The organism is Haliscomenobacter sp. (assembly GCF_033763495.1).
Lineage (GTDB): Bacteria > Bacteroidota > Bacteroidia > Chitinophagales > Saprospiraceae > Haliscomenobacter.
Genome location: NZ_JANRKL010000202.1, coordinates 1 through 57,671 on the forward strand (window position 1 = coordinate 1; position 57,671 = coordinate 57,671).

The 57,671-nt window shown below is 47.4% G+C and carries 46 protein-coding genes (1 of these 46 running past the window's edge); 28 read left to right on the forward strand and 18 right to left on the reverse strand.

Annotation, left to right across the window (positions count from 1 at the left end; genetic code table 11):
• Nucleotides 1-284 precede the first annotated feature (284 nt).
• The 5 genes from SFV55_RS23190 to pheS all read right to left on the reverse strand — a co-directional run bounded on the left by SFV55_RS23190 (nt 285) and on the right by pheS (nt 9,056).
• The gene (locus tag SFV55_RS23190; RefSeq protein WP_320031946.1) at nt 285-2,711 is read right to left on the reverse strand and encodes a M12 family metallo-peptidase; all 2,427 of its coding nucleotides are present in this window, start codon (nt 2,709-2,711) and stop codon (nt 285-287) included.
• Between the two features lie 433 nt (nt 2,712-3,144).
• Entirely contained in the window at nt 3,145-5,625 is a 2,481-nt protein-coding gene (locus tag SFV55_RS23195) for a zinc-dependent metalloprotease (RefSeq protein ID WP_320031947.1), read from the reverse strand.
• 342 nt (nt 5,626-5,967) lie between these two features.
• Nucleotides 5,968-6,579, reverse strand: coding sequence for a NifU family protein (locus tag SFV55_RS23200; protein ID WP_320031948.1), 612 nt, complete (start codon nt 6,577-6,579; stop codon nt 5,968-5,970).
• A gap of 89 nt (nt 6,580-6,668) precedes the next feature.
• Nucleotides 6,669-8,015, reverse strand: a complete 1,347-nt coding sequence (gene hisS / locus SFV55_RS23205) for a histidine--tRNA ligase (RefSeq protein WP_320031949.1) — start codon at nt 8,013-8,015, stop codon at nt 6,669-6,671.
• Nucleotides 8,016-8,018: 3 nt separating this feature from the next.
• Nucleotides 8,019-9,056 (reverse strand): phenylalanine--tRNA ligase subunit alpha, encoded by a 1,038-nt coding sequence (pheS, locus tag SFV55_RS23210; protein ID WP_320031950.1) that lies wholly within the window; start codon nt 9,054-9,056, stop codon nt 8,019-8,021.
• A 214-nt stretch (nt 9,057-9,270) separates the two neighbouring features.
• Here pheS and SFV55_RS23215 point away from each other — a divergent pair, with 214 nt between their 5' ends.
• On the forward strand, nt 9,271-10,506 hold the full coding sequence (locus SFV55_RS23215) for an O-antigen ligase family protein (RefSeq protein WP_320031951.1): 1,236 nt from the start codon (nt 9,271-9,273) through the stop codon (nt 10,504-10,506).
• A gap of 194 nt (nt 10,507-10,700) precedes the next feature.
• On the opposite strand, the gene SFV55_RS23220 is transcribed toward SFV55_RS23215, so the two are convergent.
• Nucleotides 10,701-11,882 (reverse strand): amidohydrolase family protein, encoded by a 1,182-nt coding sequence (locus SFV55_RS23220; protein ID WP_320031952.1) that lies wholly within the window; start codon nt 11,880-11,882, stop codon nt 10,701-10,703.
• 22 nt (nt 11,883-11,904) lie between these two features.
• Nucleotides 11,905-13,011 (reverse strand): DUF1015 family protein, encoded by a 1,107-nt coding sequence (locus tag SFV55_RS23225; RefSeq protein WP_320031953.1) that lies wholly within the window; start codon nt 13,009-13,011, stop codon nt 11,905-11,907.
• A 470-nt stretch (nt 13,012-13,481) separates the two neighbouring features.
• Between SFV55_RS23225 and metG the strand changes: the two genes are divergently transcribed.
• The gene (gene metG / locus SFV55_RS23230) at nt 13,482-15,650 is read left to right on the forward strand and encodes a methionine--tRNA ligase (protein ID WP_320031954.1); all 2,169 of its coding nucleotides are present in this window, start codon (nt 13,482-13,484) and stop codon (nt 15,648-15,650) included.
• Nucleotides 15,651-15,999: 349 nt separating this feature from the next.
• Here metG and SFV55_RS23235 read toward each other — a convergent pair whose 3' ends face one another.
• On the reverse strand, nt 16,000-16,488 hold the full coding sequence (locus SFV55_RS23235) for an NUDIX domain-containing protein (RefSeq protein WP_320031955.1): 489 nt from the start codon (nt 16,486-16,488) through the stop codon (nt 16,000-16,002).
• Nucleotides 16,489-16,701: 213 nt separating this feature from the next.
• Between SFV55_RS23235 and SFV55_RS23240 the strand changes: the two genes are divergently transcribed.
• The 5 genes from SFV55_RS23240 (at nt 16,702) to SFV55_RS23260 (ending at nt 20,866) form a co-directional block, all read left to right on the forward strand.
• Entirely contained in the window at nt 16,702-17,823 is a 1,122-nt protein-coding gene (locus SFV55_RS23240; RefSeq protein WP_320031956.1) for a hypothetical protein, read from the forward strand.
• A 44-nt stretch (nt 17,824-17,867) separates the two neighbouring features.
• Nucleotides 17,868-18,437 carry a hypothetical protein gene (locus tag SFV55_RS23245; protein WP_320031957.1) on the forward strand — a complete coding sequence of 190 codons (570 nt, stop codon included), beginning with the start codon at nt 17,868-17,870 and terminating at the stop codon, nt 18,435-18,437.
• 188 nt (nt 18,438-18,625) lie between these two features.
• Complete coding sequence (locus tag SFV55_RS23250) at nt 18,626-18,886, forward strand: type B 50S ribosomal protein L31 (protein ID WP_320031958.1); 261 nt, start codon at nt 18,626-18,628, stop codon at nt 18,884-18,886.
• 92 nt (nt 18,887-18,978) lie between these two features.
• Nucleotides 18,979-20,184, forward strand: coding sequence for a GlmU family protein (locus SFV55_RS23255; protein WP_320031959.1), 1,206 nt, complete (start codon nt 18,979-18,981; stop codon nt 20,182-20,184).
• 4 nt (nt 20,185-20,188) lie between these two features.
• Nucleotides 20,189-20,866 carry a hypothetical protein gene (locus SFV55_RS23260; protein ID WP_320031960.1) on the forward strand — a complete coding sequence of 226 codons (678 nt, stop codon included), beginning with the start codon at nt 20,189-20,191 and terminating at the stop codon, nt 20,864-20,866.
• A gap of 73 nt (nt 20,867-20,939) precedes the next feature.
• Here SFV55_RS23260 and SFV55_RS23265 read toward each other — a convergent pair whose 3' ends face one another.
• Together SFV55_RS23265 and SFV55_RS23270 are read right to left on the reverse strand one after the other, a co-directional pair.
• Nucleotides 20,940-21,950 (reverse strand): alpha/beta hydrolase, encoded by a 1,011-nt coding sequence (locus tag SFV55_RS23265; protein ID WP_320031961.1) that lies wholly within the window; start codon nt 21,948-21,950, stop codon nt 20,940-20,942.
• 42 nt (nt 21,951-21,992) lie between these two features.
• The gene (locus tag SFV55_RS23270) at nt 21,993-22,553 is read right to left on the reverse strand and encodes a hypothetical protein (protein ID WP_320031962.1); all 561 of its coding nucleotides are present in this window, start codon (nt 22,551-22,553) and stop codon (nt 21,993-21,995) included.
• Nucleotides 22,554-22,570: 17 nt separating this feature from the next.
• Here SFV55_RS23270 and SFV55_RS23275 point away from each other — a divergent pair, with 17 nt between their 5' ends.
• On the forward strand, nt 22,571-22,708 hold the full coding sequence (locus SFV55_RS23275) for a hypothetical protein (protein WP_320031963.1): 138 nt from the start codon (nt 22,571-22,573) through the stop codon (nt 22,706-22,708).
• 53 nt (nt 22,709-22,761) lie between these two features.
• Nucleotides 22,762-23,616 (forward strand): LytTR family DNA-binding domain-containing protein, encoded by an 855-nt coding sequence (locus SFV55_RS23280; RefSeq protein WP_320031964.1) that lies wholly within the window; start codon nt 22,762-22,764, stop codon nt 23,614-23,616.
• Here SFV55_RS23280 and SFV55_RS23285 read toward each other — a convergent pair.
• Nucleotides 23,606-24,487 (reverse strand): phosphodiester glycosidase family protein, encoded by an 882-nt coding sequence (locus SFV55_RS23285; RefSeq protein ID WP_320031965.1) that lies wholly within the window; start codon nt 24,485-24,487, stop codon nt 23,606-23,608. The genes SFV55_RS23280 and SFV55_RS23285 overlap by 11 nt on opposite strands.
• A gap of 70 nt (nt 24,488-24,557) precedes the next feature.
• Here SFV55_RS23285 and SFV55_RS23290 point away from each other — a divergent pair, with 70 nt between their 5' ends.
• From SFV55_RS23290 to SFV55_RS23365, 16 genes are all read left to right on the forward strand, one after another.
• The gene (locus SFV55_RS23290; RefSeq protein WP_320031966.1) at nt 24,558-26,471 is read left to right on the forward strand and encodes a S8 family serine peptidase; all 1,914 of its coding nucleotides are present in this window, start codon (nt 24,558-24,560) and stop codon (nt 26,469-26,471) included.
• Nucleotide 26,472: 1 nt separating this feature from the next.
• Nucleotides 26,473-27,246 carry a type III pantothenate kinase gene (locus SFV55_RS23295; RefSeq protein ID WP_320031967.1) on the forward strand — a complete coding sequence of 258 codons (774 nt, stop codon included), beginning with the start codon at nt 26,473-26,475 and terminating at the stop codon, nt 27,244-27,246.
• A 3-nt stretch (nt 27,247-27,249) separates the two neighbouring features.
• A complete protein-coding gene (locus SFV55_RS23300; RefSeq protein WP_320031968.1) occupies nt 27,250-27,921 on the forward strand; it encodes a glycosyltransferase family 2 protein in 672 nt (223 codons plus the stop codon).
• 10 nt (nt 27,922-27,931) lie between these two features.
• Nucleotides 27,932-30,202: a carbamoyltransferase HypF gene (gene hypF / locus SFV55_RS23305; protein WP_320031969.1), complete on the forward strand. Its 2,271-nt coding sequence runs from the start codon at nt 27,932-27,934 to the stop codon at nt 30,200-30,202.
• Nucleotides 30,203-30,337: 135 nt separating this feature from the next.
• Nucleotides 30,338-30,790 carry a nuclear transport factor 2 family protein gene (locus SFV55_RS23310; RefSeq protein WP_320031970.1) on the forward strand — a complete coding sequence of 151 codons (453 nt, stop codon included), beginning with the start codon at nt 30,338-30,340 and terminating at the stop codon, nt 30,788-30,790.
• A gap of 170 nt (nt 30,791-30,960) precedes the next feature.
• On the forward strand, nt 30,961-31,695 hold the full coding sequence (gene hypB / locus SFV55_RS23315) for a hydrogenase nickel incorporation protein HypB (RefSeq protein WP_320031971.1): 735 nt from the start codon (nt 30,961-30,963) through the stop codon (nt 31,693-31,695).
• A 16-nt stretch (nt 31,696-31,711) separates the two neighbouring features.
• Complete coding sequence (locus SFV55_RS23320; protein ID WP_320031972.1) at nt 31,712-31,972, forward strand: HypC/HybG/HupF family hydrogenase formation chaperone; 261 nt, start codon at nt 31,712-31,714, stop codon at nt 31,970-31,972.
• Nucleotides 31,973-31,980: 8 nt separating this feature from the next.
• Nucleotides 31,981-33,084, forward strand: coding sequence for a hydrogenase formation protein HypD (gene hypD / locus SFV55_RS23325; RefSeq protein WP_320031973.1), 1,104 nt, complete (start codon nt 31,981-31,983; stop codon nt 33,082-33,084).
• Between the two features lie 22 nt (nt 33,085-33,106).
• Nucleotides 33,107-34,144 (forward strand): hydrogenase expression/formation protein HypE, encoded by a 1,038-nt coding sequence (gene hypE, locus SFV55_RS23330; protein ID WP_413776731.1) that lies wholly within the window; start codon nt 33,107-33,109, stop codon nt 34,142-34,144.
• Nucleotide 34,145: 1 nt separating this feature from the next.
• Nucleotides 34,146-35,312, forward strand: coding sequence for a hypothetical protein (locus SFV55_RS23335; protein WP_320031975.1), 1,167 nt, complete (start codon nt 34,146-34,148; stop codon nt 35,310-35,312).
• Between the two features lie 11 nt (nt 35,313-35,323).
• Complete coding sequence (locus SFV55_RS23340) at nt 35,324-35,956, forward strand: urease accessory protein (protein WP_320031976.1); 633 nt, start codon at nt 35,324-35,326, stop codon at nt 35,954-35,956.
• Between the two features lie 4 nt (nt 35,957-35,960).
• Nucleotides 35,961-36,176 carry a hypothetical protein gene (locus SFV55_RS23345; RefSeq protein ID WP_320031977.1) on the forward strand — a complete coding sequence of 72 codons (216 nt, stop codon included), beginning with the start codon at nt 35,961-35,963 and terminating at the stop codon, nt 36,174-36,176.
• Between the two features lie 10 nt (nt 36,177-36,186).
• Entirely contained in the window at nt 36,187-36,744 is a 558-nt protein-coding gene (locus tag SFV55_RS23350; RefSeq protein WP_320031978.1) for a bifunctional nuclease family protein, read from the forward strand.
• A gap of 439 nt (nt 36,745-37,183) precedes the next feature.
• Nucleotides 37,184-39,619 (forward strand): glycoside hydrolase family 95 protein, encoded by a 2,436-nt coding sequence (locus tag SFV55_RS23355; RefSeq protein ID WP_320031979.1) that lies wholly within the window; start codon nt 37,184-37,186, stop codon nt 39,617-39,619.
• Between the two features lie 139 nt (nt 39,620-39,758).
• Nucleotides 39,759-40,985: a TlpA disulfide reductase family protein gene (locus tag SFV55_RS23360; protein WP_320031980.1), complete on the forward strand. Its 1,227-nt coding sequence runs from the start codon at nt 39,759-39,761 to the stop codon at nt 40,983-40,985.
• Between the two features lie 5 nt (nt 40,986-40,990).
• A complete protein-coding gene (locus tag SFV55_RS23365) occupies nt 40,991-42,208 on the forward strand; it encodes a TlpA disulfide reductase family protein (protein WP_320031981.1) in 1,218 nt (405 codons plus the stop codon).
• Between the two features lie 213 nt (nt 42,209-42,421).
• Here SFV55_RS23365 and SFV55_RS23370 read toward each other — a convergent pair whose 3' ends face one another.
• From SFV55_RS23370 to SFV55_RS23380, 3 genes are all read right to left on the reverse strand, one after another.
• Nucleotides 42,422-43,300, reverse strand: coding sequence for a dienelactone hydrolase family protein (locus SFV55_RS23370; protein WP_320031982.1), 879 nt, complete (start codon nt 43,298-43,300; stop codon nt 42,422-42,424).
• 133 nt (nt 43,301-43,433) lie between these two features.
• Nucleotides 43,434-44,648, reverse strand: coding sequence for a T9SS type A sorting domain-containing protein (locus SFV55_RS23375; protein ID WP_320031983.1), 1,215 nt, complete (start codon nt 44,646-44,648; stop codon nt 43,434-43,436).
• 64 nt (nt 44,649-44,712) lie between these two features.
• Nucleotides 44,713-46,173 carry a trypsin-like peptidase domain-containing protein gene (locus SFV55_RS23380; RefSeq protein ID WP_320031984.1) on the reverse strand — a complete coding sequence of 487 codons (1,461 nt, stop codon included), beginning with the start codon at nt 46,171-46,173 and terminating at the stop codon, nt 44,713-44,715.
• Between the two features lie 82 nt (nt 46,174-46,255).
• Between SFV55_RS23380 and dapF the strand changes: the two genes are divergently transcribed.
• Nucleotides 46,256-47,041: a diaminopimelate epimerase gene (dapF, locus tag SFV55_RS23385; protein WP_320031985.1), complete on the forward strand. Its 786-nt coding sequence runs from the start codon at nt 46,256-46,258 to the stop codon at nt 47,039-47,041.
• 347 nt (nt 47,042-47,388) lie between these two features.
• Nucleotides 47,389-49,419, forward strand: coding sequence for a T9SS type A sorting domain-containing protein (locus SFV55_RS23390; protein WP_320031986.1), 2,031 nt, complete (start codon nt 47,389-47,391; stop codon nt 49,417-49,419).
• A gap of 165 nt (nt 49,420-49,584) precedes the next feature.
• Here SFV55_RS23390 and SFV55_RS23395 read toward each other — a convergent pair whose 3' ends face one another.
• From SFV55_RS23395 to SFV55_RS23410, 4 genes are all read right to left on the reverse strand, one after another.
• Nucleotides 49,585-50,115 carry a hypothetical protein gene (locus SFV55_RS23395; protein ID WP_320031987.1) on the reverse strand — a complete coding sequence of 177 codons (531 nt, stop codon included), beginning with the start codon at nt 50,113-50,115 and terminating at the stop codon, nt 49,585-49,587.
• Nucleotides 50,116-50,377: 262 nt separating this feature from the next.
• Nucleotides 50,378-50,983 carry a hypothetical protein gene (locus tag SFV55_RS23400; protein ID WP_320031988.1) on the reverse strand — a complete coding sequence of 202 codons (606 nt, stop codon included), beginning with the start codon at nt 50,981-50,983 and terminating at the stop codon, nt 50,378-50,380.
• 466 nt (nt 50,984-51,449) lie between these two features.
• Nucleotides 51,450-54,626 carry a M4 family metallopeptidase gene (locus SFV55_RS23405; protein WP_320031989.1) on the reverse strand — a complete coding sequence of 1,059 codons (3,177 nt, stop codon included), beginning with the start codon at nt 54,624-54,626 and terminating at the stop codon, nt 51,450-51,452.
• Between the two features lie 155 nt (nt 54,627-54,781).
• Entirely contained in the window at nt 54,782-57,217 is a 2,436-nt protein-coding gene (locus tag SFV55_RS23410; protein ID WP_320031990.1) for an ABC transporter permease, read from the reverse strand.
• Between the two features lie 237 nt (nt 57,218-57,454).
• Between SFV55_RS23410 and SFV55_RS23415 the strand changes: the two genes are divergently transcribed.
• Nucleotides 57,455-57,671, forward strand: partial view of a serine hydrolase domain-containing protein gene (locus SFV55_RS23415; protein WP_320031991.1) — the 5' portion only. Its footprint extends 893 nt past the window's final position; 217 of the gene's 1,110 nt are visible here — the first part of the coding sequence; its start codon is at nt 57,455-57,457; the stop codon falls past the right edge of the window.

Sequence of the window (57,671 nt, forward strand, 5' to 3'; positions counted from 1 at the left end):
GCCGCTCCACGCAGCATTTGCGGTGGGCAATTCCATAAAAAAATAGTTATGACCACAGCGATCATATTTTTCGTACAGTTTTTGGGAGGGGCGATAGATAGAAGGTTTCGCCAATCATTTTTTGAGGGCAAGCAGGAGTAACATACCCATACTATAAAAACAAGGCCAAAATAATACAGATTTTTTTTTGACGCAAGTTTTACATTCATAGACTTGGTAGAAAGGTAAAAAAGGTGAAGCCAAAGCTTCACCCTTTCAAAATTAAACTTAATCTTGTATTTCGCTTATTTTGAATGTTTAACCATAAATTTGCCTGATTGCTGGATACTTTTCCCTTTTACCTGATAAATGTACATGCCAACGGGAAGATTGTTTACCGAAAAATCAAGAATGGAGCTGCCCTGGGAATGGATGACGTTGTGGTGGAAAATCACTTTTCCCAACAAATCCATTACTTGTACCTGATAGCGCCCAGGTGGAAAATAATCCAATTGCAGGCTCAGTTGCTGATGTGCAGGATTAGGTGAGGCCAGTACTTGAGGAGCAGGTTGGGCTTCGGATACTAAGCCATTCAATGAAGAGGAGCAGGGTTTGGTTTCATAAATCTTGACATTGCGGAATTGTGAATTGCCAGGAGAAAAGTTTTCATCATTGTCGTTCACAAAGAACAAATATTTAGTGTCACCAGTGTACTTCTGGCCAACCGGGATAATGTATTTTTTCCAGCCCCCAAAACCCACGTAGGTGTTGAACTCTTGATACCCCCACACTTGCGTACCTGCAAGTTGAAAGGTGTAATAGGTATTAATGGCCATATCGTTGTCAAAACCGATCCCATGAATCTCTGATTTCTGTGTAGAACGGAATTCAAATTCAAGAAACGTATTGCTAGTGATGGTGCGGTTGAGCGGGATGGCTTTCCAGGAGTTGCCACTCAAGCTAAGGCCATTGCCATTTTCAAGAATGGCTGAGCTGCCTTGATCTTGCGATTCCCCGAAAGACAGTACACTAAAAGTATTGAAGTTGATATTGATGCAACCCACATTGTTGTCAGGTGGTGGCGGTGGAACAACGGTGACTTTGCGGCCCAGCTTATCGATGCAAAATGAGGCTACTGACAAATGAGCGAAACGCCCTCCTTCGGCCAGAATACTGGCATCACTATCCAGCAGAGAGAAGGAACCATTGCCAAAACTACAACATAGCCCATCGCCCTGAGAGTCGAGCACCCGCAAGGTATAGCAGCCTGCTGGAAGGCAGAGCTTTTTTTTAATGATTTGCCCATTGCTTTTGATGAAATAAGGTCCACCCTTATCAACTACTACGTTGTTCGCATCCAAAATTTCGTAGCTCGTTTCATTGCCATAGGCATCCAATGTAAGGGTAAAAGACACTTCTCCACAGGGTGGAGGTGGGGGCGTAATCTGGCAGGCACTCATACAAGTAGCACGGGCAATACGATTGCGGATGAGGTTACCAGGTTGTAATCCAAAGCCCAGTGCAAAATTAATCCCGTATTGAGTAATGTGGCAATAGGACATGATCGTACCCCCTTGTTTGGGAATGGCCGGAGTAGCACAAGCGCCATCTGTAAAACCAGCACAACCATCAATGGCCGTACTGTTGCCATTCCATACGCAGGCATGGGTATGTTGTGATCCCAAGATATGGCCCAACTCATGGGTCAGCACCATTACTGTAAAGGAATAGGCTGGTGCGACACTGTAACTTTTACCGATACCTGCATAACCCAGGTTGAATGGATCGCATAAGCCATCTACTACGGCAAGGCCCCCTCCTCCTTTATAAGAAAGCAAGAGTCCTGCATCCCCCTTGATTTGTCCGGCTCGTATGTTATTGAATTGGCTCAGTAAACCGTAGGCATCATATTCACTGTAAGGGCTGGTGGTATTCCAAATGTAAAGCTCGGAAAGATTGAGTTTGATGTTTTCGTTGGCATACAAGGTCGCTGTTTGATTAAACACTGCTTGAATATAACGAGTGGTTGCATCCAGCCCTCCTTTGTCCAAAAACACATCGTTATCGACTTCCAAGGATAAATTGACACAGTTGTTGGTAGCCCGAAATTCAGGAGTTTTTTCTAGTTCTTGGGCAGAGTAACCTCTTTGCCCATCAGGAGTATAGCAATGGAAATTATGCCTTTCCGGGATTTGATCTTCTGGATAAAGTACATGTAAACATTTTACCTTGTTTTGCCTGGATTGGTATTTGGCTAAAGTGAAATTGCCCTCTTCCAGGGTACTGAACATTCCCAAAACCTCATCACCATAAATACTCAGCGAAGCAAGAGACCCAGGAATTCCTTTCAGAACACCACGATAATGCAAGCCTTTAGTTTTTTCATCAGCCCCCCCCCTAGGGTCTGCCAATTTTAAGGTGTAATCTTCGCTCAACAATTCAACTCGGTACATTTCGAGTGTTACTGTTTTTCCCTGAAGGGGCAAGTCGATTTCAATGGCTGAATAGGGATGCTGCAATAAACTTTGTGCGACCCCCTCCTGAAAAGTAAGCCCTTGAGCAAACGGAAGCTCCGCATCCTTCAGTAACATGTTAGTAGGGAACAGAGCCAGCCTCAAAAAGGGTGATTTTCCCTTTCGTAGCACATCAATTTGTTCTTGTGGACGTAGTCCAGTTTGAGCATATATCCCCAATAAGGCACAGGCCAGTACAATTGTTAGTAGTGACTTCATAGTGTTCTTGCACGATAACCGGTGAACAATAGACTTTAAGGCAACATGGCGGTGTTTAGCCTGCCTGTTGTGCATTTAGCATAAATCAGCGTATCATGGTGTTATTAGTTCACGATTTTCTATTGCTATGAATTTCAATAAAACAAACAAATTTCATAAGGCAGCGCCTTGTAGAAAACTGAATAGAAACAATAGGTCTCGTGAAAGTGATTAATTTTCCAAGTGGTTCACATGTAAATCATTGAGGGAATAAGGTTGAGAACAACCTAATTTGGGATAGGCATTAAATATTTGGAGGGAACAAATACTACAAAACCAAATGCAATTTATGGGCAATTTTAATGAGATACAAATATTTTTTATCATAGGCTTTTTTTTACTTTAAAATGTCAAAAACCAACAAAAGAAAAAGTGTTCCTGTGAACAGGAGCACTTAGTTATTGGATCTTGAAATTAACATTTTTCCTGACTTTTTGATCTGATCATTGTAGATGCTATAAAAATAAACACCTGATGACCAGTTTGTTGTGTTGAGTTGCAAATCCCAGGAGTTGGAATCACTCAGATTCAAAGGATAGTTGTTCAACACCTTTTGCCCCAAGGCATCAAAAATGCTCAATTTGTACTGCCCTACTGGCCAATTCAACAAACTAAAACGAGCGTTGATGTTACTGGGGTTTGGGGCAATCAATACAGCGGGAACTGGGTTTTTCAATTGGGGCAATTGGCCCGGACTTAAATCAATGCCTGGCTCTTGGAAGCTCGGGCAAGGCGCTTCCTCATAAATGCGCACGTTTCGGAATTGGGAATCACTTTCAGATGGAGCAGCATCTTTGTCCACGGCGAAAAACAGTCGGTTAAAAGTTCCTGTATAAAATTTTCCTACCGGGATGGTATATTTTTTCCATCGCCCATCGCCAGCATAATTGCGATAATCGTCGATGCCCCAGGTTTGGGAGCCCCAAAGCTGGAACGTATAGGGTGAAGAGATGTTTTCGTCGTTATCAAAACCAATTCCATGAATTTCACCCAACAGGGAAGCGCGAAATTCAAACTCTATAAAGGTCTTCGCCGTTACTGAATAATTGATGGCTACAGCCTTCCATGCATTGTTTTTGATGATCAGTGTTTTACCCGCATCTGCAATACTTGCGGTGCCTCCGTCCTGAGAACCACCAAATGAAATGGGAGGGTAACGGTTAAAATCAATGTTCACACATCTCGAATCGGCTGGAGGGTTACCTCCTCCATTATCGGGTGCGCTGACACAAAAATTAGCCTGCACTTGACCACCAAACACTGCACCTTTAGCGATTTCCACGTTATTTGCATCCAATAGCCGATAACTGCCTTCTCCATAAGTGCAACAAATTCCATCGTTGTGTTTGTCATAGATTTTGAGGGAGTAACACCCAAAGGGTAAACAGGCTTTGCGTTCAATTTTTTGGCCTAGGGTTTTGTCAACATATGGCCCCCCTTTTTCAACGGCAACCCCAGCCGGATTGAGGATTTCCCAGGTAGTTTCGCTGCCAAAAAGATCCAATGTCATCTGGAAAACGACTACTCCACAGGTGGCATTGTTACCTCCACCGCCATTATCGCTACCGCCGCCACCATCAGTTGTACATACTTGTAAGCAGGTAGCCGCAGCAATCCGATTGCGGATCAGATTGCTGGGCTGCGTGCCAAATCCCTTTGAAAAATTAATACCTACAGTGTTCAGGTGGCAGTAAGACATAACGGTGCCGCCCCCGGCAGGGGTACGCTCGGTTGCACTACAGTTGCCCTCTGTATACCCCGGGCATGCGTCGATGGCAGTATTGTTGCCATTCCAGACGCAGGCATGGGTGTGCTGAGCACCAAGAATATGCCCCAATTCGTGGGCGACAACCATTACACTAAAAGAATACGTTGGCAGATTAGAAAAAAAGCGTCCCACACCAGCTACACCCATTTTGAAGGAAGTATAAGGGCGGCAAAGGCCATCCACTACTGCAATGCCACCACCTCCTTTGTAAGTAATCAATTCTGCCGCATCGCCATTAAAGCTGGTGCGGGTACGCTGAAACTGCGTTAGTATTGTGTACGTATCGGATCCTGTATATGGGCTACTGCTGTTCCAAATAAATACTTGGGACAAGCTCAAACGAATGTTTTCATTGGCGTACAGGGCAGCAACCTGATTGAACATTCCAGTCACATATTGCAAAGTGCCATCCTGGCCTCCTTTATCGATGAAAACATCATTGTCTACTTCCAAGTACAAGCGCACGCAGGGCGCTGCACTGCGCAGCTCTGCTTGAGGTTGTAGATCTTCGGGACGATAGTTGAATTCATTATCAGGGCTTAAGCAATGGAACTCGGGGCGTTCAGCCATTTTTTCGTCCGCATGCAAAACGTGTAAGCGCGGGTCGGCGCCTTTGTAATGTCCCAATACCCGATTGCCGTCCTCTGGGGTGCTGATTACACCCGTTACTTCGTTGTTGAAAATGCTGATGGCAGCCATGGACTCTGGCCGTCCTTTGATTCGCCCTTGATAAAAGAGTCCATTCAACTTGCTTGAAGGTGTGTTGCTTTGTTGAGAAAACTGTACAACGAAATCGGTACTAAGAATGTCAACCTGTACCAATTCCAGTTCCATCATCGTTCCATCGGCATTTGGAAAGGGCAAAGAGAGGGCCAATGGCCGCTCCCTTTGCAATGGGATTATACTTGCCGTATTAAGAAACATCCATAGTCCGTTGACTACCTGGGGGTCGCTCCTCAATTCAGGAGCACGTTCAAACAGGTGAATCGTTTTAAAGGTTATATTATTTTTAATCCTTGCTTCTACCAAATCACTTGGTCGCATAGCGCTTTGAGCGTTGGCCAATGTCCATAGCACAGCCAACACTACTGTGAGTAGTGTTCTCATGATGTGTTAAAATTTTTGAAGTTCCAAACAGTGCTGCTTGGACGAACGTATAATCAGCTTGAATAGGTTGCTCGATGGGCAATTTTGCCCGAGCCGATCAGTGAATTATGAAATTGTTGGATCAGTGAATTATGAAGTAGTGATTATGGAAGGAAGTGTTGGACAAACAGGGTAATAAAATGATGTCACTTAATATTCAATCGCGATAAAATTAGTATTTATGCAAATGTAGTTTTTTGTTTTGACGAATGCAAATGTTTGTTGCAAAAAAATGACAATAAAAAATAATAACCTTTCAACAAGAAGATGAAAGGTTATTGTAGCAGTTAAGTATAGATGGAATTAACCCATCTCCTGTACCACTTCTTCAACTTGTGGGATCATCCGCTTCAACATCCCTTCGATACCTGCTTTCAGGGTAACGGTAGAGGAAGGACAACCACTGCAAGAACCCTGCATCAATACAAAAACTTTACCGTTTTCGTAATGCTTGAACTCAATGTTTCCACCATCCATTTCCACGGCTGGCTTTACGTAAGTATCAATCAGTTCTTTGATTTTTTGTACCAACTCAGCTTCATCACCAGTGTAGGTCACCCCGGCGCGCTCCGCTTCAACTTTGGCCGTATGCTCCGCAAAGCCTTCTTTCACCAATTCCCCACCTTCTTCAATGTAGTTTTTGATGAAATCTTTAAGTTTTAGCATGATGTCGGGCCACTCATAGTTCATTTCCTTGCTTACAGTGACGAAGTTATTGCTGATGTACACTCCTTTCACGTAAGGAAACTCAAAAAGCGCGACTGCCAGCGGTGACCATTCATGGGCCAATTCCACTTCCCGGAAATCGGCTGTGCCGCGGTATAACATACGGTTGGTCACAAACTTGAGTGACTCTGGGTTGGGTGTTTGCTCGGTGTACAACAACACCGGGCTTTTGGTAACAGTAGTCTCCATATCGTGAGTATCTGTTGTCGTGTGAATGATTAGACAAGGTCTATTTAGACTGAATCTACAAGGTAACGCTTTTTAGGCCTCGCTGGTTTTTAAAGCAATTGAGTTTTTGCAATAATTTCCTCAATGCTGAGTTTTTCCTGCTCCCCGCTTTGCATATTTTTGAAACCAAGCAAACCGCTGCTCATTTCTTCTTCTCCCACCAACACCACAAAAGGAACCTGCCGATCGTTGGCATATTTCATTTGTTTTTTGAGTTTTCCCGGATCAGGATAAATTTCTGCATTCACACCGGCAGCGCGTAATTTACTCAAGGCCGCAAAGGCATACAGCTGGGTAGCTTCGTCAAAGGCCATAAAGAGCACCTTGAGCGAGCTACTGCTATCAGCAGGAAACAAATTGAGTTCTTCCAGTACATCATAAATGCGCTCGGCGCCAAAGGACACACCAACTCCTGAAACATCTTTAAGTCCAAAAACACCTGTCAGGTTGTCATAACGACCACCGCCACCGATGCTGCCCATAGCCACCCCTTTGGCCTGTACTTCAAAAATACAGCCAGTGTAGTAATTGAGCCCACGGGCCAGGGTGATGTCAAAACGGATTTCTTGCTGGGTTGAACTGGTGCCGAGGTACTGCAACAGGCTTTGGATTTCTTGGATGCCCAATTGCCCGATTTCACTGCCAGACAGAGCACTTTGTAATTCGTCCAGGGATTGAATGGCCAGGATTTGGGTGATTTTTTCCACTGCTGTTTCGCCAATCCCGCGTTCCGCCATTTCTTTTTTAACGCCGTCCAGTCCAATTTTGTCCAGTTTGTCGATGGCTACAGTCATGGTCACCATCAACTCTGGAATACCAGCGACTTCCGCAATCCCTGTCAGGATTTTGCGGTTGTTGAATTTAATGACGACGGGCAAGTTGAGTTTGGAAAAAACCTCATCGTAAATCTGCACCAATTCCGCCTCATACACCAGCGAAGTAGAACCCACCACGTCCACATCACATTGGTAAAACTCGCGATAACGCCCTTTTTGGGGCCGATCCGCTCGCCAAACGGGCTGGATTTGGTAACGTTTGAAAGGGAAGCTGATCTCATTCTGGTGCATCACCACAAAACGGGCGAAGGGTACAGTAAGGTCGTAACGCAAGCCCCGTTTGGCCAGTGCCGGAGTAAGGGTTTTGTAAGCTTGCGCCTCAAAGTCCGCAGTCTTGATGCCTTTGAGGTATTCACCATTGTTCAGGATTTTGAACAATAAGCGATCCCCCTCCTCACCGTATTTGCCGGAAAGGGTGCTGAGGTTTTCCATTGCCGGGGTTTCAATGGGCAAATAGCCGTATTTGACAAACACCGAACGGATGGTATCGAAGATATAGTTGCGTTTGAGCACTTGATCAGGGGTGAAATCCCGGGTGCCTTCGGCGGTAGTTGGTTTCATTTTTTATATGACAGATGAAAACTGTTTCAAAAAGCGCACATCGTTTTCAAACAACAAGCGAATGTCAGTAATGGTGTACAACATCATGGCCTGGCGCTCGATACCCATACCAAAGGCAAAGCCCGAATACTCTTCCGGATCGATGCCACAATTGATCAACACCTGCGGATCAACCATGCCACAACCCAAAATTTCTACCCAGCCGCTGTGTTTACATACCCGACAACCCTTGGCGTTGCAGATGAAGCAGGACACGTCCATTTCAGCGCTGGGTTCGGTGAAGGGGAAAAATGAAGGCCGCAGGCGAATTTTGGTATCAGGACCGTACATTTCCTTGGCAAAGTAGTACAGGGTTTGTTTCATGTCGGCAAAAGACACCCCCTTATCGATGTACAAACCTTCTACTTGATGGAACTGGCAATGCGAACGCGCGGAGATGGTCTCATTGCGGTAAACCCTCCCAGGGGCAATGATGCGAATGGGCGGCTTTTGTGAGGTCATCACCCGTGCCTGCACCGAAGAGGTATGGGTACGCAGCAGCATTTCGGTGCTGTTGCGCAGGTAATAGGTATCCTGCATGTCGCGCGCCGGATGGTCGGCAGGCGTGTTCATGGCGGTGAAGTTGTGCCAATCGTCTTCAATTTCACGCTCTTCTGCAATCACAAAACCCAGGCGTTCAAAAATCCGCACAATGCGATTCAGCGTTACCGCCACCGGATGGCGAGAACCAAGGTCAATGGGTTCACCCGGTGCAGTAATGTCTAAACCAGCAGCCTGAGATTTCTCGGCAGCTGCTTCCGCCACGGCTTTGAGGGTTTCAAACTTGGCCTCGGCAAGCTCTTTGGCTTTGTTGATCAATTGACCAAATTCCTTTTTTTGCTCATTCGGGACGTTCCGAATTTCGCCCATCAAGGGTTTGATCACATTGTTGGAGCCCAGGTAGCGCAAACGAAACTGCTCAATGGTTTCCGCAGAGGCGGGATTGGCCGCTTCAATTTCCTGCAGCAAGTCCTGTAATTGTTGAAATGCGTTGGCAGACATATTCATTTTTTAAAAAATCGCTGGCAAAAGTAAGCATTTTACTTTCATGTAGAATCAATAACAATGGCGATATTGCGCAGAGTTCCAATTTTTAGTTGAGGAGTTGAGAAAGTTTAGGAGTTGAGTGCCCGTGGTCACTGAGCGAAGCCAAAGTGCCGGGGCGCTCAACTCCTAAACTTTCTCAACTCCTCAACTTGCTCAACAAGCATAAAACATGTTTCAAGCTTCACAGCTCCGTTTCTATTTTACCTACTTATCCTGCCTCGCCCTTCTGATCGGCCTGGTGGTTTCTCCCTATTTGCAATCCATGAGTTTGTTCGGTTTTGCCATTGCCGCAGTGTGGGAGAGTATCGCCACTAGTGAGACCCTGGCAGAGCGTTGGAAAGCATTCTGGCGGAGGCCCGATTTATGGGTTTTTGGCCTGCATTTTGCGATTGTGCTGTTGGGGTTTTGGACAGTGCAGGACATGGATTTTTGGCTGGAACGTTTGCGCATCAAATTGCCTTTTTTGATCCTGCCTCTGGCTTTCTTTTTTATGCCGCAATTTCCACAAAGACAGTACTTTAGTTTGCTTTATGTGCTGATCATTGTGTTGTCGATCACCAGTCTGGGTATCCTGATTAACTACAGTTTGGACTATGAAAACATCCAACTCCTGATCAAACAGGGGCAAGCCATGCCAATGCCGACCAACCATATCCGCTTTAGTTTATTGCTGGCAATTGGGGTGCTAGTGGCGGGGTATTTGTACTGGCAGGGCTACTATTTTAAAAGTGAACAGGAGCGCAAATGGATCGCCGGGATGGGGCTGTTTCTTTTTGGGTTTATCCATCTGCTTTCGGTACGCAGTGGCATTGCAGCGCTGTATTTGGCTTTGTTGGTAGTGGGTTTGCGCTATGCTTGGGTGACCCGTAAGTATTGGCTGGCTTTGGGAGTCATAGGAGCGATGGTGGCTTTGCCTGTGCTGGGTTATTTTGTACTGCCGAGTTTTAAAATGAAGGTTGATTACGCCCTATACGACCTGCGGATGCGCCAAAGCGGGCACACTGAAATGTTATCTGATTCTGAGCGCATTACTACCTTAAAAGTGGGCTGGAAAATCTTCAAAGCAGCGCCTTTGCTGGGGGTAGGAGCAGGTAATCTGGATCAAGCCGTACATGCCCAATACGCAGCCCATCACCCCAATGCCGCACGGGTAATGATGCCGCACAATCAGTTTTTGTACGTGGCGGCGGGTTCGGGAGTGGTAGGCTTGTTGCTGTTTTGCGTGGCGATCTTCCTGCCGATTTTTTATCAGCGCAATTATCAGGATGAGTTGTTTTTGGGGACTTTTGTTGTCCTGCTTGCTTCCTTGCTGGTGGAGGCTACTTTGGAGAATGCGATGGGGGTGGCGCTGGCGAGTTATTTTTGGTTGTGGGGGTTGAAGCAGCGGGTAGAAGGAGCCCTTTGAGATAAAAATAATAGAATTGAGGCAAGTTGATTATCAAGCAATTGATGCTTTTCTTTTTTGAGTTACGAGTTCCGAATACATGAGAACATGATTTTAGAAGTGAGCTACCGCAGCGACTTAGACACAATTTAGGCTTAAGTCGCTGCGGTAGCTCACTTCTAAAATCATGTTCTCATGTATTCGGAACTCATCACTCAAATAACCCGCCTCACCACCGTATCCGCCCTCAATTGCTCATCCTCCCCCAAATTCAACAACAACAAGCCCGGCTGTTTGCCCACTTCAATACTCCCCAGTCTATCCTCAAAGCCCAGTGCTTCCGCCCCATTGATGGTCGCCCAACGCAAAATTGTGGTAAATGGCACATAAGATTGGAAACGCGCAATGGTTTTCATTTCTTCCAGCACTGACAACTGCCAGTTGGAGGTCAAACTATCGGTGCCAATGGTGACCTTAGCCACCGTATCCAGAAAATACTGATAATTCGGCAAGCGATTCTCGATGAACAAATTGGCATTGGGGCAGGTGGCCCAATAAATATCCCGACTCCAGGCCTGAGCGGCGCGGATGTCCTCAGGGGTACTTTCGGTATTGTGCACAAAAAGGGTGCGGCAGGCCGGATCCATGTTTTCCAGTGCGTAATGGATAGAATTTTTGCCACTGGGCTGAAACTGATCCAGGGGGAAACCGAAACCAGCGTAAAACTCCAAAAAACTCCCAGTTTTGTTTTGGAAAAGCGCATTTTCCCCCGGGGTTTCCTGGTTATGGATACTCACGGTGCAGCCTGGTTGGTTCAGCGCATTGATTTTTTTGAATAAGTTACGGGAAACCGTATAGGGGGCGTGGGGCACCGCACTTTTGCGGTTTCCATTGTCATCACTTTGTTGGTCGTAAGCAGGTTTGAAATTACTGAACCAATTATCGGCTCCCTCTTCTTGCAAGAAGTCAAAAAACTCCACAAAGGTATAATATTGGATCTGGCTTTGGTTCTTACGGTTCGCCGTATCCGCTTTATTGGAAATATCTCCTACTGCCATGATGCCGCCTTCCCACATTTCGGCATCGGCGCGGTCGATAGCATCCAGGATTTCCTCCATGGAAATGTCGCGGAAATTGACCACTGTTTGTAAAAAAGGCACCAGGCCGGTTCCAGTATTCGCCTTGCCTTTCATGTGGGAAAGCTCCAGGTGACAGTGGGTATTGATGAAGCCGGGTACAATGGCCCCCTTCAGCTTTTCCACACTGGCTGGGTCATGAGCAGCCAATTCATCAATTTGTAAAATGGTGCCTTGAGCGTCAAAGATGACTACCTTTTCGTCCAGTGCGACGTCGGTGATTCCAGTATAAAGGCGATCAGCGCTGATCTTCCGTATCATGAGTCGTTTTTTATGTCGATGATTAAATTGGAAAAGGGCGCACCACTACACCATTTTTCATCCTCGGCTCAAACCAGGTTGATTTAGGTGGCAAGGCCTGATCGTGATCTGCCAGCAACATCATTTCCTGCAAGTTGACCGGGTAGAGGGCGAAGGCTACGCGTTGGGGTTTGAGTTGTTGTACGTGTTGCAAATGGGCCATTCCTTTGCCCCCTTCAACATAGATCAAGCGGGGCTCCTGGCGCACATTGACAATGTCAAACACATTTGGCAAAATCACTTCGTTGAACAATTGGGTATCCAAAATGGCTTTTTCCCAATGGTAGTGCTCCAGAAAATCCCGGCGCCAAGTTAGGCGAAAAGCCTGGTTTTCTACCAATAAACCCCATTCAAATTTCTGGCTTGGGAGCACTGCACTAGTACGGGCTTCGATGTCAAAATAGGGTTCGAGTTTTTTGAGTAACTCATCCACAGTCCAACTTACCTCCTCCAGAATGCGATGAAATGCCTGGATATTTAAGTGATTAGATGGAAAAAGGGCTACCAAAAAATCAGGATCAACATTTCCGTGTATCAAAGTTTGTTCGTATAAAATTGCCGAAGAAGAGCAGCGATGATGCCCATCGGCGATGTAGGAACGAGGCACAAAGGCGGTGAACAATTCCTGAATGTATTGCAATTCGATGGGGTCGGTGATTTCCCAGATTTGGTAGGTCTGTTCTTCGGCTGGAAAAGGAATTTCCAGATGTGGAGCCTGTTTATTCGCTACATTTTGCATCCAGGCCTCAATCGCAGGTACGCTTGGATAAGCCAACAGCACCGGTTTTATCATCGCCATTTGTTCCTTCCACAAGCGGATTTGCACTTCCTCCTTGGCAGGGATAGTATTTTCATGGCGTTTGATGGCCCCTTGCAAATAATCCTGTACATGGGCACAAGCAACCAGGCCTAAAGCACGGTGACCGACAGATTGAATGGAACAAAGGTAAAGGGCGGGTATTTCCCTCGATTCAAAGTAAGCAGTTTGTGCAAAACGGGGAAACTCTTCTTTTACGGCAGCAAAAAAAGTGTCGTTTGATTTAATTTTTTCCAAATGTGGCAAGAGCGCCCGAAAAGGGTTGATTCGCATGGATCCATTACTTGGAAGCAAGGTAGCAAAATAGCAAAATAAAATAAAAAGGAACGGGTGCAAAGTTATCACACCCATTCCTTAGTGCAGGACAGCCCCAGAAGGGAAGGGGCTGCCACCTGATTGTTTAGAACTAGCATTGCATAGTGTACGCTTAGCCTGCCGCAAGGCAAAGACTGTCTGATTCTAGAACAAGAAATAATGTGGCTAGATAGTGTAGAAGGCTGAAAATAATACTGGAACGGACGACTAAGCGTATGCAGAAGGCTTAAGCTCTAAAAACAATGGCCAAATATACAACTAATTGCATTCCATGTATATCGAATAATTGTAAAAATTAGGTATTATTTACAAAATCAAAGAAAGTGTAGGGAACCATTTTATACACTTATTTCGTTGGACAAAAGCTTATATTCGCGCCAAATTTATCTTAAACGATTAAAACGCGACTCCACTTCAACTGTGTTACCATGTCAAAAAAATATTTGATCACCTCTGCTTTGCCTTATGCCAACGGCGCCCTACACCTGGGCCACCTGGCTGGCGCTTATTTACCTGCTGACATCTACGTGCGCTATCTGCGGATGCTTGGCAAGGAGGTGGTATGGGTATGTGGTTCAGACGAACATGGCGCAGCCATTACCATCAAGGCTAAAAAAGAAGGCATCAGCCCACGGGAAATTATCGACAAATACCATGCCCTGAATAAGGCTACTTTTGAACAACTGGGCATCTCCTTCGACATTTACCACCGCACCAGTGAGCCTATTCACCACAAAACCTCCCAGGACTTTTTCCTGCGTTTGCACGAAAAGGGAGGCGAGTTTGAAGAAAATTTCATCGAACAATATTACGACGAAGACTATGATCAATTCCTGGCGGACCGCTACATCATTGGTACTTGTCCAAAATGTGGACACACCGAAGCCTTTGGCGACCAGTGTGAGAACTGTGGTTCTGACCTCTCACCCCTGGAACTGATCAATCCCCGTTCGACGCTGAGTGGAAAAACACCAGTCCTGAAAGAAACCAAACATTGGTACTTTAAACTCGACAACCACACCGAGTGGTTGAAACAATGGATTGAAACCGGAGTACTCGACGGCAAACAACACCACGACCCCAAAACCTGGAAAAACCACGTGTTGGGTCAATGTTTGTCCTGGCTGGATGGCGGCTTGCATCCTCGTTCCATTACCCGAGACCTGGATTGGGGCATCCCCGTGCCGCTGCCAGAAGGCAAAGGAAAGGTTTTGTACGTATGGTTTGATGCGCCTATTGGTTACATCTCTGCCGCCAAGCAATGGGCTCTGGACAATGGCGAAAACTGGGAGGAATATTGGAAAGGCGACGAGGTGGAATTGATCCATTTTATTGGCAAAGACAACATCGTTTTCCACTGCATCATTTTTCCGGCCATGCTCAAGGCGCACGGCGAATTTGCCTTGCCTAAAAACGTACCCGCCAATCAATTCCTGAATTTTGAAGGGCAAAAATTCTCCAAATCGCGGGGCTGGGGTATTGAGCAACACAACTACCTGGAAGAATTTGCCGATTTTCCCAATAAAGAAGATGCATTGCGTTATGCCCTGCTGCGCAACATGCCGGAAAACCGCGACGCGGATTTCAAATGGGACGATTTTGTGGACTATCACGACAAGGAACTGGCCGACAACCTGGGCAACTTTGTCAACCGGGTGATCACCCTGACCCACAAATATTATGGTGGCCAAGTACCGGAACTAAAAATCGACCTTCGGGACAAACTGGCCGAGGTCACTGCCTTGGTACAGCGCTTCAGCGAGGAGTTGGACGCCTTTAGTTTCAAAGCGGCCAGCCAAACCTTTTTGGAAATTTCTACCTACGGCAATACCTACTTGCAGGATGTATCGCCCTGGAACATTTACAAGGAAAATCCCGATAGCCCGGTCATTCGGGAGTGTATGTTCTTGTGTTTGCAGATCGTGGGTTTGTTGAGTTTGGCGGCGCATCCATTTATTCCATTTACCTCGCCGAGGTTCCGCAGGCTGATTGGTTTGCCAGAGGTGCAAAATGGAGATTGGACGGAGCTGTTGCACAAACTGGAAAATGGCCTGGCTATTGTGCCTGCCGGGCACCAGGTTGGTGAAGCGGAGGTATTGTTTCCCAAAATCAACGATCGGCGTGATACCAGTCGCCTGGAGATTGTCAACCGTCAAAAGGACAAACTGGCGGCTATTTTGGCTGCCGAAGCGGAAAGAATTAAAAATGCGCCTGCTGCTCAGGATTCAAAAACGAGCGAAGTGACCAATACTGAACTGCCTGCTTTGAAGGAGGTGATCCAATACGAGGATTTTGCCAAAATTGACCTGCGGGTGGGCACCATCCTTTCCGCCGAACGAGTACCTAAAGCGGACAAGTTGCTGAAATTGCAAGTTGATCTGGGCTTTGAAGAAAGGACGATTGTTTCTGGGATTGCGGAGCATTTTAGCCCAGAAGAACTGCCTGGTAAACAGGTGGTGGTGGTAGCGAATCTTGCACCGCGCAAATTGCGAGGCATTGAATCGAATGGGATGATCCTGAGCGCAGAGGAACCGGATGGGAGGCTGCGTTTGGTGAGTCCGGCGGTAGGGGTGAGCAATGGGAGCATTGTGAAATAAATGGCTTCATGAAGTTTTTTGAAAAAACCGTTCTCAGAAGCAAGGCTTTTCAATTGCCACGTGCTTTAGCGCGTGGATAGCAGGAATTTTTGAAAATGGGCTTTAGCCCTTACTCAATACTTACTGCTTGGGCTAAAGCCCACTAAAAAGGCAATCTTCATCCACGCGCTAAAGCACGTGGCAATTGAAGTGCATTATGCCTAACATACTTTAATGTTCGGACTATGCTGAAGATCGTTTATTTCAAAAAACTTCATGAAGCCATTTATTTCACCCACGAATAAATTCATGGGGTGATGCGGTAGGGTGGCCTCCCACGGATAAATCCATGGGTTGGCGGCACATCGAGTCACCCCAAAATCCTCACCCCAGCCAACTCCTCATCCATAAACAACAAGTTCATTTCTGCATCATACACCGCGTTAAAAGCAAAAGGTTTTTCCTCCATTAAGTACTGATAAATGGTGAAATCGGTAGGTGGGGTGGGGACTTTGGGGACATCCGCAAAAGCAATCCATTCCAAATCGCCCTCCGGGCAAGGCGGCGGAGCAATAAAATCAATATCCGCAATATAAATGTTGCATTGCCAATTGTAATCTATCGGCGAAGACTCCATCAGGCTACCCCCGTATTTTAATTTTTCCACCTCTAGTCCAGTTTCTTCTTTCAATTCGCGGTGCGCGGCAGTGCGTGGATCTTCAAAAGGCTCCAACTTCCCACCTACGGGCAGGTAGCTGCCTACATACGGTGGCTTGATGCGTTTGAGCAAAAGAAAGTGTTGTTGATGGCGCAAAATGACCATGGAACAAGCACGTTTAAGGCCGAGTGGAAAAGACATAGCAAATAGAATTGAAAGGTTTTCACCAAATAAACAGATATTCTGGTAAAAGTTTACATTGAACTGAAAAAAGATGTTCCCCCTCCTTTTTGATGATTTTTTCCAAATCCTCTTTTAGCAGGATGTTTCAATCGCGCTCAGGCTGGAACTTTGTCCTGTATTTCAGCTGAAAAATACTGGTCACTACAAAACATCCAAAAACCTGGAACATGTATGAAAAAGCTATTTACGCTCCTGCTTTTGCTGGGGCTGCTAGGGGGTATTTGCGCCCAAAATGAGGCACCAACCCTGGCCAGAGCCTCTGAATTTACCATTCCTGTTTCGCCTGCCTTTGATCTTTTGGCGGTCAACCCATCCCAAATTTTACGCCCCAACAACATCCGGGAGTTTAAAGTGGATTGGTCCTTCCGATCCTGGCGACTCAAGCCCAATCTAGCCATACAAGCCCAACCCATTTGGGAGATTTTTTACAACCGTGCCGATTTACGACCATACCAACGTACCTCTTCGTTTTTGAAGACCTTATCTACCCTGGACTTTTCAGCCGGAACCATTGAAGATGACGCACAAAACCGTCGGGTGGCGATGGCAGCCAAGATCAACCTGTACCGCGAACGAGATCCACTGAGTGATATTGAAGTATTTACAGTTGATACAACGTTTAACCGCCTGCAACAGGAACGGATGAGGATGTTGGTTGACTTGCAACTCAAACGCAACCGCGCTGAAGTAAGCATGCGCGACCGATTGCGCTACGAACAACAAATGGACTCTATCCAGCAGGAATACAACAACCTGGATAAACTACAAAAAGACAACATCCAGAATCTGGTAGTCCGTTACCTGCGCAGCAACTGGAATGCTTCACACGTGGATGTGGCCTTTGGCCGGATTTTTTCCTATGCCAACCCCAAGGTGGATAGTTTGGTGCTGCGAGGGCAGGCTACCGCTTTTTGGATTAGTGCCAGTAAAGGAATTGGCCGCAAAGTGTTGTTGACAGGCCTGTTCAAATACATTATGCAAGAACGACGGAACGATTTGAGTGCGATCAACGCTAGTGGCAACATCGTTTCGATGGGCATGGGCCTGCGTTACGGTGGTTCCAAATTCAATTTTTTTGCCGATGTATTGTACTCGCAAGGCAATGCCCAGTTTGTACTCAGCGATCCTGGCTTGAACCTTACCCAACTCAGTGCCATGAGTATTTCCTATGGCGGAGATTGGCGCCTCAGCCGCAACGTGATGCTCTCCTATGGCGTACGTACTGATTACACCAAACAAATGCAGTTCAAAAACATCATACCCGTCGCCAATCTGGCCTGTATGATGCGCTAAATTGATTCAATAACCGATTTTTTCACCTACAAACCTTTAAAACAATGAAAAATTCATTGCAAACTGTTTTTTTGAAGCTAAGCTTCCTCCTTGCATTTTGTGCATCCTTTACATTTTCTTATGCCCAAGGCGTTGACACGGCTCAGGCTAGTCTATTACTCAGGGGGGATTTGCAAAACCACTTAATCAGTAAGTTAGGAGGCAAATTGGGAGAAATCAAAGTGTCGGAACGGTTTACTGCCGGCAATTCCACCATTCAAATTGCATCCCGGCAAATCCCTTCAAGATTAGGTACTGTTGACCAAATTACCATTAAAATTACCGAGGCTGGCAAAACCCAGTTTTTTAGCCTGACCCAAAGTTCCGATGGTAAACTTTCAGAATTGCGGAGTGGTCAATTGGTAGCCATAAGTGGAGGAAATCCCCTCAATTGTGTCTCCCAGCTGTTTGGCGCGGCCAGTTCTTGCAGTGCTTGTAAAACCAAAATTCTAAATTGTATCAGCCAAAACAATACTTTCCTTGCCAGAGTGCGTTGTCTTGGCCGCAATTTTGATGGCACTTGTATTTCATGTGGTGTTAGCCTGGTTTCGATCGTAAGCTGCCTTAAAGGCTAATTCAATTCGATTTTTTGGAGTTTTGTGACCATATTGACGAGTGGGTGGCCTATTTTGGTCATCCACTCTTGTTCGTTATTACCCGAAAAATGAAAAAGTTGAGAATATTTTGCCCTACTCTTTTGATTTATTGCACGAAAAAAATTATCTTTGCACCCTGATTTAAAAAATTGAAAAAGGAGTTTGCCATGAAAAAAGATATCCATCCGGAATCTTACCGCACGGTGGTATTTAAAGATTTCTCTTGCGATGAAGCTTGGTTGGGTCGTTCCTGTGCGCCTAGCCGCGACAAAATCGTTTGGGAAGATGGCAATGAATATCCGCTGATTAAGTTGGAGATTTCCAGCGCATCGCACCCATTCTTCACTGGAAAAATGAAGTTTGTGGATACAGCGGGTCGTATTGACAAGTTCAATAAGAAATTTGCCAAATTCGCTCAGAAGTCGTAAATCACCATACAATGTGATCACGGTAAAAAAAGTCCCAATCAGGTCTGGTTGGGACTTTTTTTTTAATTTTCCGGCAAACTTTCAAATGTCCTATGTGGCACGTCATTCTTTTTGACAGCGAAGTTCGCGAACAACTGCTTCCACTCACTTTTACCCGACCCGTAGGTGCTCTACGCGTAGGTGCATTGACTATTCAAGAAAAATGGAAACAGTGGCTCAACGCGAAAGTTTCTTTTATTACCCAAGACTACCTTGCCAGTAAATTCCCGATTGAATACGGCGACGAAAACATTGTCATCAACGGTTCGGTGATGCCGTCTGATCGTTTGATCCGGCTGATCCGGCAGATGGAATTCAATGAGGCCTATCTCAAAGGGGACGAGTTGATTGTGGCCAAACTGGATCGGGAACAGTTGGAAAAACTCATCCACGATGAGGACATCGACCAGCTGCACGTTTATGATATCGAAGACACTCCTTTCTTAAAGATAGATCACCCCTGGGATATTTTCCTCCAAAATGCTGCGGCACTGGAGGAGGATTTTCAATTGCTGACCCAGGGTCGGGAGTCTCAACCCATTTCCGATAGCAACCGGATCATCGGCGATCCCAGCCGCATCTTTTTGGAAGAAGGTGCTGTGGTGGAAGGTTCCAGCCTCAATGTACTCAATGGCCCGATCTATGTTGGCAAGAATGCCGAAATCATGGAAGGTAGCCTTATCCGGGGCGGTTTGGCACTGGGTGAACATGCTCAGGTCAAAATGGGTACACGTCTTTATGGCAGCAATACCTTTGGCCCCTGGAGTAGGGTAGGTGGTGAGATAAGCAATTCAGTCATTCAAGGTTATAGCAATAAAGCCCACGAAGGTTTTCTGGGCAACTCAGTAATAGGTGAATGGTGCAACATTGGCGCCGATACCAATACCTCCAATCTCAAAAACACCTACGAAGAAGTACGGATCTGGAATTATCCTGCTGGGCAGTTTTTGCCAGCTGGCATCCAGTTCTGTGGAGTCATCATGGGTGATCACGCCAAAGTGGGTATCAACTCCATGCTCAATACCGGTACGGTGATTGGGGTGGGTGCCAATATTTTTGGGGCAGGATTCCCGCGGGCCTTTGTACCCTCCTTTTCCTGGGGTGGGGCTGCCGGTTTCACTACCTTCCAATTGGACAAGGCCTTTGAAACCGCCGAAGCCATGATGCAGCGCCGCGGCAAGGAATTTGACATCTCCGAACGCCTGATTCTGTTGCGCACTTTTGAAGATAGTTCCAAATACCGCAATTGGGAAAAATAAACACATGCACATTCCTGCCTGGAAAAGGTATCTGAGTTATCTGGTGGAAATCCACCTGGAAAGTGCATCAAGCGAGTACAATCCACACCTCTATGTAAGCATGCGCCGGGGGCGCTACCAGCTGAGTACGGCCCACGCCGTATATTCCTTCGAAGACCTTTACACCAACTTTGCCCGAGCTTTTGAACAGTGTAAACTGAAAGAATTACCCGGCAGAGAAGCCTTGGTATTGGGCCTGGGCCTGGGAAGTATTCCATACATCCTGGAGAAAAAACAGGGTATGGATTTTCACGTTACCGCAGTGGAAATCGACGAGGTCGTCATCGACCTGGCCTACCGTTATACTTTGGCAGATTTACAATCGCCCATCGATATGGTTTGTACCGATGCAGAAATTTTTGTGTCGAGCACCTATCAAAAGTATGATCTGATCTGTATGGACGTCTTTTTGGACGATCAGATCCCCGGACCATTCCAACAAATTGAATTTTTGGAGCAGTTGAGCGAACTCTTGGCACCTGGCGGGCTACTGCTCTTTAATGTACTGGCTTTGCGGATCAGCGACCGGAGAAGAGCAGAGCGTTTTTTCTCCCAGGTATTTAAAGCTGTATTTCCGCAAGGAACTTTTGTTGAGGTGGAATTCAATTGGGTGTTGGTGAATGATCAGACAATGTTGCGCTGATGGCTTGGTAGAGACGCACGGCCGTGCGTCTCTAAATGGTTGCGCCGAAAAGACGCACAGCCGTGCGTCTCTACTACCGCCACTTTTCCACAAACTCCCGCATTACCGCCACAAACCTCGTCGGTTGCTCATAATGTGGCGAATGCCCGCACTTTTCAAACTCCACCTTCTTTTTTCGATCCGGTGCCGTACCTAAGGTATTGTAAGTAAAACTGGCCAACTCAATGGGCAAAGTTGGGTCATCTTTTCCCCACAATACCAATGCCGGGATGTTGATGCGCCGCAATTCAGGCCGAAAATCCAGTCCATCCGCAAAACGAGCGTCTACTTTATTCGTGAAATAGGCCAAAGAGTAGGGCGAGCGCAGCAGCAACTTGGCGTAATCCAATTGATTGCTATCCGCCAAGGCGGCGGCGTTGTAACTGGTGTCCAATGCAGCAGCGAAGATATAAGGCTCTTTGGTAGAGTACACCGGGGCGGGGTTCGCCTGGTACCAATCGATCACGTATTGCCAAAATTTAAGGTCTTTGCCCTCGGCAATTTTGGCGGGTACCCGTTCCAGTGTCCAGTGTTTGACCGCTTGTACTTCCAGTGAATCATATACGGAACCATCCACGTCAATCCAGCCCTGTATTTTTTGCTGGTTGTTGTTGCGGCCCACCCAGGCTGCGCTCAGCCCGCCACCCCAGCTGTGGCCTAGCATGAACAATTTGGGTTGATTGAACTGTTGGCGGACAAAGTCCACCACCACATCTACATCTTCCACAAATTGATCGATGCTCAAAGTCGATTTTTTGGGGTCACCCTGAGAAAGCCCCGAAAATCGTTGGTCCCAATATACGATGGCGTAGTCTTTTTCCAGTTCGGTAAAACTTTTGGTCACCGCGAATTCATGGCCTGACGAACCAGGGCCACCGTGCACTGTGATTAAAAAGACTCCGGATTCGAGGTTGCCCTTGACCCATACGGGCATGGTAGCTCCTTTGTGGCGAATGAAGTAGTAATTGCCCTCGCTGAGGAATTCAGATTTTTCACAAGCAAAAAGACTGATAGCGAGCAAGGCCGACAAGAATAACTTTTTCATAGTTAGAGGTTTGTAGGCTGATCAATGAATTTAAACAAGTACTTACTTGATGCGGTGAATGAATCCAACTTGCAAAGCCAAATGGGGCAAGGCAAGATTGTTGAATGGCAATTGCCAGAAGACCTTGGGGCGGAAATAGAGCAGATTGGCACTGGTGGCATCTTTGCTCAGGTTGTAGCCGATGCCCAGGGTAACGGAAGGCATGATGTCCAGATTGGCGAAAGCCGAAGCACGCCGGATGTTGCCATTTTCATCGCGTTGGAATACTCCATCGCCATTGTAAAAACTCAGCAGCGTGCCCAAGCCTATGTATTGTTCGGTAAAAAAGCCCGAATTCCGGTACCGACGCAAGCCACCATGTACATCTATAAAGACTCCAGTGTGGTTGCGGGCATGGACGTAGGCCCCCAAGTCGGCGCGGAAGAGGGTAGATACTTTTTTGGACTGGCTTTTCTCCAACTCCAGGTGAGCAACCAATCCGGGATGGGTGGCCGTTTCACCGAAATAACCCAGCCCCAGGTTGAGATTTTTTTGAGCCATCAGGCTCGAAGTGCCTAAAAAAAGCAGCACACTTAAAATACTCCAGCAAGATAAATCCTTCATGATAATGGTTTGAAAGGGTGAAAAATGTGGTAAGCATTTGTGGCCTGAATGACTGGAAAATGGGGGGCGAGGTGGCAACAAACCCGGCTGTTTTGCCCGAAGTAGAAGGCATTTGGGCTGAAGTAGATAAAAAGCGGGCCGAAGTATACACCTGAAATGAAGGCTACTCTTGTAAAAGTTTGTATAAATTGTGCTTAAAATTCACAACGTGCAGACTCGGTCTTACCCCGATATTTGGATGCGCATCATTGGCTCCATTTTTTTGGCTCATTTCATCAAAATGCTGGGGCATACCCAGAGTTTGTGGGAAATTGTCATGCATGCAGAATACTTCAAGGAAGTGCTGATTGGAGGCCTGATCAATTTTAGTTTGTGGAGCCTCATTCGTTGGGTCAGTATTCGCCTGGATCGCCATTACGACTGGTTGGAAGCCTCTCTATTGCGGGCTTTTTTGCAGGCAACCCTGGGGTTTGTAGTACCTATGTTGTTTTCCTTTTTTGTGATGTATCTTTTTTTTATGCAGGTTGTAGGGGATAATATTTTTAACTCAAGTTGGTTATACGTGGAATACCGGGTTGTACTTTTTTACATAGCCATGATGAATTGTTTTTACCTGGCGTATTATTTTTATCAACGCTTCAGGCATGCAGATGCGGCATTGCAATTAATTCAAAACCAGCCCGCTGTGCCCCAAGTGCTTGCGAGCCCCCCTGCGGCAAGCAATACCCAGGTGATCATTGCGGCCAGGGGCAGCCGCCAGGTGCCGGTGCCAGTTGAAGAAATCGCCTATTGTTTTTTGCAGGATGATATTTATTACCTCAAAACCTTCGATGAGCAACAATTGATGAGCAACGAGACCCTGGACGAATTGGCCAACTTGTTGCCAACCAGTCAGTTTTTTCGCATCAATCGACAGATATTGGCCAGCGCCAAGGCCTGTGCCTCCTTCCGCAGTATTGCCAATGGCAAATTGGAAGTTATGCTCCAGCCCAATATGCCTGAACCCACTACTGTCAGTCAAAAAAAAGCAGCTGCTTTCAAAAGTTGGCTGGTTAATCGTTAACCTCAGGCTTACGTCGACTCAGCAACAAAACATTACTCACCTTTCGTTCGCCGTATTCATCAAACACCTTGTCGTCGCAAGGCATGTTAACAACCCCCGTTTTGGTAGCCCCATCAATCCAAAGGGTAGTGGAACCTCCACCGTCAAGATTGATCGCTTCAACACATCCTAACGCTTCCATCAAATGGCTCAGTTCGTACAGACTCATGCCAGCAGCTTCTTTGACCCGTCCATCCACCGTAATCCACAAAATCTCTCCCCTCCGGGTGATGCCCAAAGCCGTACGCGGGTGTCGCGTGGTATTGAACGAACGGGCTGGTAAGTGGATTTTTTTGCCCTCGTGAATGAGTAGTGGGCCGGTTACCATCACGTTGTCCTCTGTTAGCAATCGTTTTTCCCAACCCCTGATGCTGTCTCCTTTGACGATTTGCACCTGATTGTTTTTGATCACAATGGCACTGCGTTGGTGCTCTGCCAGGAATTGACCTGAGGGCCGGGTGGTATCCAGGGTCATTCCATTGATGCGAATTAAATCAACCGAGCCTCCATTTTTTACATCGAAAAAAGTGCCATTTAAAGCGGCCAGGGCCTTGGCCTGCTGCCCTTGGATACTGGTGGGAATCAGGGCTTTGCCGCCCGAAGCAAAAGCAAAATTTAAGGGGCGATGCCCTCTTTTGATGCGCAGGATATTGACGTTTTGATTGGCATGAAACAACTCACCCTTGGCGAAATGATGCTGTTCCCATTTGGCTTTGGGGGCAATTTTTTGTACATGCCAATCTGTTTTTTTGAGTAAAAGCTGGACGCTGTCTACTTGTGCAAATATGATTTGTGGCAGGGCGATAAAAAGAATCAGCAAGCGAATCATCATCAGTCAGTTGCATGAGTTATAAAATATTTTGTACTTTTCACCTATAAAACATCACCAGAACATATCGGGTATGGACCAAATCAGCATTCACAGCGATAAAGGCGAAATTAAACTGCGTAAAAGTAAGGCTTTGGTTGGGTTAAAAATGACTCAATCTCGCGGACTTTTAGAACCAGACTACATCAATAAAGAATTGCACCAAAGCCTGGGCGGCTTCAAGGTGGTCGAATTGAGCATGGATGATACCAACATCAACGACAAACTGGATGAGGTACGCGAAAGGGAGGAGGTTGAAGTTGGAACCCACGTCTATTACCCAGAAAACAGTGATCGGCCTTTGATTGCTACTGGCGAAATTTTCATCACTTACCACGAGGGGGTCAGCGATGAAGAGCAAATGGTGGCTTTGGATGAATACAATCTGGATTTGGTGGAGCGCCGTGGCCCCAATATGCTGGTTGCCCGCGTAACGGCCAATTCACCCAACCCGATCAAAACGGCAGCCCTGCTGCAAAAAAGTTGCCTGGTAAAAATTGCAGAACCAGACATTGATACCATCCTTGATCAATATTTTTTGCCTACCGACAGTTTGATGGGGAGCATGTGGCACTTGCAAAACAACGGCTTTGTACCTGATGCCAATGTACAGTTGCGCCGGGGAATCGACGCCAAAGTGGTGGCCGCCTGGCGTGCATTGGGCAGCCTTGGCTCTCCTAATGTCAACATTGCCATAGTGGACAATGGGTTTGACCTGACCCACCCCGACCTAAAAAACAAGGTGATCAAACCCTTTGATTTTTGGAAAAAAGAACCACAAATACTCCAGGGTGATGCGCGCTATACCCACGGCACCCCTTGTGCCAGTGTAGCTTTGGCCGCCTCGAACGGTGTTGGTATGGTGGGTTCAGCACCCAATGCTCGCTTTATGCCCTTAAGTGGCACTTCTTTTAGTGTGCGTGACACCGAGTCGATTTTCAATTACTGTGTCAACAATGGCGCGGATATCATCAGTTGCAGTTGGGGTTCTACCGATCCCAATTACCAGTTGAATGCCGAAAAACAACAAATCATCGCCAATGCTGCCCGCCGGGGCCGGAATGGACGTGGTTGTGTGATCCTGTATGCGGTAGGCAACGATAGTTTGAACTATGTCAATTTTTATGCGCAACACCCGGATGTAATCGCCGTTGGTGCTTGTACCAGCCAGGGCATTCATGCGCCCTACTCCAATACCGGGATGGAAGTAACCATTTGTGCGCCCTCCAACGGCGATTGGCCTATCATTGCTGCCCGGGCCTGGTGGGACCAGGGCGATCCCCGCGAACAGGGCGAAAGAAGGTACTGGATCGATGGTTTTAGTAGAGGCAATCAGTACAAACATTTTGGAGGCACATCGTCAGCTACGCCGCTGGTCGCCGGGGTTTGTGCCCTGATGTTGACGGCCAATCCGGATTTGACTGCGCGTGAAGTAAAGCAAATTTTAATCCAGACCGCTGATAAGATTGGCAACCCTGGTGAATACATCAATGGCCATTCGCGCAAATATGGCTACGGAATGGTCAATGCCGAACGTGCAGTAGCTGAAGCCCTACGTCGCAGAGGAACATCGACCCCTACCCAGATGCCCAATACCCCTCCATCTCCGCCACAAGTACAGCCGAATACCCAATCACAAACCCAGCCTGTGGTGAGTTCTGGCGCTGGCTCCAGTGTGTTTGAGGTCAATGTCAACCAAAAGCCTAGCTCAGGTTGGGGTGTACAAATCGGGGTATACAGCAATTATGATAATGTGCTCACCCTAGTGGCCAATTTGAAGCAACATTTTGGTCAACCTGTATTTGTGGTTGTCGCCAATCAAAATGGCCGCCAAATTTACAAAGTAGTGGTAGGTGCGTATGCCAACATTAACGAAGCCAGCATCATGCAGAGTCGTTTGACGCAGGCAGGATATCAGGGCTTTGTGAAAAACCTAGCAGACGTATAATATGGTTCTTGCAATTGATATTGGCAATAGCAACGTAGTGGTCGCATTACACGATGGCAATTCCTGGTCGCAGGTCTGGCGTATCCCCACCATTACTGAGGCAGATGCAGCTTTGTTTTATGAAAAAAGATTGGCTGATCTGTTGATGGAAGCGGGCCTGCTGCTGGGGCCTCGGCCAAGGGTGGTGGTGAGTAGTGTAGTGCCCCAGTTGACCCAGTCTTTTTTACACATCGCCGAACATCTCTTTGGCCAGCCAGCCCTCAAAGTTGCTCCGCCGATTTACCCGAAGTTGAAATTACAAATTGACCGTCCGAATGAAATTGGCACTGACTTATTGGCCAATGCAGTTGCGGCCCATCATTTGTATCAGCAGGATTGTATTGTGGTGGATTTTGGAACCGCGCTTACTTTTACCACTGTCACGGGGGAGGGCCATATTTTAGGAGTGGCCATTGCTCCGGGGCTAAAAACGGCCATTGCTTCACTGTTTCAAAAAACGGCCCAATTGCCCGAAGTGCCGCTTACCCTTCCACAAACACCAATTGGGAAAAACACTGAACACGCCATTCAAAGCGGCATTTTGATTGGCTATGTTGGTTTGGTGCGGCACATGTTGGCTGAAATCCGACGTGAAGTAGGGGAGCAGTACATTGCGGTAGCCACCGGAGGTTTATCTTCTATTCTTACTCCTTTGCAAGCAGATTTTCAGCATATTGATCCGATGTTGACTTTGGAAGGACTGCGTATCATTGCCGAAACCCAGCGTAGCGAATAACGTATGAAAAATCTACAAGTTTATCCATCTACCACTCCGGAAGTCAGTGTCCTGACGGCCACCTTCAACCGTGAAAAACTGCTGCCAACTTGTATCGAATCGGTTATTGCGCAAACGTACAACAGCTGGGAGCACCTCATCATTGATGACGGTAGCAGCGATGAGACCCTGATGGTAGTCCAAAAATACCTGCTCGCCGATAACCGGATTCGCTATAGCCGACACAGCAATCGAGGGCAATCCCTGAGCCTGAATGTAGCACTCGCAATGGCCGCGGGAGAATATGTGTGTATTCTGGATTCGGATGATTATTACTTGCCCAATCACATCGAGAGCCGACTTCAATATTTAAAAGCTCATCCCGAAGTAGATTTTTTACACGGGGGAATTGTCGTAATCGGTGATGAATTCGTAGTAGATAGAACCAATCCCAGCCGAAGAATAAACCTGAATGATTGCAGTGTAAATGGTAGTTTTTTTGGTAAAACGGTAGCCTTTAGGACGGTTGGTGGGTATCGCAATATTGCGTTTGGAAACGATACCGATCTCTTCACCAGAATTGAGGAACAGCGTTTTTTTACGCAAAAATTAACCGAACCTGAGTATAAAACGATGGTGTACTGCAGAACGGAGGATAGCATCACCGTACAATTTGAAAAACAATTGAACAATTGATTCCTCTCCTATGCCTGAACAAGCGCTGCACTTGCACATTCAGGGACAAGTACAAGGTGTAGGATTCCGTCCCTTTGTTTACCGCCTGGCACTGGAAATGGGGCTCAAAGGTTGGGTCAACAATGGAGTGGATGGGGTGCACATTGAGTTGAGTGGAGCCTTAGATACCGTTCAGCATTTTGCTCAAAGGGTTGTAGCCGAAGCGCCAGCCTTGGCCCGGATCACCACTGTTCATCAGCAAGTTTTACCTTTGCAAACCTTTCCCGATTTCAGCATCATCGCCAGCGAAAGACTCAGCACACCTCAGTTATTGTTGACTCCCGATTTTGCTTTGTGTGCTGATTGTAAGAATGAATTGCATCAAGCTCAAAATTTTCGCTACCAATACGCCTTTATCACCTGCACCAATTGTGGGCCACGTTATTCCATCATCACAGGTTTACCTTACGACCGCCCACTAACAACCATGTGGGGTTTTCAGATGTGCCCCACTTGTCAGGCTGAGTATGATGATCCCTTGAATCGGCGCTATTATGCACAAACCAATTCTTGCCCAACTTGTGGCATCCAGCTAAAGTATGTTGAGGGCAAAAACGAGGCGCTGGAAAACAATGAAGCGGCCCTTCAAGCTACCATTACCGCATTGGATGCTGGGAAAATAGTTGCAGTGAAAGGCATCGGTGGTTTTTTGTTGTTGGCTGATGCCACCAATGCCAGTACGATCAATTTGTTACGGCAGCGCAAACAACGCCCCAGCAAACCTTTTGCCTTGTTGCATCCCAACCTGGAATGCCTGGCATCTGATGTGGTCTTATCTCCGCAAGCAGTGGCAGCCCTACAAAGTTCAGTAGCACCGATAGTTCTTTTGCCCCTGCAATCACAACCCAAAAGTGGGGTTCAAGTTGCGCTCCTTGCGCCTGGATTGCGCCGCTTAGGGGTGATGTTGCCTTATGCACCCTTGTTGGAGTTGATCAGTACTGCTTTGGGGCGACCTCTGGTAGCAACCAGTGGCAACCTTAGCCATACCCCTATTGCGTATACCAATGAGGAGGCGCTGGAAAGATTAAGCGACATTGCAGATGGGATACTTTTGCACAATCGCGAGATTGTGGTGCCGCAGGACGATAGTGTGTTGGCTTTTACCCCCATGCAGCAGCAGAAAATTGTAATTCGCCGTTCGCGCGGTTTGGCGCCTACTTTGCTATTACCCCATTTTCAACCCCAAAATGGCCTCCTGGCCATGGGCGCACTGCTCAAAAGTACCTTTGCTTTTACCCATCAAAACAACCTATACCTTTCGCAATACCTGGGAGATTTGGAGGATTTTGATACGCAGCAAAACTACCAACTCACCCTGCAACACTTGCTGAACACCCTGCAAGTGGAACCTACACATATTTTGGTGGACTTACACCCGGCCTATGCCTCCAGTCAATTGGGGCGAGAAATGGCCGAAGCACGAGGGCTAACTGTCGTACCGATTCAGCACCATTTGGCGCATTTTGGAGCTGTTTTGGCAGAGCATGATTTATTGGATAAAATGGAACCTGTGCTCGGAGTCATTTGGGATGGGGTAGGGCTGGGTGAAGATGGCCAAATTTGGGGTGGCGAGTTTTTTGTGTACCAGCAAAAGCAGTTTCAGCGCAAAAGCCACTTTCAATACTTTCCGTATTTTATGGGGGATAAAATGGCCCGGGAGCCCCGGCTGGCGGCATTTGCTATTTTGGGGCCGGATTCGTTTCTGGAACCTAAATTCAGCGCTGCGGAATGGTCGAATTATCAGGTTTTGTGGCAGAAAAAGCATGTGGTACAAACCTCCAGCATGGGGCGCATTTTTGACGCGGTGGCAGCTCTGTTGGGCATTATGGATGTTCAAACCTACGAAGGAGAAGCGGCGCTGCGACTGGAAGAACTGGCCTGGACGTATTGGCAAGGCGATAACCCTACGCCGGATAGTTATATTTTTGATACTCAACCCTCTCCTCAATATTTGCTTTTACAAATCAAGGCTGATGTAGAAGCTGGGTTGCCCATAAACCTCATCGCCTTCAAATTCCATTTTTCGCTGATTGAGCTTATAAAAACAATGGCGGTAGCTGAGCAGGTGCGACGCATTGCCTTTTCGGGAGGGGTATGGCAGAATAACCTGTTGGTGGATTTGGCGTTGAGTCAATTGTCAGGGTTTCAGCTTTACTTTCATGAGGAGGTTTCGCCGAATGATGAGGGGGTGGCGTTGGGGCAGGTGGCTGTTTTTGAGCTACAAGTTAGAGCAGCGAAATAAGCCTGCCAAATTGCAATAACCCACCTTTAACCCCCTCAATTGACTATTTTCCAACCTTTGTATAGGTACTTCGATGCTAGGGCTGTATTTTGAAGTACAGTTTTTACTGATTGTACCATTCAAAACACCACGACGATGAAATCACTCCCAATCCTGGCCATCTGCCTGATGCTTTGTAGCGGCTTAAACGCTCAAGCCCAAGCCGAAAACAGCAAGTCTGAATTTGAACAAATCACTGCCACGCTCATGGACTACATCGAAGGCACCGCCAACGGTGAGCCCGAACGCCTGCGCAAAGCCTTTCACCCCAACTTCAATCTATACACCATTACTGCCGACACACTCATGACGCGCTCTGGCGAAGCTTACATCAAAGGTTTTAAACCAGGAGAAAAAGCCAACCGCATTGGGCGTATCATTTCGATCGATTACGAAAAAGATGCTGCTTCAGCCAAAGCTGAAATCGTCGTGCCCAATTGGCGGATTTTTACCGATTATTTTTTGCTGATGAAATACCAGGGCTCCTGGAAAATTGTACAAAAAAGTTACACCTGGCGGCCGTATCCCAAGCCGGATGAGAAAAAATAGAAGGCTACCTAAAACAGCTCCAGTTCTTTCCTTACCCATCTAAAATTTTAGTAAATCCAGTTTTATTTTTAGAAAATTTTTTCTAATCTCGATTTTTAATAGTAGCTTTCGCAAGAATCCTACCTGATTTTGTATACGGGTAAGCGGTTCCATTCAAAATACATCAGATCATGGAACATTTGAGAGTCCCGAAGTCCAATAAAAATGCCCGTGGAACTGTCGCTTGTGACAACACCACCATGCACCTGCTCCAAGCCAATGATTTTGTAGCAGATGCCATTCGCAAATCGGTCGCCGAGCGCAATATCCTCTTGATCAACATCACCTCCTCCGCCGGAAGTGGCAAAACTTCCCTGATGCAGGAGACCGCCAAACGCTTGAGTAGCAAGCTGAAAATGGCAGTCTTGGTAGGTGATTTGGATACTGAGCGGGACGCTGACCGCATCCGCCAAACCGGAATCGAAGCCCTACAAATCGTAACTGGAGGCATTTGCCACCTGGAAGCCCAAATGATTTGGCAGGCCATGCAATCCATTGAATTGGATGGCCTTGACTTGCTTTTTATCGAAAATGTGGGTAACTTAGTATGCCCCGCATCCTTTGATTTGGGCGAGGATTATCGGGTAACCTTGCTAGCGACTACCGAGGGCGACGACAAACCCAAAAAGTATCCCCGCATGTTCCTCACCAGCGAATTGATGCTCTTATCCAAAGCCGATTTGTTGCCCTACTTGCCGTTTTCGGTCGAGGCGGCCATCAAAGATGCGCAGGACGTGAACCCCAATCTCGAAACCCTGACCATCTCCAGCACCAGCGGCGAAGGCTTGGATGCCTGGTGTGAATGGGTAATGGATCGGGTAGCTGCAAAGAAGGCAATGTCAACAAAAACAACCGTTTTAGCCTAGTCAAAAACCAATCAGCATGTGTTTAGCAATACCTGGAAAGATCAAATCCATTGAAATGCAATACGGCGGCTTGGTCCGCATGGCGAAGGTGCAGTTTGGAGGCATTTCAAAAGAAGCTAGTTTGGAAATGTTGCCTCATGCTAAGGAAGGTGATTACGTCCTAGTTCACGTGGGTGTAGCCATCAGCCTTGTTGATGAAGAGGAAGCTCAAAAGACCTTTGCCTACCTCGAGGAAATTGGCGAACTGGATGAACTTGTCCCAGGATCACACTTATAACCACAGCCATGAAATACGTCAGTGAATACCGCGATGCCGATATGGTAGCCCAGTATCTCGAAGAGATTCGGCAAACCGTGACCCGCCCCTGGGCCATCATGGAAGTATGTGGCGGCCAAACCCACAGTTTGGTCAAAAATGGCATCCTCAATATGCTCCCCCCTGAAGTGCGCATGATCCACGGCCCTGGCTGCCCGGTTTGTGTGACTCCACTCAATTTGATTGATAAAGCGGTTTACCTCGCTGAAGAAAAAGGGGTAATCCTTTGTTCTTACGGCGACATGATTCGGGTGCCTGGCTCCAAGCGCAGTCTGCTGGAATCCAAAGCCCGTGGCGCGGATGTCCGGATTTTGTATTCGCCCCTTGAAGCCGTCAAAATTGCTCAGGAAAACCCAGACCGAGAGGTCGTCTTTTTTGCAGTAGGTTTTGAAACTACCGCTCCCGCCAATGCCTTATCGGTCATCCATGCACAGCGCGCAGGAGTACCGAATTATTCAATTCTGGCTTCTCACGTGTTGGTCCCACCCGCCATCGAAGCGGTGATGAACGACCCGGATTCTAACATTCAAGGCTTTTTGGCCGCAGGTCACGTATGTACCATCATGGGCATTGACGAGTATTACCCCTTGGTAGATCGATATGAAATTCCGATAGTTGTGACTGGGTTTGAACCCGTGGATTTGGCGCAAGGCATTCTGATGACCATCCGCCAATTGGAAAAAGGAGAACACCAGTTGGAAAACCAATACAGCCGGGTGGTCAGGCCCGAAGGAAACCCCGAAGCCCAAAAAGTCATCCAGCAGGTCTTTACCATTGCAGACCGGGAATGGCGCGGAATCGGCGTAATTCCTATGAGCGGCTACGAAGTACGCCCTGAATATGTCGCTTATGATGCCAACATCAAGTTCAATGTCAACATCGAAAAAGTCGCGGAGAGTGACGAATGTATTGCCGGCCTGGTGCTAAAAGGCATCAAAAAACCGCAGGAATGTCCTCAATTTGGTCGCGGCTGTACACCTCAGATGCCACTGGGCGCACCAATGGTATCCAGCGAAGGTGCCTGTGCCGCCTATTACCATTTTTCACAGGCCATGGAAGAAGTATCTGCATAACAACGCAATGGAAAAACTTAAAATGGAATTGCAATGCCCTATGCCTCAGCTCGACTTTGAGGTGATCACCCTGGGGCATGGCAGCGGAGGGCTGCTCACCAACAAACTGTTGGAGACAGGGGTTTTTGACCTGTTGAAAAACGAATACCTGGATCAGCACCACGATGGTGCTACCTTCACGTTGCAAGGACCATTGGCCTTTTCTACTGATAGCTACGTTGTTTCTCCCATTTTTTTCCCTGGAGGCAATATTGGTGAACTAGCAGTCAACGGCACGGTCAACGATTTGGCGATGTGTGGTGCCATTCCACGTTATTTGTCCCTGGCCTTTATCATCGAAGAAGGGCTGATGATGCAAGACTTTTGGAAAATCCTGGTCAGCATCAAATTTGCCGCGGAGCGTGCTGGTGTACAAATCGTCACCGGAGACACCAAAGTGGTGGAGCGCGGCAAGGGCGATAAAATCTTCATCAATACTTCCGGTATCGGCACCTTACACACAAAGGCTCAAATCAGTAAATCCCGGGTACAGGTAGGCGACCGGATCCTCATCAGCGGCAACATCGCCGCGCATGGTATCGCGATCCTGAGTTTGCGGCAAGGCCTGCAATTCGACAGCGAAATTCAAAGTGATACCGTCAACCTCAACCATACCGTAGCTCGTTTATTGGATCGGTTTGGTGAAAAAATTCACTTGTTGCACGACCCCACCCGTGGTGGTGTGGCCACAGTGCTCAACGAAATGGCCCGCGACACCCGCCTGGGTGTAGAAATTTGGCAAAAACAACTACCCGTCGCTGAAGACGTTTATGGCGCCTGCGAGCTACTTGGGCTCGATCCCTTGTATGTGGCCAATGAAGGCATTTTTATGGCCTTTGTGGCACCAGAAGTGGCAGATGCTGCCCTGGAAATGCTGCGAGCAGATGAAAATGGTGCGCAGGCGGCCATCATCGGCGAGGTGGTAGAAGCACATCCGAAACAAGTCATTCTACACAGTTCGATTGGGGGTAAAAGGGTCGTGAACATGCCTTTGGGCGAGCAATTGCCCCGAATTTGTTGACATGGAGTACGGCGCACTGAACATCACCCTCAAGGCAGGTACCGGACTGCCCACCAATGTGCCGAGTGTACCTGCGGTGGTGCAGGATGAGCGCATGTTCAAAGGCGCGCCCGACAATCCACTGCTGGCGCCACGGGGCGTATGCCTCGTAAAAGATACCCTTCTGGTAGCCGATACTGGGCAAAACCGGGTTTTTATCTGGCACAAGGCCAGCCAATTGCCGGAGCAAGCGGAGCCAGATTTGGTGTTGGGTCAACTTGACATGGACGCCACTGGGCGCAACTCGGGCGCTACCGTTTCAGCTGCTACCTTACAATATCCTTCTGGCCTTTGGTCTGATGGTGAGCGGCTTATCGTGGCCGACGCCTGGAACCACCGCGTACTCATCTGGCATACCTGGCCACAACACGACGGCCAAGCAGCTGACGTGGTGTTGGGCCAACCTGATTTTTTTCAGAATCAACCCAACGTCATAGGCATCGGCACAGCGCCCACTGCTCAATCCTTGTACTGGCCCTATGGCGTATTCAGCGATGGTGCAAGCCTATGGATTGCCGATACGGGTAACCGTAGGGTTTTGTTTTTTGAAAAAATCCCAATGGAAAATTATTCTGCTGCCGACGCTGTGATTGGCAAAGCGACTTTTGACGAACGCGACTACGAACACCAGGACGCCATCTGGCCCTACGCCGTCAAAATTGGCCCAAATGGCGAAATGGCGATCACCGATACACAGTACTATCGGGTATTGATTTGGCGGAACTGGCAAAATGCGTTGTCCCAGAAAGCCGAATTGATTATTGGGCAAGCTGATCTGGACAGCAATGGGATGAACCAATACGGATTATTTCCACAGGCCAATACCCTGAGTTGGTGCTATGACGCCGTTTTTTACCAAAAAGGAATCCTGGTGGCCGATACCGGCAACAGCCGGGTGCTCTGTTTTGAAGCTTTGCCGCCGGAAAACAATGCCAAAGCGCAAAGCCTGATTGGTAAGCCTCATTTCAACATGGGCAGTGAAAACATGGATACTTTATTTGGGACGGAAAAATCCCTGTACTGGCCTTTTTCCATCAGTGTAGATGGGCAGCGAGTGGCCATTGCAGATACCGGGAACCATCGGATTATTTTTGCTCAATTCCTCGATGCTTCAATTGCTCAACGCTAAAATCGACCCGTATGATCAATGCACTCCCTTTGTTTTTTGCAGCAGTAGTTGGTTTCGGACATGCCTTTGAAATCGACCACTTGTTGGCGGTGAGCAATATTGTAACCCGGCGCAAAACGATCTGGGAGGCTCTCAAAGACGGAATTTATTGGGGATTGGGGCATACTTCAACCATCCTAATTATCGGCGTTTTGATGATTTTGGCAAAACTAGGTATCTCCGAACAAACCTTTCATTTCTTCGAGGCTGGGGTAGGGGTGATGCTGGTGGTGCTGGGCGTCCAGCGCATCCGCAAAACCTGGGAACACGAGAAGTGGCACGCCGACCAGCACCACCACCTGCAAGCGCATGACCACCGTTTGGCTTATGGCGTTGGACTGGTGCATGGCCTGGCCGGAAGTGGAGCCTTGGTTTTACTGGTCATGACCGAAATCAAAGAGGCCTTGCCCGCGGTACTCTACCTGCTGGTGTTTGGGATGGGTTCCATCGCCGGGATGCTGCTGGCTTCGGGGGTATTCAGCCTGCCTTTTTCCCAAAAACTTGCGGATGCGGGGCCTTGGCGCTGGCGTTTTACCCTTTTGTCCTCCTTGTTGTGTATGATTGTGGGAGGAAAAGTCATTTGGGAAAACTTGATGTCAAACTGAAGCCATGAATGAAACAAGTACCTCCAAAGAACAATTGTTGCAAGCTTTTCAGGAACAGAGCATTGTAGTTCTTACCGACAATGGAAAGTTTCTCGAACTGGAAAATGATTACAGTGTTGAAATAGAGGCCAATGGCATTTATAAGCTGCGCTCGGAAGGCCTGGTGGTTGCTCCTTTTGCCAGTGTAGAAGAATTGTGTCAGTTTATAAAAATGGCTTGAAAAACAATACATGACAACAAAGCGCGAACTGGGTGTAGCCGCCCTCTCAACAAGTGACTCCCACCCGGGAAATTTTGCCCTGATCCTGGAAGATTTGGAAACCCGCCGCCGGATTCCTGTGATCATCGGTGCGGCGGAAGCGCAATCGATAGCCATTGTTATGGAACAAATGCAACCGGCCCGGCCACTGACCCACGACCTTTTTGTGTCGATGTTGACTGCACTGGGGGCGAAGTTGGAAGAGGTTTTGATCCACAGCCTGATCGATGGTATTTTTTACGCGCAACTCATCTTGAAGTCTTCAACGGAAGTGGAGATTATGCTGGACGCCCGCTGCTCCGATGCCATCGCCCTGGCGGTGCGTTGCAACGTACCCATTTACACCTACGACAATGTGGTGGAAGAGGCCGGTTTTTTGACGGAAGTGTTTTTGCCGCACCAACGCAAGGGTTCACTGGCAGAATACAGCCTGGAAGAGTTGGAAGATCTGCTGGCAAAAGTGATTGAAAAGGAGGATTATGAGAGCGCGGCGCGGATTCGGAATTATATTGATAAAAGGAATGGGTGAAGGTAACCAAGTTTAAACCTTGCGACAAAAATGAGGTTTACAATCAAGGTTGAAGTTCCGGTGCGGCACCTCAAACCTCTCCCACTGCCCAGCCCCCTATCGACATTGCGCGGCTACGCCGCTGGTCCGCTCAGCCTGAGTAATTACCAAAGCTCCATTCTACCGCTTCAATCTTTCCTTACTTGATCCGTACTGCCACCCAACCAGCCTACGTAGCAATTGAAATTCGGCCTCAAGCAGCCCTAAAACCAATTAACCAACTTTACTCCCCGCCCAGCGGCATAGCCGCGAAACGGCAATAGCCCAAAACCAAAGCACGATTTCCAAGGTACAGAGCACCGGAATGCTGGAAATTATTTATCTCATTCCAATTCCAGCGCAATTTATTTTTTCCCCACAAATACCCTAGCTTTAGGTTCCATACCAAAAAACCAAATTCATGCGCTACTCTCTCCACTTCATCCTCCTTTTCAGTTTAGTATCTCAGCTTCTTCCGGCCCAAGAAAGCAGCAGTTTCAACCCCGCCACCACCTTATGGTACAGCGCCCCGGCCCAAAAATGGGAAGAAGCCCTGCCCATTGGCAATGGCCGCATCGGTGCGATGGTATTTGGCAAAAACGGCGAAGAGCGTATCCAGCTCAACGAAGAAACATACTGGACGGGTGGGCCTTATTCCACCGTAGTGAAGAACGGCGCAGCCGTTTTACCCGAAATCCAGCAACTCGTTTTTGCGGGCAAGATGCTCAAGGCGCACAACCTCTTTGGCCGTCGCCTGATGGGTTACCCGGTGGAGCAACAGAAATACCAGAGCCTGGCCAATTTGCACCTCTTTTTTCCTGAAAACGGCACCATGAGTGAATACAAGCGCTGGCTGGACTTACAAACCGGCATCAGTGGCGTTTCCTACCGCATCGGGGATGTAACGTACCGCCGCGAAGCCTTTGTATCGGCGCCCGATCAAGTGATGGTGCTGCGCATTACAGCCAGCGACCAAAAAATCAGCTTCAAAGCCAACCTGCGCGGCGTGCGCAATCCCGCTCACTCCAACTACGGCACCGACTATTTCACCATGGACCCCAACGGCCAGGATGGCCTCATGCTCAAAGGCCGATCCTCCGATTATCTGGGCATTGACGGGCAAATCCGCTTCGAAGCCCAACTCAAAGTTGTAGCCGAAGGTGGGGCTGTACGCACCGACGACGCCGACCTTTGGGTGGAAAACGCCAAATCTGTCACCCTCTACTTTAGCGCCGCCACCAATTTTGTCAACTACCACGACGTCAGCGCCGACCCACACGCCAAGGTAGAAGCGGTGTGGAAAAACCTGCAAGGCAAAACCTATCCTCAAATCCAGGCCGCTGCACTCAAAGACCACCAGCAATACTTCCAAAGAAGCAACCTGCAACTGGAAAATACTCAGCAATCCTTTTTGCCCACCGACGAACGGATGCTCAGCATTCAAACCGCGCCCGACCCCAGCCTGGCCGCTTTGTGTTATCATTTTGGCCGCTACCTCCTGATCGCCTCCTCACGCCCGGGCACCCAACCCGCCAACCTGCAGGGCATCTGGAACAACGACATGAACCCCGCCTGGGATTCCAAATACACCACCAACATCAACACCGAGATGAACTACTGGCCCGTCGAAACGGGTAACCTCAGCGAGTGCATAGAACCACTCACCAAAATGGTCAAGGAACTGGTGGATCAAGGTACCCAGGTCGCGCGTGAGCATTATGGCTGCCGGGGTTGGGTTTTTCACCAAAACACTGACCTCTGGCGCGTCGCCGCTCCTATGGATGGGCCCACCTGGGGCACCTTTACCACGGGCGGTGCCTGGCTTTGTACCCACTTGTGGGAGCATTACCTCTTCACCCAGGATCGGGAGTATTTGCGGGAGGTGTATCCGCTGATACAGGGTTCAGTGCAGTTTTTTATGGATTTTTTGGTGGAAACACCGGATAAAAAGTGGTTGGTGACCAATCCTTCCACTTCACCCGAAAACTTCCCGGCCAGCCCAGGCAATCAACCTTATTACGATGAAGTGACGGGGATGATCCTTCCCGGCACCACCATTTGTTACGGCTCTTCGATCGACATGCAAATTTTGTCCGACTTATTTGGGTACTATACGGAAGCTGCTGCCGTGCTGCAAGTGGATGCCGACTTTGCCGCCAAAGTCGCCGCTGCCCGCAAACGCCTCCCGCCGCCCCAAATTGGCAAGGACGGCGCCCTGCAGGAATGGACCGAAGACTGGGGCCAGCTGGAAAAAGCCCACCGCCATTATTCCCACCTTTACGGACTTTACCCCGGCAAGGTGATTTCGAGCTGGCGCACCCCGAACCTGGTAGAACCCGTCAAAAAAGTACTGGAGCAGCGCGGCGATGAATCGTCTGGATGGTCACGCGCCTGGAAAATGTGTCTTTGGGCCAGGTTGTACGATGGCAATCGTTTGGAAAAAATCTTCAAGGGCTACCTGAAAGACCAGGCTTACCCGCAGCTTTTTGCCAAATGTTTCACCCCCATGCAGGTGGACGGTTCTTTTGGCGTTGCGGCGGGAGTCGTGGAGGCCCTGGTGCAATCGCATGAAGGGCGGATTCACCTCCTGCCTGCCTTACCTACTGCCTGGGCCAGTGGCCGGATGGAGGGCGTTTGTGCCCGCGGTGGTTTCCAGCTGGATTTTAGCTGGCAGAATGGAAAGTTACAGGAATTGCAGGTTTTGTCAAAAGCTGGCTTGGAATGCCGGGTGCTGCCAGGCAAAGGGGCTTTTCAGGTGACTCAAAATGGCAAAAAGGTCAAGGCCCAATCACTGGATGATGGTTCTTTGAGTTTTGCTACGGAGAAGGGAAAGGTTTATGTGGTAAAACCGATGTAAGGGTAGTCTGAAACCCACAAAACAAATGTTGAAAAATTGAAGGGAAGTGTTTAACCCTTGCGAAAGTATTTTGTTTTTGGTATATTTGAATTAACTGCCAAAACAATATACATCAAACAAACACTTAACCTTCAATGCTATGAAATTATACCAGACAATTATTGGCTGCTGCATGCTACTGTGCATATTACAGACTGGACGCGCCCAAGTGTCGCCTAAGACCTTTGTTTTTGAATACACTCGCCATAATCAGGTTGCTTCGGTAAGCGAAAAACAAGCTGCCAAGGAAAAATCTTTGGCAACAATTGGTAAATGGGATGATGGTGAGGATTTAATCCGAGGCATTTACGCAGACTCCTCACGAATAGTCACCTATCTCCATTTGGACTCTACGCTTTCTCTGATCTGGCATGATGGCATTTTTTCAGATAAGGTAGGCATCGCATTTGGGGGAAAAAATGGGCTTATCAACCTAAAAAATGGTAAAACCAGTTTTATGGATCTCCGGATCATGCAAAAAACGGTTGACAATAGTTTAGGCAAAGGTTTAATCACCATTGAAGATTGGCGTAAAAAAAATGAAAACCTCAAAAAAGTAAAAAACAAGGAAAAAGTAGGGGAATATGTTTGTGAAGTTTGGGACGAATTTTTCCCGCAATACAATTCCTCTGCCAGGCATTGGATGCTACCCGCTGAGAAGGTCAAATTCCCGCTTCCACCTGGTCAAGGGCGTTTTTTTTTCTGGGGAAATCTGATTGTAAAAACTGAAAGCGACTTCGCTCAGTTGTTTAAGCACACTGAAATCCTGGAATTAAAGCGCATCGATTCGCTGGATCATTTTTCCATCCAACAAAAAATCAATGAACTTTTGGCCACCCAAAATGGCTTGAATCGCTCCTATGCCAATTTGCCCGAAAACCAAACCCTGAGCAAGGATAGTTTGAGAGAAGGGCAGTTGTTGTCCGGTTTTGCATTTCGCTCCGTTGATGCGGGTCAAAGCATTTCGATCGATTCGATATGTTCAAAAGCGGCCTACACCTTGATTGACATTTGGGCCTCCTGGTGCGGTCCTTGCGTCAAAGCCTTTCCCGAGCTACAAAAACTCAAGGATGATTTCCCTGGTTTTGAAATCATATCCCTCAATTATGCTGACACCGATTTTAACAAGGTCCAAAAAGTGCTGGATAAACATGAACCCGGCTGGCCTCAAGGCTTTGCCTCCCACCAATTGCATGACCTGATCAACACCGAACAGGCCTATCCGGCAATGTTGCTCCTGGATCGGGATCGCAAGATTGTACAGCTGGGCAAACCTGATTTGAGCTTGGAGCAAATCCGCACTTTTTTGGAAGAAAAACTAAAATAAATAGCATGAGAACATTAGCCATTGTATGCATCATGGTTGGGCTGAGCCATTGCTTGAGTGCTCAGGCTTTTGAAGGAATTTTGGAGTACACCGTCATTTTTAAACACGACCCTGAATACCACAAAAAGACCCTGGAAGGATTTAAAAACCTTGGCTGGTCTGAAGAAACCATCAAGCCCTTCCGTGCGGACTCACTCCGCCTGCGTTATTACATCAAAGGCGACAGTGTTTGGACTGAAAATTATTACAACAACGAAACCACAATATCAAATATCGATTTTCAAGCTGGATTTCAGGCAGAAGTAATTAACCTGGCGGAAGGAAGCCGATTGGTTCTTGGCAAAACCAAGGAGATTGAAGATCTTTTTGAAAAATATACCGATGATCCCAACTGGCGGGATAAAATCAAAGTCAGTTCCTGGTTCAAAAAGGACTACTCCAAACTCCAACGTTTGCCCAAATTGAAGGAAAACATCCTGGGTTACAAGTGTATGGCCTATGAGCTTCCTAGCTCATATCCTGAACTGGGCGGAACCGACCTTTATTGGCTCACGGAAGAGATACCTTATGCAAAGGAGCAAGTTTTACCTTATCACCTCAATACCCTTTTTGCGCCACAAGGTATGATCCTCAGAACCCTCTACACCTCTCCCAAAGGAGGCACTGAGCGGATCCTACGCCGGATTATTCCAGGCCCTATTGCCCCCATTTTGCCGCGTTTGCGCAGTCTTGATTTTGGTACGCTCGACAGTTTGCAGTATGCCGATGAACGACTGAATCAACACCTGCAAGGGAAAGTTTTGGAACAAAATCCGATCGTGCCTGATTTTTCATTTTATCCCATCCAATCTAAAACCCCGATTAATTTGTACAGCAAAAAAGACCAGGGCAAATTCCTACTCCTGGATTTGTGGGGCACCTGGTGTGGGCCTTGCCTGAGGGAGATGCCCAAAGTGCGGGCTTTTCAAGAAGAACATGCTGCGGTATTGGAAGTCATCAGCCTGAATAGAGGAGACAATCGAGCCGAACATGTGGAAGGTTTTATCAAAAAGTACAACATGAATTGGAGCCAGGCCTATGCAGGAAATTTACTCAATGCTTTTTTAAACCCTAAAAAAAGTGTGCCTTATGCGGTGTTGCTGGACTCGGAAATGAAGGTGCGCTGGACGGGGAATCCGGCGGGGAATTGGGAGAAAATCGAGGAGATTATTCGGGGGAATTGAAACAGTTGATATGATTTCAATTTTTTGCACCCCCGCTTTACAACCCAATATTTTTGATTCATAATCTGAGGTGAGTCTTAGGTTTCTTAAGATTCTTAGGTGGTGAAAAAAACTTGCTCCGCAAGGAGCTCTTTCACCACCTAAGAAACCTAAGGCACTCAAGGAATCACCACAGCAGAAATACGCTAAAATGACTTATAGTTCTTTGAGTCCTTACACCCCGAATTTCTGCTTCAAGTACCCCAGCGCCATCCCATACGCCTCTTTCGAGAGCGCCTCATCGTACTTAGGGTTACTCGGATTGGCAAAGCCGTGCACGCCAGCGAAAATTTTGTAGGTCAAATTTTTACCCGCCGTTTTCATATTGGCCGCAAAATCTTCGATGACTTTTTTGGAGATGTACTCTTCCGTGGCGAAAAGCCCCAACACATCGGTGTTCAAAGTTTTGAGTTTTTCAACATCCTGTACGGGCATGCCATAATACATCACGGAACCAACTGTTTGTTTGCCGCCCAGGATGGCCGACTTCAAAGACCAGCCGCCGCCGAAGCACCAGCCAACATTGGCAATTTTGGCCTTTTTGCCCGCCATCATCACCGCACCTTTTACGATGCTTTCCAGGCGCACTTCCTGTACGCCACGCATGAATGTGCCAGCCTCTTTGGGGTCAGCGGTTACTTTGCCATCATACATGTCCAGCGCGATCACGTTTACGGAGCCGCCAAGGTCGTTGTAAAAAATATCCGATTGGCGCTTGATGTAATCGTTCAGGCCCCACCATTCCTGGTACACAAACAGCCACTTGTTCGATTTCTTCTTGGCTTTGATCATGTAGCCGTTTGCCGTTTTTCCATCCGGCGTTTTGAAGCTGACACTGCTGCCCAATTCAGCATAATCCAGCGGCAGCGGGGCCGGGTGCAAGGCCACAAACTTGGGATCATCAACAAATGCGGCCATTCCGTCGCCAGTGTTGTGGCACATCGGCATGGGCATTTCCATTGGGTTGGTCAGGGCTACCCGGCGCTGCATCGGTTGAAATACCGTCAGCAAACTCATGATAACCGAAAGGGAGGAGAGGATGAAGTAATTCATTGTAATTTTTTGAGTGATAAGCGAAAAGCGAATAGCGAATAGCGAAAAATAATTCACCATTTGCCTTTCGCCATTAACTAATTTGACGAAACATTAAAGTTTGCCCATGGTTCAAGCTACTTTTCGATTTTCGCTATTCGCTTTTCGCTAAAATAAATATTCCACTGCTCCTAATCAAAGAACGTTGGTCGAGTAGGTGGTAAAAATAGGTTCCATTGCTCAAGGTTGGTTGGAGTTGAATCTGCTGTTTGATTGGTCCACTGGGTGCACTGATGCGTTCCAAAGCGACCATTTGTCCTTGTGTATCGTAAATCAGGATATCCCAATCAGCAGCTTCAGTTTTGTCAAATTCCAGGTAAAACTCACCAGGGCTGGGATTGGGGTACAATTTGGTTTGGACCTTCAGTTCTTTTACGTCCGGCAAATCCGTAACCAGGCCACGCACGGGGTTGATGCTACGGGTTACCCTGGCCAAGGTATCATTGCGCAGCGATGCACTCAAGATGGCTGAGGCAAAACGAGCGCCGTAAAAATTATAACTTGTATTTCGGCGCACTGCGTTTTGTTCCAAGTCCAATGCCCCTAACAAGAGGCCGGGAGCTGGCCCTCCAGAGAGATAGAAGCTATCCCTGGATACCTCAGCCGTTTCCACCAAAAGTACGGCAAAATCCAGCGCACTACCGCCCTTGGGATTGCGCATGCGCAAGGTACCCCAACCGATGGTAGAATCACGTTTGAATTCGTTGGTAACTACTTGACCAGGTGCCCGATTCAAACCCACCAATGCAACAGTCAATTGAAAATTGATCACATTCCGGTAATTCCAGGTCTGTTTGCTGGTAGAAGTCAAAGGGAATTTGTAGTAATAAAGTGGATTGTTCGTGTAATTGTCCACCTTGGGGAACAACACAACCGAGTCCGTTGCGAAACCCGTAAAACTCTGCAATGGAAAACGCCCCCCGGCAAAAATGGTGCCCTGGATGGAGTAACCATCGTCTCCGTAGCGCTCAAACTGGAAGTTGTTCGAAACACGAAATGGGCCAAAGCTGTAGGTGGCCGTATAGGCACCGGTTGAATTTGGAAAATCAAAGGGAATGGCCCAGGGTTCCAATACAGAAGTTACAAAACGACTGGGCGCCAGGGCTGAATCTTGCAGGCTTGAATAATCCCAGAATTGATTGTTTCCCCCTTTGGGTAGCAGGAGTCCCTTGCGCTGCATCGCCTGGGTGAGGATGGTATCTGCCCGATTGCTCGAAATCGTAAAATCATTGCGGGTCAGCGAGATTTGAGCCTGGGTGTTCCACAGAACAAAGAAAAAACAAAGGCTTAAGTAGAGTTTTTGGGTCATATTGGATGGTGTTAAACTTGATGGACGTATTCCTAGGTCCATCAAGTTGTTTTGGTTTGATGGATTATTTTGCATGAAAAACATAAAAATAGGGTTCATCCACATTTTCGTAAACCCCTTTCAATTTTACTTCCTTGCCCGCTTTTTGTAGTGCAGCCACCAAATCACTTTCAGTAGACACTCTACGCCCATTGACTTGGGTGATGATAAAATTGGGTTTGAGGTTGGTACGGTCGATGGTACTTCCCCGCAAAACACTGGTTACTTTCACCCCAGTTTCTATTTTCAGGATTTGGCGCTCCCGGGCATTCAACGGGCGGACTTCCATGCCGAGTTTTTGCAGGTACTTTAGGTCTTCCCCATTTACAATGCTGGTGCGGTTGCTGCGGTTTTTGAGGGTTACCCGGGCAACAGATTTTTTGCCATTGCGGACGTATTCCACTTTGAGCACATTGCCAGGAGAGTAGCGACCTACCTGTTCTTGTAATTCAGGCATAGTGGCCGTTTTTACCCCGTTGACCCGCAGAATGACGTCATTTCTGCGCAAGCCTGCATCGGCGGCGCCACTACCTGGGGTTACGCCAGTGATGTGCACGCCTTCTACCTGATTGAGCCCTAAGTCTTTGGCCAGTTCGCTATTGACATCTTCAATGCGAATGCCGATGAGCCCGCGTTGCACAATGCCGTAGTTTTTTAAATCCCCTATGACTTTGCGGGCCAGGTTGGCTGGGACCGCAAAAGAATAACCTTCGTATTGCCCGGATTGGGTTAAAATGGCGGTATTGATGCCGATCAGCGCTCCTTCAGTGTTGACTAGTGCGCCACCACTGTTGCCAGGATTTACTGCGGCATCGGTTTGAATAAAGGATTCAATTTTATCCTGGGCATCCAGCACATCAATGCTGCGTCCTTTGGCGCTGACGATACCAGCGGTCACCGTCGACTCTAGATCAAAAGGGTTTCCAACCGCCAGAACCCACTCACCCACCTGCACCGAATCGGAATTACCAAAGGTTAAAAAGGGCAGGTTGTCCGCTTCTACTTTGATTAGGGCCAAATCAGTGGAAGGGTCGCTGCCGATCAGGGTGGCTTTTAGTTCGCGATTGTTGCTGAACGACACACTGATTTTATCTCCATCGGCTACTACATGGTGATTGGTCACGATGTATCCATCCTTGGAAATGATTACGCCCGAACCGGAAGCGCCCCGCTGGTGGTAACGCTCCCGACCGAATAAATCATCAAAAGAAAGGCCATCCCTACCTCCACTACTTACACTTTGAATATTCACCACCCCCGGCGTAGCAATACCTGCTGCCTTGGTGAACTCGGTAGGCGCGGCAGAAAGGGCTCTGGTTGCATTACCCGTGGTAATCCCATCTTGGGCAACACTCCGTGAGAATATTGTGTCATTGGGTTCACGAATGATGACTTCCCGAGGTTTTTCCAGCAAACGATAAATGGCGACTGCCAACAATGCGCTACACAGTGAAGCCAGTACAGTCGGAAGATATTTTTTAAACATGTGGTGATTTTATTAGTGGCTATACTTCACAAAATCTAACATTTTAGCAACTTTTGCAACTTATAAAAAATAAATGTGCAACATGCAAGGCATTCCTTTCTACAAATACCAGGGGGCTGGAAATGATTTTATCATGATCGACCAGCGCAATCAACAGTGGATTGCCCGGGAAGACCAGGCTTTGGTTGAACAACTCTGTCATCGCCGCTTTGGTATTGGTGCCGATGGGCTGATTTTGTTGCAAAACCATCCAGACTACGACTTTGAAATGATCTACTTCAACGCCGACGGCCGGGAAGGCAGCATGTGTGGCAATGGTGGCCGTTGTACAGTAGCTTTTGCCCACCAGTTGGGGGCAATTGGGAATACCTGCCACTTCCTGGCGGTGGATGGCCCCCACGATGCCGTGATTAATAATCCGGAATGGGTGGAACTAAAAATGATCGATGTGACACATGTAGAAGAGGGCAGCGATTTTTACTTCCTCAATACAGGTTCACCTCACTATATTGCTTTTGTGGCAGAAGTAGGCGATATTGACGTGGTACAAGCGGGCCGGGCGATTCGTTACAACGATCGTTTTCGGGCTGAAGGCACCAATGTCAATTTTACCCAAATCACTGATGAAGGCCTGAGCATTGCGACCTACGAGCGAGGGGTTGAGGATGAAACGCTGGCTTGTGGCACGGGTGTAACCGCTGCGGCACTGGCTTACCATTTAAAACAGGGTGGTGCGCCAGGGCCAAATGAAGTGCCCATCAAAGTGAAGGGCGGCGAAATGGCAATCCGTTTTACGGCGACTGAGCAGGGATTTAGCAATGTGTGGTTGTGTGGTCCGGCAAAGCTGGTCTTTGCTGGCGAAATATAATCTACCTATTCCTTCAAAAATGAATGTTCCTGAAGTGTCTCTTAGATGTCTTAGATGGTGAAAAAATAAGCGGCGAAGCTGCTTCAAAAAAACTAATCTGTGGTTTTGTGGGTAATCGACAGATCTAAGACATCTAAGGGACACCTCAGGAATACTGTACATATGAAAACCTGACGAAGTCGGAAATTATTCTTTCTAAAAAACAAGACTATCCCCAAACCCTTTCCCCGTTGTACCCGTCTTATTTTGTCAAACAAAAGACTTTCGCGTTTTTGGGATGTATGGCAAAATATGCTATATTTGTGCCGCATCCCTCCGCAGTCATACTAATCACCAAATTCTATCCAATGCGGAACAAACTAGCTACCCTCATTACCTTCGCGAGTTTCCTGTTTAGCCTGACATGGCTGAACGCCCAAACGATTCGTGAAATTGAAATCAACCCAGCACAACCCGTTGCAGGTCAGCCTTTTACTGTAAAGCTTAAAGGGGATTTCCCCAACGCTTGTTATAGCCTGAGCTACCAGGGTGCAACGGTTTCGGCGAACAACAACCTCAATCTTTATTTCAATGTGATCCAAAGTGCGGGTCCTTGTGTACAGGCCATTACGCCCTTTACCTTCACCCGTACATTTCAGGGACTGAATTACCCTGGAAACTATTGCCTGAAGTTCTATGGGGGCCTAAATGTCAACACCACCGATAGCCAATGCTTCCAAGTACAAACAGCTCCTACACAGGGCACTATTTGTGACATCAATATTCCCAAGATTTTCTGTGGTAGCAACATCAGCAGCAACAACAATCTGGAACCAAACCGCCTCACTTTGTACAATTGTTCTGGTTACCAGTCTGATTTGTACAGTGGTGAAAAAGTATACCGCCTGGAGGTAACCGAATACACTGAGGTGCGTCTGGACATGAAAATTCTGGACAATTGGATTGATCTGGACATGTTCTTGATCAGAGATGTATGTGATTCTCAACATCCTTATTACAAGGTGGAGAAAACGGACTGTATCGCTCAAGCCTGGATACCCCAAGACAACCACAAGGAAAGAAAAATTGTGGCCAAGCTGGAAGCGGGAACGTATCTGATTGTCATCGACGGCCAAACCAACTATGACCGGGGTCGCTTTACACTGAATGTCGATTGTGACTTCCGCGACTTGTGTACAAAAGCGGTTTCAGTCAAATGTGGAGAAAAGTTACAAAACCAAAGCACCATTGGTGGGCGCAACGACGTGTGGAATTATTCCTGTGGTACCGGAGTGTTTGATGCGGAAGGCAATGACCGGGTCTACAAAATCAAGTTGGACAAGGCCAGCAAGTTGTTCGTAGAAATGAACATCCTCACTCCGGGTCAGGACATGTATTTGACTCTTGTAAAAGGTGAAATTTGTGACAATGTAAATCGCACCATCAATAAGGTTGAAGCTCCATTCTGTTTGGGACGCAGCCCGGAATTTGGAACGGGCAGCAATCGACGTACCATCCTGGAAGATTTACCTGCTGGCACTTATTACGTAGTTGTAGATGCACGCATGGCCATGACTCAGGGAAATTACCACATTAGCTTCAACTGTGATCCCGTGCCCTGCAACCTGAGTGTAGTGCCTAACGTACTGGATTTCACTGGAAATGGCGCCCCCCAAACCCTGACCATCAAAGCCTCAAAAGCCTGGAGTAGTGGCCCAACCATAAGTTGGGTGGAACTGTCGCCTCGCGCTGGAACCGGCAATGGCAGCACCAAAGTGAGTGTAATCCGGAAGGACGATCCCGGCAGCCGGCAGGAAATCCTCACCTTCACTTGTGGTAGCGAAACCCAAACCGTCCTGCTCACACAGGGAGGAGCTTGCGCTAAGCCCAATGCAAACTTTACTGTAAGCAAAAGTGGCAGCCGGATAATTGTAACTGCGCAAGCACAAGATAGCGCGACCTATACCTGGGACTTTGGCAGTGGCCTCGTTACCAGCGGAGCGGTGGACACCGTGAATTTACCCAATGGCCCACAGCGCATTTGCCTGACAGTAACCAGCCCCTGTGGCACTGCCAGCACTTGCCAATTGGTCAAAGTGCTTGGTTTCACAGGCGCTGAAATCTCGGTGATTGAACAACCTACACTCTTACAGCCTCGTTTGTATCCCAATCCTAGCCGGGGAGAAACTTTCCTGGAATATGAGTCGAATCAGCTTGGTCAAGCATTGATTCAGGTTTTCGACCTGAGTGGCCGCGAGGTAAGCAAAAGTTTATCGGTACCAATGGTGCAAGGAATCAATCAACACCGGCTCCAGGTAGATCAGTTCCAGAAAGGAGTGTACCTGGTAAGGGTAAAATTACCAAACTTGAGCTGGACGGAGAAGTTGATTGTGGAATAAAGCGATGAATAGTATCCTAAAGCCACATTTTTAGTAGCACAAAGTACACCAAGAAAACACAAAGGGCACAAAGCGACGTCAACGTCTAACTTTGTGCCCTTTGTGTTTTCTTGGTGTACTTTGTGCCAATAAGTCGCTTTGGAATAACTGGTGATGCACCTAGGTTTACTCCTCAATTCTTTTGTAATTATCAGCCAGCGTAGTATTCACATTGCAGAACAACGACAAAACAATCCAATATTGATCGCGAGTGCCCTTCGAGCGCAGCGCAATATTGTCTTTGTCGGTCAGTTGTAACAACATCAGAGTACGATCAGCATCAGCCATGTCTTCCTTTTTTTCAATGGGAATTTCGATACGGCCATTGCGAAAAATTCCGATATCGCTCATCGCACAGGATGGGCGCCCATCCTCCAGCGGATTGCCTGTAATCTCCACTTTTACCCGTTCCGGGCCAGCGTATTTGATGCTTACCTTTTTCCAAATGCCTTTATCTGGATAGTTGGCAGTCACAAAGGTGCCAAAGAGCTCTTGCATTTGTGCGGCTTTTTGGTAAGCTTCCTCTTTGGGTGGAGTTGCTACAGCAGTTTTCTCAGCCGCCAATTCTTCCTGAACAGCTTCTTTTACGTTCTTATCGTTTTTACAGGCGCTTAAAGCGGCCAGTAGGAGTAGACTGAAGGCAATTTTTTTGATCATAGGACTATCAGTTGGTTAGCGGGCAAAGGTAAAAAATAGACTTTAGGAATGGAAAAGAAATCTGGAGACAGATTGGATAGGGACAGTAAAAAAATAAGTGCTCATTTTGCCCCACTACATAGTCCCTAAAAAAAGTAAAGCCACAACCCGAAGATTGCAGCTTCCTTAACCTACATCAGATCGCAAGTTCTTTACATAGATTCCGGGAAAAAATTTCAAATCTGATGCCCCGAAAATGGAACCTATGTTTTACGCAATATGATTATTTGCGGATTGTTTTGACATAAGACTTGTCACCAACGCTAAGTACCACAGTGTACTCACCAACAGGTAACTTGCTCAGGTTGTAACGCTTTTCCACTTTGACTACGTTGCGTACCTCATCTTCGAAAACCAGTACTCCTTCAGCATCCTCAATTCTGAGTTTCAAGGTAGTCAGTTGGTTGTTCAAGAGGCTCACATCCAGCAATTGTCCGGTCGATCTAACCACAGGAGCAAAAAACAGCTTCCGGTCGTTGATGTTCAGGCTCAAACCAGTTCTGGTGATGGAGAGGGGTTGTTCGGTTTCACGAACTCCAGTATTTACAACCAGTTTGTAGTCACCTGTGGACAATTCGTTCAGGTTCAGTACCCGTGCGTATTCTGTGTTCGTAATTTCTTCTTCCAACAGAACCCCTTCCAGTGCACTCTCCAAGCGGATAGTGGTTGGAGTTTTAAGGTTCTTCAGTACCAGGCTTACTTTTTTCTCGCTACCAATTGTATTGATGGAGATAAAAGGATCCTCAATTTTGGCTTGCATGGCTAAAGGCAGTACGAACAAAACCGAAAGCAGTACAAGACGGGCGGTAGTTTTTAAAATGTCCTTCATAACAACAGTTTTTGTGTTTACTAAATGTTTGGGTTAAAATCGAAAAGTTGTGCTTGGGTGTTTACAATGACAAAATTACGCCACCACGGGTCGCTGCGCTACGCCAAAATTGATCTGTTTTGATGCTATTTTACCCCAACTATTGTCACCTCTATCTTTTATGGTTAATATTGGCGGTATTTTAGAATATAATTTTCCGTTTTGCCCAATTCAGCTATAAAAATTCATGCAAAATGGCCAGAAGCGATAAAAATTTTTTTTAGCTTAGTTTAAAAATAAAAAGAAGTCAGGAAAATGCCTGCTTTTGTAATAAAACAACACTTTTGGGAGAATTTAGAAGTTGCTTTGCTAAAAATTTCGTAAAGTTGAGGCTACCACGAGCGACTTAGACACACCATTGGCACACGCACACCATCACACACAAACACACACCCATTCTTGCGGTAGCCTCAACTTCTCAACCCTTTTACCACTTAACCAGCTTCCGTGTCGTGTTTTTTTGACCCGCACTAACCCGGAGCAGGTAATTCCCCGCTGGTAAATCAGCCAAGTCCAGGCGTTGTTGCGTTTTTCCTGCTCCTACTTGCCATTGGTATTGCCGAATCATCCGCCCAAAGAGGTCATGCACTTCCATGCGTAAAATTTGATTGTCTTCCAGTTCCAGTTCCACCAATGTTTGGTTGCCAAATGGGTTAGGATACACCTTTATATTGGCTTCGGGCCAGGCTTCATCCCGATTGCTGCTCAAAATTCGCTGACCGTTGGCAAACCAGGTTCCCAATATGTATCCCGACTTAAAGATGCTTGGGTCGCCATTAGGACTGAGCTTGTCTGCCTTAAGGGCGGTTATCGCAATCACATCGTCGCCGGAATTGCTCTTAGCATCAAAAATGATAAAGTCGTCTTTGGTTGCATAGTTGGGTGCCCCCAGCGTAGTGTTTTCAAATACAGTACCAATATCGCCCGTTTCAATATTAGTCGTCAGTACTTCATAGTCATCGGTATCATCCAACTGGCCATCGCCATTGTTGTCCAGCACGTAATCGAAAGACAATATATAAGGTGTGTTTTTGGAAAAACTGGGGTTGCCGATGTTTTCCCCCTCTTCTAAACCTGTGAATATTTTTTCGATTTTCCCATCGCCAAAGGTATTGGTCTTTTTATTCCAGGCATTCAGCAGCCCCATGTCCCAGTAATTATAGGTACCAAAACCACTCAGAGGCACTTCATTATTGGCATCGTAGACTACAGTTTCCCCGCTGAGGTCCCATTCCAGAGCGTCCCCTCCTACCACATCGCCAGTGGTCACCCCTTCAGTGTAGGAAGGATTGTACAATTTAAAATAGCGGGTATTGCTGCTGGTCCGAGTCAGGTCGATGATGCCAATTTCTCCCTTCCTACCAGTCACCAGGGCAGCCAGGCGCAAACCATCTTTAGATAAGGACACGTTTTCCCAAATCCGGTTGTTGCTGAGTGTTCCGGTATCATACATTGCTTTAGCCCAATCGAGTTCCAGGTATTTCAGCTGTTTGAGGCCATTGATGTAAATGACAAAGTCTCCGGCATCGGATACAGTGGGCTTGCGCAACACCCCATTGGCGATGGGTAATTCCAAAACGGTGGTTTTGTTGGTATTAAAAATGCCGATTCCACGGTAGTCAGCTTTTACGCCCATAATAAACTGAGTACCAGGGTTGAAACTCAGGTCCACTGGGGGTGCAGTCGGGGCACCTACGCGGATACCCACCGTTTCAAATGCAGACTCTGCTGCTTTGGCCACAGATTCGCCACCTTTTTCACGGGCAGCACGTACTACTGCCAGACGTGCATCCACAAAACGGGAGGAGCGGGTGAGGTAGTTGCTCAATGCCAGGTAATACACTTGTTCGGCCATTTCCTTGCCCACCTGGGTGGCAAAGAGGAAAAAAGCGCGATTCACGATGCCACTATTGATGTGTACCCCTCCGTTGTCTTCGGTACCAGTATACCGTTCCGAATACTTATCTGGCTGCCAGCCCTCGTCGTTTAAACTTGTTCCACCGTTGTGTGGATTGGATAAATCGCGCAAGGCACCAGTGGGAAAAGCGGTGGGTAATACCACATCTTCACCTATTTTCCAATCATCACGATCGATCATGGCACCAAATATATCGGCAAAGGACTCGTTGAGCGCACCGGGTTCATTTTCGTATTCCAGATTGGCGGTATGTTGAATGACTCCGTGAGTGATTTCGTGGCCAGCTACATCCAAGGCCCGAGCCAAGCTGCGAACTGAGGAGCCACCGTTGCCATAAAACATGGCGTCACCATTCCAGAAAGCATTTTCAAGTGAGGAGCCATCATCATCCGGCATATTGACATAAGAACGAATGGTGCCTTTTGTGCCGTTGATGGATTGGCGGCCGAAGGTATTCCGGTAATAATCGTACACTACACTGGAGTTGAAATGGGCACTCACTGCGTTAGCAGCAGCCCAGGTATTGTTGCTGCTGGTAAAAAAGTAAGCATCAAAACTACCGTCAGCTTTAAGGGTATTGCGCACATCCAGCGTGACAATAGCTCCTTTGGGCTCTTGTGGCAAATCAGAAGTAGTGGGACTGAACATGTCTTTGCTGGCATCCAGTAAAAAATAAGTGTTACCAATCAGGTAAGTATTAATGGTGCGTTCTACCCCCCCAAGGTCTTTGGCTTTGGCGGTAGCATTGCCGTCGAGCATGGGAAGTTTGGCGCTGGTTTGTACTTCAGCAATACTTTCATGAGTGTGGAAATGGGCAGGAGTGTTCGCTTTATTTGCGCCTTGGTGCTTCAATTTGCACAGGAGGGAGTAACTTTTCAATACTGCTCCACTTTCAGCATCCATAAAATAAGCCCAACGGGCGTGCAAATTGGGCGCAATTTCCAAATACCAACACAGTTTAGGTACATCTTGATCCGGACCGGTATGCAGAATGACCAATTGTTTTTTGGCGATTTGTTCACCCACCATATCTACTTCAGCGGCGGAAAGCGGGCGTAAGGTTTCTTTTTTTTGCACATCAGCCAAGGCTGCTTGAATGGCTTGAGGCGCGTCCACTGCAGGTTTTACCGAGCGCAGTGCCGGCGTGGGGAAGTAACGACCGTTGAAGAGGAGAATTTTACCATCCTTCTCGTGCAGCAGCACTTCAGCTCCATATACTTCAACCCCCTGAAACTGCTGTCGAAAACGTAGATGGTTTTGTCGTTGCTCATCCGTGGATTGGCTGACCAGCACAAATTCTTTCCCAGGGTTGGCAATGCGCAGGTCTTTGCTAAAGTGATCGAGGTACTGAATGGCCTTTTGACTATTGGGCGCGTCGCGCAACTCGGGCAAACCCTCTACCTCGCCTTCAATAAAAATGGGCAGGCTACTTTTTTCATCCCGTACCATCAGCGGGCCCGGAATGGGTTTGCGGAGGCTCAATTTAAGCTTAGGTAAATTACTGTAATTGATGCTGCTTTGATTAGAAGCGCTGTTGTTCTGCGCAAAACGCGGCAAAGCTTTGATTGGGATATGGGTATTTTGTTCCTTTGGACCAGTGCTGGTGCTGCGCTGGGGAATCGGTTTGAACTGGGCGTGTACTTGCAAAAACAGTACAGCGCATAAAAGTGTCAGGATTATTCTCATCATGGTGGATTTTGGAGAGGGAAAGTTAGGGGAAATAAATAAACATTAAAAGTGCCAGGATACAGCTTTACAGACATCAATCAAGCTGTCGTGGATGCACAAGATCGGTTTTTTTATTTATCCCCCCAATTCCCAACAAAATCACCAAAGCAATTTCACTCCGAACGTAAGGACTTCACTGGCTCCATCCGTGCGCTGCGCATGCTTTGTAAGGTCACCGTCACCAAGGCTACAGCAACAGCCAGCGCACCCGCCAAAAAAAATCCCCACCAGGGCACCGGGATGCGGTAGGCAAAATTGTGCAGCCATTGGGCGGCCCCCCACCAGGCCATCGGAATGGCAATTGCCGCTGCAATGAGGATCAGGCGTACAATTTCTTTAGACAATAAGGCAATGATGCTTTGGGTCGTGGCCCCCAAGACCTTGCGGATACCAATTTCTTTAGTCCGTCGTTCGGCTGTAAAGGCAGCAAGTCCCAACAAGCCCAAACAAGCCACTAATAAACTCAGTATGGTGAAAATGTTGAAAATGCGGCCAACACGCAGCTCAGCGCGGTACATCTCGTCAAAACGCTCATCCATAAACTGCCAGGAAAATGGTGCACCACCCGCCATTTTTTTCCACTCCCCCTCAATGCGGCTCAATGCTGCGGGCAAGTCGGTATTTGACAGTTTAATCGAGATGTTGCCAGCACTGCGCTCCAATTTTAAACACAAGGTCTCGATGTTTTGTCGCAGGGATTCATAGTGAAAATCTTTAACCACACCAATCACCGTGTACATTTTATTCAAGAGTTTGCCTTCCGCATCCACGTCACCATGAAAATAGAGGGTTTTTCCAAGTGGGTCCTCCTGACCAAAAAATCCTTTTGCCGCTTTTTCATTGAGGATTACATTGCTGGAATCGCCGGGCATTTCCGCAGAAAAGTTGCGTCCTTTGACAATTTCCATTCCCAGAGTAGGCACATAATCCTCGTCAACCTCCCATTGTTGCATGATTTGACAGGTTTCTTCCTGCAAACTGGGAGTAGAACAAACCGAACCATTAGAGCGACTGGACTCAATTGGCAAAAAACCACTCAGTGTAGCATTTTGTACAAAGGGTAAGTTTTTGAGGTTCTTTTTAAAGGCATCGAGGTTCTTATCAAGAGCATAGGCGTCGTTGACCACCAAAACCTGATCCCGGCTAAAACCCAGCTGTTTGTTTTGAATAAAGCTCAATTGCCCACGAATGACGATGGATGCAGAGATTAAAAAAATGGCGATTAAAAACTGGAATATGATCAACCCAGAACGCAAATTTCTGCCTTTCCCCGAATCAAAAAAGCGGCCTTTCAACACACGAATGGGTTGAAAACCGGATAGAAAAAGTGCTGGATAGGACCCGGACAGCAAACCGACCAAAATACCTCCCCCCATTACGGAAAGCCAAAACAGGGGGCTAGTCCAAGGGAAAAGGAATTTTTTACCCGCAATTTGTGCAAAAAACGGCAAGGCCACCCAACTCAGCAACAGTGCCAAAAAAAGGGCAAAAAAGGTCAAAACCATCGATTCACTCAAAAACTGCCCAACCAAAGCCGAACGTTGCGAGCCAACCACCTTACGTACTCCCACCTCCCGGGCCCGCAAGGTTGAGCGTGCGGTAGAGAGGTTCATAAAATTGACCACCGCAATCAAAAGCACAAACAAGGCAGCCATGCCAAAAATCCAGACGTACTGAATGTTGCCGTTGGCGGCTAGTTCTACATCCATATCTGACTTGAGGTGGATATCGCCCAAGGGTTGCAGGTGAAATTTGACCAAAGTGCCTCCTTTTTCCAATTCGGCATACGTTTTTCCCATCATCTGGGTCAATTGAGGGTCGATGTATTTTTTGAGCAGATGGGGAAACAATTTTGCTTCAAACGCGGCTGGATTTGCGTCTTTGCGCAAAATATAATAGGTATGAAAATTAAAACTCAACCACACCTGGTCCCGGGATTCTTCCAGGGTACTCATGGAACAGAAAAAATCCATCCTGAAATGGCTATTGGTGGGCATGTCCGCAAATACACCAGTTACATTGTACCTTGTTTTGTTGTCGAGGGTTAGGAATTTGCCGAGAGGGTTCTCTGATGGGAAGTATTTTTCGGCCATCGATTTGCTGATGATGATCGTTTGAGGAGCATTCAGGGCATGCTCAGGGTTGCCCTGCAGCATTTTCAGGCTAAAAACTTTGAATAAGGTGGAGTCTGCAAAAATGACGCGGTCTTCTTTGAAGTTTTGTACTTTACTTTTGATCAAAAAAGAGCCTTGTTGCCGAAAACGCACCGCTGTTTCTATTTCTGGAAAATCGGCCACCAAAGCTGCGGCCATTGGTGCTGGTGCTACCGCAAAACTGCTGTGCAAACCGCCAAATTTCACTTCACCTGCTACGCGATAAGTGCGATCGAATTTGTCGTTCCAGCGGTCGTAACTCAGTTCATCCACTACCCAAAGCAGGATCAGTAAACAAACAGCGATCCCGATGGCCAGACCCATGATGTTGATAAAGCTGAAGGTTTTGTGTTTGCGCAGGTTGCGCAGGGCAATCGTCAGGTAATTGTGCAGCATGGCAATTCGCTTTTGGTAGTAGATGAATAGAGACGAGCTTTGCCCCTATGGGAGTTACACAATTTTGAGGAAAACTCTGTTTTGTTACGCTTCGTGCAGTTTTTTATTTGAACCACCTTAGACAGCTTAGGGCACCTTAGAAATCCTGAGGTGCCCTAAGCTGTCTAAGGTGTTCAAATAAAATCCACTTTGTTCTCAGAAAATACTTTTTTTGTGCAGACTTCTAATTCATAATCTATGCGTACCCTGTTACTCCTCTTCTTGCCGCTACTTTTTATATCTTTTGTTCAAGGACAGAGTATTGATAAAAAAGAATTGGGCCGCAGGCTCGATGCCCTATTAGAATCCCGCATCAAAACCAATGAACCCGGCGGTAGTTTTTTGATCCAACAAGGCAAAAAGGTTCTTTACGCCAAATCATTTGGTTTGGCTGACCTCAAAACTGGTGAAAAAT

Excerpts from the sequence above, each read along its gene's own strand:
- SFV55_RS23300 (WP_320031968.1), top strand. The coding sequence starts at position 27,250 with ATGAAAAATCTACAAGTTTATCCATCTACCACTCCGGAAGTCAGTGTC.
- pheS (WP_320031950.1), bottom strand. The coding sequence starts at position 9,056 with ATGTCTGCCAACGCATTTCAACAATTACAGGACTTGCTGCAGGAAATT.
- SFV55_RS23370 (WP_320031982.1), bottom strand. The coding sequence starts at position 43,300 with ATGAATTACTTCATCCTCTCCTCCCTTTCGGTTATCATGAGTTTGCTG.
- SFV55_RS23200 (WP_320031948.1), bottom strand. The coding sequence starts at position 6,579 with ATGGAGACTACTGTTACCAAAAGCCCGGTGTTGTTGTACACCGAGCAA.
- metG (WP_320031954.1), top strand. The coding sequence starts at position 13,482 with ATGTCAAAAAAATATTTGATCACCTCTGCTTTGCCTTATGCCAACGGC.
- SFV55_RS23350 (WP_320031978.1), top strand. The coding sequence starts at position 36,187 with ATGACAACAAAGCGCGAACTGGGTGTAGCCGCCCTCTCAACAAGTGAC.
- SFV55_RS23345 (WP_320031977.1), top strand. The coding sequence starts at position 35,961 with ATGAATGAAACAAGTACCTCCAAAGAACAATTGTTGCAAGCTTTTCAG.
- SFV55_RS23380 (WP_320031984.1), bottom strand. The coding sequence starts at position 46,173 with ATGTTTAAAAAATATCTTCCGACTGTACTGGCTTCACTGTGTAGCGCA.
- hypE (WP_413776731.1), top strand. The coding sequence starts at position 33,107 with ATGGAATTGCAATGCCCTATGCCTCAGCTCGACTTTGAGGTGATCACC.
- SFV55_RS23250 (WP_320031958.1), top strand. The coding sequence starts at position 18,626 with ATGAAAAAAGATATCCATCCGGAATCTTACCGCACGGTGGTATTTAAA.
- SFV55_RS23220 (WP_320031952.1), bottom strand. The coding sequence starts at position 11,882 with ATGATACGGAAGATCAGCGCTGATCGCCTTTATACTGGAATCACCGAC.
- SFV55_RS23320 (WP_320031972.1), top strand. The coding sequence starts at position 31,712 with ATGTGTTTAGCAATACCTGGAAAGATCAAATCCATTGAAATGCAATAC.
- SFV55_RS23405 (WP_320031989.1), bottom strand. The coding sequence starts at position 54,626 with ATGAGAATAATCCTGACACTTTTATGCGCTGTACTGTTTTTGCAAGTA.
- SFV55_RS23290 (WP_320031966.1), top strand. The coding sequence starts at position 24,558 with ATGGACCAAATCAGCATTCACAGCGATAAAGGCGAAATTAAACTGCGT.
- SFV55_RS23285 (WP_320031965.1), bottom strand. The coding sequence starts at position 24,487 with ATGATGATTCGCTTGCTGATTCTTTTTATCGCCCTGCCACAAATCATA.
- SFV55_RS23335 (WP_320031975.1), top strand. The coding sequence starts at position 34,146 with ATGGAGTACGGCGCACTGAACATCACCCTCAAGGCAGGTACCGGACTG.
- hypB (WP_320031971.1), top strand. The coding sequence starts at position 30,961 with ATGGAACATTTGAGAGTCCCGAAGTCCAATAAAAATGCCCGTGGAACT.
- SFV55_RS23390 (WP_320031986.1), top strand. The coding sequence starts at position 47,389 with ATGCGGAACAAACTAGCTACCCTCATTACCTTCGCGAGTTTCCTGTTT.
- SFV55_RS23265 (WP_320031961.1), bottom strand. The coding sequence starts at position 21,950 with ATGAAAAAGTTATTCTTGTCGGCCTTGCTCGCTATCAGTCTTTTTGCT.
- hisS (WP_320031949.1), bottom strand. The coding sequence starts at position 8,015 with ATGAAACCAACTACCGCCGAAGGCACCCGGGATTTCACCCCTGATCAA.
- SFV55_RS23225 (WP_320031953.1), bottom strand. The coding sequence starts at position 13,011 with ATGCGAATCAACCCTTTTCGGGCGCTCTTGCCACATTTGGAAAAAATT.
- hypD (WP_320031973.1), top strand. The coding sequence starts at position 31,981 with ATGAAATACGTCAGTGAATACCGCGATGCCGATATGGTAGCCCAGTAT.
- SFV55_RS23295 (WP_320031967.1), top strand. The coding sequence starts at position 26,473 with ATGGTTCTTGCAATTGATATTGGCAATAGCAACGTAGTGGTCGCATTA.
- SFV55_RS23270 (WP_320031962.1), bottom strand. The coding sequence starts at position 22,553 with ATGAAGGATTTATCTTGCTGGAGTATTTTAAGTGTGCTGCTTTTTTTA.
- SFV55_RS23410 (WP_320031990.1), bottom strand. The coding sequence starts at position 57,217 with ATGCTGCACAATTACCTGACGATTGCCCTGCGCAACCTGCGCAAACAC.
- SFV55_RS23310 (WP_320031970.1), top strand. The coding sequence starts at position 30,338 with ATGAAATCACTCCCAATCCTGGCCATCTGCCTGATGCTTTGTAGCGGC.
- SFV55_RS23400 (WP_320031988.1), bottom strand. The coding sequence starts at position 50,983 with ATGAAGGACATTTTAAAAACTACCGCCCGTCTTGTACTGCTTTCGGTT.
- SFV55_RS23375 (WP_320031983.1), bottom strand. The coding sequence starts at position 44,648 with ATGACCCAAAAACTCTACTTAAGCCTTTGTTTTTTCTTTGTTCTGTGG.
- SFV55_RS23260 (WP_320031960.1), top strand. The coding sequence starts at position 20,189 with ATGCACATTCCTGCCTGGAAAAGGTATCTGAGTTATCTGGTGGAAATC.
- SFV55_RS23190 (WP_320031946.1), bottom strand. The coding sequence starts at position 2,711 with ATGAAGTCACTACTAACAATTGTACTGGCCTGTGCCTTATTGGGGATA.
- SFV55_RS23235 (WP_320031955.1), bottom strand. The coding sequence starts at position 16,488 with ATGTCTTTTCCACTCGGCCTTAAACGTGCTTGTTCCATGGTCATTTTG.
- SFV55_RS23340 (WP_320031976.1), top strand. The coding sequence starts at position 35,324 with ATGATCAATGCACTCCCTTTGTTTTTTGCAGCAGTAGTTGGTTTCGGA.
- SFV55_RS23245 (WP_320031957.1), top strand. The coding sequence starts at position 17,868 with ATGAAAAATTCATTGCAAACTGTTTTTTTGAAGCTAAGCTTCCTCCTT.
- SFV55_RS23360 (WP_320031980.1), top strand. The coding sequence starts at position 39,759 with ATGAAATTATACCAGACAATTATTGGCTGCTGCATGCTACTGTGCATA.
- SFV55_RS23395 (WP_320031987.1), bottom strand. The coding sequence starts at position 50,115 with ATGATCAAAAAAATTGCCTTCAGTCTACTCCTACTGGCCGCTTTAAGC.
- SFV55_RS23195 (WP_320031947.1), bottom strand. The coding sequence starts at position 5,625 with ATGAGAACACTACTCACAGTAGTGTTGGCTGTGCTATGGACATTGGCC.
- hypF (WP_320031969.1), top strand. The coding sequence starts at position 27,932 with ATGCCTGAACAAGCGCTGCACTTGCACATTCAGGGACAAGTACAAGGT.
- dapF (WP_320031985.1), top strand. The coding sequence starts at position 46,256 with ATGCAAGGCATTCCTTTCTACAAATACCAGGGGGCTGGAAATGATTTT.
- SFV55_RS23255 (WP_320031959.1), top strand. The coding sequence starts at position 18,979 with ATGTGGCACGTCATTCTTTTTGACAGCGAAGTTCGCGAACAACTGCTT.
- SFV55_RS23215 (WP_320031951.1), top strand. The coding sequence starts at position 9,271 with ATGTTTCAAGCTTCACAGCTCCGTTTCTATTTTACCTACTTATCCTGC.
- SFV55_RS23355 (WP_320031979.1), top strand. The coding sequence starts at position 37,184 with ATGCGCTACTCTCTCCACTTCATCCTCCTTTTCAGTTTAGTATCTCAG.
- SFV55_RS23240 (WP_320031956.1), top strand. The coding sequence starts at position 16,702 with ATGAAAAAGCTATTTACGCTCCTGCTTTTGCTGGGGCTGCTAGGGGGT.
- SFV55_RS23365 (WP_320031981.1), top strand. The coding sequence starts at position 40,991 with ATGAGAACATTAGCCATTGTATGCATCATGGTTGGGCTGAGCCATTGC.